33 protein-coding genes (1 of these 33 running past the window's edge) are annotated in these 57,671 nt (G+C 71.7%); 11 read left to right on the forward strand and 22 right to left on the reverse strand.

Annotated elements, in window-relative coordinates; all coding sequences use genetic code 11:
- From VM306_RS31065 to ccrA, 3 genes are all read right to left on the reverse strand, one after another.
- On the reverse strand, window positions 1-13,104 hold a 13,104-nt coding region (locus VM306_RS31065; RefSeq protein ID WP_325521318.1), incomplete at its 3' end, for an SDR family NAD(P)-dependent oxidoreductase.
- Window positions 13,105-13,119: 15 nt separating this feature from the next.
- The gene (locus VM306_RS31070) at window positions 13,120-19,260 is read right to left on the reverse strand and encodes a type I polyketide synthase (protein WP_325521319.1); all 6,141 of its coding nucleotides are present in this window, start codon (window positions 19,258-19,260) and stop codon (window positions 13,120-13,122) included.
- 86 nt (window positions 19,261-19,346) lie between these two features.
- Entirely contained in the window at window positions 19,347-20,618 is a 1,272-nt protein-coding gene (gene ccrA / locus VM306_RS31075; protein WP_325521320.1) for a crotonyl-CoA carboxylase/reductase, read from the reverse strand.
- Window positions 20,619-21,357: 739 nt separating this feature from the next.
- Here ccrA and VM306_RS31080 point away from each other — a divergent pair.
- Window positions 21,358-24,183 (forward strand): ATP-binding protein, encoded by a 2,826-nt coding sequence (locus VM306_RS31080; RefSeq protein WP_325521321.1) that lies wholly within the window; start codon window positions 21,358-21,360, stop codon window positions 24,181-24,183.
- A 54-nt stretch (window positions 24,184-24,237) separates the two neighbouring features.
- On the opposite strand, the gene VM306_RS31085 is transcribed toward VM306_RS31080, so the two are convergent.
- A complete protein-coding gene (locus VM306_RS31085; RefSeq protein WP_325521322.1) occupies window positions 24,238-27,672 on the reverse strand; it encodes an indolepyruvate ferredoxin oxidoreductase family protein in 3,435 nt (1,144 codons plus the stop codon).
- 329 nt (window positions 27,673-28,001) lie between these two features.
- On the opposite strand from VM306_RS31085, the gene VM306_RS31090 reads away from it, so the two are divergent.
- Window positions 28,002-29,171 carry a cytochrome P450 gene (locus VM306_RS31090; RefSeq protein ID WP_325521323.1) on the forward strand — a complete coding sequence of 390 codons (1,170 nt, stop codon included), beginning with the start codon at window positions 28,002-28,004 and terminating at the stop codon, window positions 29,169-29,171.
- 52 nt (window positions 29,172-29,223) lie between these two features.
- Here the strand turns inward: VM306_RS31090 and VM306_RS31095 are convergent, their stop codons facing one another.
- From VM306_RS31095 to VM306_RS31120, 6 genes are read right to left on the reverse strand one after another with little or no spacing between them, the layout of a single operon-like run.
- The gene (locus VM306_RS31095; protein WP_325521324.1) at window positions 29,224-29,769 is read right to left on the reverse strand and encodes a hypothetical protein; all 546 of its coding nucleotides are present in this window, start codon (window positions 29,767-29,769) and stop codon (window positions 29,224-29,226) included.
- A gap of 27 nt (window positions 29,770-29,796) precedes the next feature.
- Window positions 29,797-30,432 (reverse strand): NAD(P)H-dependent oxidoreductase, encoded by a 636-nt coding sequence (locus VM306_RS31100; protein WP_325521325.1) that lies wholly within the window; start codon window positions 30,430-30,432, stop codon window positions 29,797-29,799.
- On the reverse strand, window positions 30,432-32,090 hold the full coding sequence (locus tag VM306_RS31105; RefSeq protein ID WP_325521326.1) for an ABC transporter ATP-binding protein: 1,659 nt from the start codon (window positions 32,088-32,090) through the stop codon (window positions 30,432-30,434). Before VM306_RS31105 ends, VM306_RS31100 begins: the two co-directional genes overlap by 1 nt.
- Window positions 32,077-32,940, reverse strand: a complete 864-nt coding sequence (locus VM306_RS31110) for an ABC transporter permease (RefSeq protein ID WP_325521327.1) — start codon at window positions 32,938-32,940, stop codon at window positions 32,077-32,079. The genes VM306_RS31105 and VM306_RS31110 overlap by 14 nt, the downstream gene beginning before the upstream one ends.
- The gene (locus VM306_RS31115) at window positions 32,937-33,869 is read right to left on the reverse strand and encodes an ABC transporter permease (protein WP_325521328.1); all 933 of its coding nucleotides are present in this window, start codon (window positions 33,867-33,869) and stop codon (window positions 32,937-32,939) included. The genes VM306_RS31110 and VM306_RS31115 overlap by 4 nt, the downstream gene beginning before the upstream one ends.
- Window positions 33,866-35,497, reverse strand: a complete 1,632-nt coding sequence (locus VM306_RS31120) for an ABC transporter substrate-binding protein (RefSeq protein ID WP_325521329.1) — start codon at window positions 35,495-35,497, stop codon at window positions 33,866-33,868. The genes VM306_RS31115 and VM306_RS31120 overlap by 4 nt, the downstream gene beginning before the upstream one ends.
- A 171-nt stretch (window positions 35,498-35,668) precedes the next feature.
- On the opposite strand from VM306_RS31120, the gene VM306_RS31125 reads away from it, so the two are divergent.
- A complete protein-coding gene (locus VM306_RS31125; protein WP_325521330.1) occupies window positions 35,669-37,300 on the forward strand; it encodes a thiamine pyrophosphate-binding protein in 1,632 nt (543 codons plus the stop codon).
- Between the two features lie 4 nt (window positions 37,301-37,304).
- Here VM306_RS31125 and VM306_RS31130 read toward each other — a convergent pair whose 3' ends face one another.
- Entirely contained in the window at window positions 37,305-39,074 is a 1,770-nt protein-coding gene (locus VM306_RS31130; RefSeq protein WP_325521355.1) for a bifunctional sugar phosphate isomerase/epimerase/4-hydroxyphenylpyruvate dioxygenase family protein, read from the reverse strand.
- Window positions 39,064-39,912, reverse strand: coding sequence for a shikimate dehydrogenase (locus VM306_RS31135; protein ID WP_325521331.1), 849 nt, complete (start codon window positions 39,910-39,912; stop codon window positions 39,064-39,066). The genes VM306_RS31130 and VM306_RS31135 overlap by 11 nt, the downstream gene beginning before the upstream one ends.
- 110 nt (window positions 39,913-40,022) lie before the next feature.
- Here VM306_RS31135 and VM306_RS31140 point away from each other — a divergent pair, with 110 nt between their 5' ends.
- Together VM306_RS31140 and VM306_RS31145 are read left to right on the forward strand one after the other, a co-directional pair.
- Window positions 40,023-40,667, forward strand: a complete 645-nt coding sequence (locus VM306_RS31140) for a TetR/AcrR family transcriptional regulator (RefSeq protein WP_325521332.1) — start codon at window positions 40,023-40,025, stop codon at window positions 40,665-40,667.
- 75 nt (window positions 40,668-40,742) lie between these two features.
- Window positions 40,743-42,041: an MFS transporter gene (locus VM306_RS31145; protein ID WP_325521333.1), complete on the forward strand. Its 1,299-nt coding sequence runs from the start codon at window positions 40,743-40,745 to the stop codon at window positions 42,039-42,041.
- Window positions 42,042-42,065: 24 nt separating this feature from the next.
- Here VM306_RS31145 and VM306_RS31150 read toward each other — a convergent pair whose 3' ends face one another.
- A complete protein-coding gene (locus VM306_RS31150; RefSeq protein ID WP_325521334.1) occupies window positions 42,066-42,530 on the reverse strand; it encodes a MarR family winged helix-turn-helix transcriptional regulator in 465 nt (154 codons plus the stop codon).
- Between the two features lie 109 nt (window positions 42,531-42,639).
- Between VM306_RS31150 and VM306_RS31155 the strand changes: the two genes are divergently transcribed.
- Complete coding sequence (locus VM306_RS31155; protein WP_325521335.1) at window positions 42,640-43,818, forward strand: FAD-dependent monooxygenase; 1,179 nt, start codon at window positions 42,640-42,642, stop codon at window positions 43,816-43,818.
- Here VM306_RS31155 and VM306_RS31160 read toward each other — a convergent pair.
- The gene (locus tag VM306_RS31160; protein WP_325521336.1) at window positions 43,813-44,649 is read right to left on the reverse strand and encodes an NPCBM/NEW2 domain-containing protein; all 837 of its coding nucleotides are present in this window, start codon (window positions 44,647-44,649) and stop codon (window positions 43,813-43,815) included. The two genes, VM306_RS31155 and VM306_RS31160, sit on opposite strands and share 6 nt — an antisense overlap.
- Before the next feature lie 89 nt (window positions 44,650-44,738).
- On the opposite strand from VM306_RS31160, the gene VM306_RS31165 reads away from it, so the two are divergent.
- Window positions 44,739-45,725: a methyltransferase gene (locus tag VM306_RS31165; protein WP_325521337.1), complete on the forward strand. Its 987-nt coding sequence runs from the start codon at window positions 44,739-44,741 to the stop codon at window positions 45,723-45,725.
- 56 nt (window positions 45,726-45,781) lie between these two features.
- Here VM306_RS31165 and VM306_RS31170 read toward each other — a convergent pair whose 3' ends face one another.
- Window positions 45,782-46,645: a DUF4394 domain-containing protein gene (locus VM306_RS31170; RefSeq protein WP_325521338.1), complete on the reverse strand. Its 864-nt coding sequence runs from the start codon at window positions 46,643-46,645 to the stop codon at window positions 45,782-45,784.
- Window positions 46,646-46,733: 88 nt separating this feature from the next.
- Entirely contained in the window at window positions 46,734-47,594 is an 861-nt protein-coding gene (locus tag VM306_RS31175; protein WP_325521339.1) for a DUF4394 domain-containing protein, read from the reverse strand.
- Between the two features lie 153 nt (window positions 47,595-47,747).
- Between VM306_RS31175 and VM306_RS31180 the strand changes: the two genes are divergently transcribed.
- Window positions 47,748-48,200: a hypothetical protein gene (locus VM306_RS31180; RefSeq protein ID WP_325521340.1), complete on the forward strand. Its 453-nt coding sequence runs from the start codon at window positions 47,748-47,750 to the stop codon at window positions 48,198-48,200.
- 1 nt (window position 48,201) lies between these two features.
- On the opposite strand, the gene VM306_RS31185 is transcribed toward VM306_RS31180, so the two are convergent.
- On the reverse strand, window positions 48,202-51,195 hold the full coding sequence (locus tag VM306_RS31185; protein WP_325521341.1) for an AfsR/SARP family transcriptional regulator: 2,994 nt from the start codon (window positions 51,193-51,195) through the stop codon (window positions 48,202-48,204).
- Window positions 51,196-51,610: 415 nt separating this feature from the next.
- Here VM306_RS31185 and VM306_RS31190 point away from each other — a divergent pair, with 415 nt between their 5' ends.
- Together VM306_RS31190 and VM306_RS31195 are read left to right on the forward strand one after the other, a co-directional pair.
- Window positions 51,611-52,561 (forward strand): VanZ family protein, encoded by a 951-nt coding sequence (locus VM306_RS31190; RefSeq protein ID WP_325521342.1) that lies wholly within the window; start codon window positions 51,611-51,613, stop codon window positions 52,559-52,561.
- Between the two features lie 35 nt (window positions 52,562-52,596).
- Window positions 52,597-53,181, forward strand: coding sequence for an MHYT domain-containing protein (locus tag VM306_RS31195; protein ID WP_325521343.1), 585 nt, complete (start codon window positions 52,597-52,599; stop codon window positions 53,179-53,181).
- Between the two features lie 4 nt (window positions 53,182-53,185).
- Here VM306_RS31195 and VM306_RS31200 read toward each other — a convergent pair whose 3' ends face one another.
- From VM306_RS31200 to VM306_RS31220, 5 genes are read right to left on the reverse strand one after another with little or no spacing between them, the layout of a single operon-like run.
- On the reverse strand, window positions 53,186-53,476 hold the full coding sequence (locus tag VM306_RS31200; protein WP_325521344.1) for a Smr/MutS family protein: 291 nt from the start codon (window positions 53,474-53,476) through the stop codon (window positions 53,186-53,188).
- Window positions 53,473-54,705 carry a glycosyltransferase 87 family protein gene (locus tag VM306_RS31205; RefSeq protein WP_325521345.1) on the reverse strand — a complete coding sequence of 411 codons (1,233 nt, stop codon included), beginning with the start codon at window positions 54,703-54,705 and terminating at the stop codon, window positions 53,473-53,475. Before VM306_RS31205 ends, VM306_RS31200 begins: the two co-directional genes overlap by 4 nt.
- A 13-nt stretch (window positions 54,706-54,718) precedes the next feature.
- Complete coding sequence (locus tag VM306_RS31210) at window positions 54,719-55,897, reverse strand: glycosyltransferase 87 family protein (protein WP_325521346.1); 1,179 nt, start codon at window positions 55,895-55,897, stop codon at window positions 54,719-54,721.
- Window positions 55,898-55,945: 48 nt separating this feature from the next.
- Window positions 55,946-56,614, reverse strand: a complete 669-nt coding sequence (locus VM306_RS31215) for a DUF1345 domain-containing protein (RefSeq protein WP_325521347.1) — start codon at window positions 56,612-56,614, stop codon at window positions 55,946-55,948.
- A gap of 38 nt (window positions 56,615-56,652) precedes the next feature.
- The gene (locus tag VM306_RS31220) at window positions 56,653-57,171 is read right to left on the reverse strand and encodes a YbhB/YbcL family Raf kinase inhibitor-like protein (RefSeq protein WP_325521348.1); all 519 of its coding nucleotides are present in this window, start codon (window positions 57,169-57,171) and stop codon (window positions 56,653-56,655) included.
- A gap of 75 nt (window positions 57,172-57,246) precedes the next feature.
- Between VM306_RS31220 and VM306_RS31225 the strand changes: the two genes are divergently transcribed.
- Window positions 57,247-57,671, forward strand: the 5' portion of a protein-coding gene (locus VM306_RS31225) for a GntR family transcriptional regulator (protein ID WP_325521349.1). Its footprint extends 241 nt past the window's final position; the window shows 425 of its 666 coding nt (coding positions 1-425); the start codon lies at window positions 57,247-57,249; its stop codon lies beyond the right edge, outside the window.

Here is a 57,671-nt window from a genome sequence, read left to right on the forward strand (position 1 = left end):
GACCATCTTGATCACACCGGCGACACCGGCCGCGGCCTGGGCGTGCCCGATGTTGGACTTCACCGAGCCCAGCCACAACGGCTTCTCGCGGTCCTGGCCGTAGGTGGCGAGCACCGCCTGTGCCTCGATCGGGTCGCCGAGGCTCGTGCCGGTGCCGTGCGCCTCGACCGCGTCCACATCGGACGGTTCCAGTCCGGCGTTCGCCAGCGCCTGCCGGATCACCCGCTGCTGCGAAGGACCGTTCGGCGCGGTCAGGCCGTTGGACGCGCCGTCCTGGTTCACCGCGCTGCCCCGCACGACCGCGAGCACCTCGTGCCCGTTGCGCTGGGCGTCCGACAACCGTTCCAGCAGCAGGACGCCGACGCCCTCGGCCGCGCCCATGCCGTCGGCCGCGGCGGAGAAGGCCTTGCAGCGACCGTCCTTCGCCAGGCCACCCGCGCGGCTGAACTCGACGAAGAAGCCGGGGCTGGACATGACGGTCGCGCCACCGGCGAGCGCCAGCGAGCACTCGCCGTTGCGCAGCGCGGTGGTGGCGAGGTGCAGGGCGACGAGCGACGACGAGCAGGCGGTGTCGACGGTGACCGCCGGCCCCTCCAGCCCGAAGACGTAGGACACCCGGCCCGACGCGACGCTGCCGGCGTTGCCGGTCAGCACGTGTCCTTCCTGCTCCCCCGCGACGCCGTTCAGCGACACGGTGTAGTCCTGCCCGCTGAGGCCGGTGAACACGCCGGTCTGGCTGCCGCGCAACGTCTCCGGCACGATCCCGGCGCGTTCGACGGCCTCCCAGGACGTCTCCAGCAGCAACCGCTGCTGCGGGTCCATCGCCACGGCCTCGCGAGGCGAGATGCCGAAGAAGCCCGCGTCGAAGTCGCCCGCGTCGTACATGAACGCGCCCTCACGCGTGTAGGTGCGTCCGCTGGTGGCGGCCGGGTCGTAGATCTCGTCGGTGTTCCAGCCGCGGTCCACCGGGAAGCCGCCGACCGCGTCCCCGCCCTCGGCCAGCAACGCCCACAGGTCCTCCGGCGAGCGGACCCCGCCGGGATAGCGGCACGCCATGCCCACGATCGCGATCGGCTCGTCGGTCGGCGCGCCCGCGCGGACGATCTCCCGCGGCCGCTCCTCGTCGCCGACGAGGTCCGTCCGCAGCCGGGCGGCCAGCGCCACCGGCGTCGGGTGGTCGAACACGAGGGTGGCGGGCAGCCGGAGCCCGGTCGCGCCGGCCAGCCGGTTGCGCAGCTCGACCGCGGTCAACGAGTCGACGCCGAGCTCCTTGAACGGTTTGGTGACGTCGAGCTCGTCCGGGCTGCCGTGCCCGAGGACGGTGGCCGCGTGCATCCGGACCAGCTGCACGAGGGTCTTGTCCTGGTCGGTGCGGGACAACGCCCGCAGCCGGTCGGTCAGTCCCGCGCGGTCGGCCGTGACACCGGCGGCCGTGGTCCGCCGGCGGGTGGTCCTGACCAGGCCGCGCAGCAACGGCGGTACATCCGCCTTGCCCCGCAGGCCCTTGAGGTCCAGCTGGGCCGCGACCACCGCGGGCACCGGCAGGGCGATGGCCGCGTCGAGCAGCGCCAGACCGTCCTGTGTGGACAGCGGGCGCATGCCGCCGGTGGTCATCCGCTGGACCTGGGAGTCGTCGAGGTGCGCGGTCAGACCGCTGCGCTCCTCCCAGAACCCCCAGGCGACCGAGGTCGCCGGCAGGCCCAGCGAGTGCCGGTGCCGTGCCAGGCCGTCGAGGAAGACGTTGGCGGCGGCGTAGTTCGCCTGTCCAGGGCTGCCGACCGTTCCGGCGGCCGACGAGAACAGCACGAACGCCGCCAGGTCCTGCCCCGCGGTCAGCTCGTGCAGGTGCATCGCCGCGGTCGCCTTGGGCCGCCACACCTTCTCGATCCGCTCCGGCGACAACGCCGTGACCACGCCGTCGTCGAGCACACCGGCCGCGTGCACCACGGCCGTGATCCGGCGGCCCTCCAACACCTCGGCCAGGGCGGTCCTGTCCGCGACGTCGCAGGCCACGACCTCGGCACCCAACTCGGCTTCGAGCTCCGGCGCCGACCCGGATCGGCTCAGCAGCAACAGGTTCCGGGCACCGCGTGCGGCGAGGTGCCGTGCGACCAGGCCGCCCAGCGTGCCGGTGCCGCCGGTGATCACCACGGTCCCATCCGGGTCCAGCTCCTGCGGCACGGTCAGGACGACCTTGCCGACGTGCCTGGCCTGGCTGACGAACCGCAACGCCTCACGGGCGTGCCGCACGTCCCACGCCCGGATCGGCAGCAGGGACAGCACGCCCTGCTCGAACAGGGCCACGATCTTGCGCAGCATCTCCTGGATCCGCCGCGGTCCCGCCTCACCCAGGTCGAACGCCCGGTAGTGCACGCCGGGGTGTCGCGCCGCAACGGCTTCAGGGTCGCGGATGTCCGTCTTGCCCATCTCGATGAACCGGCCGCCCTCGCCCAGCAACCCGAGCGAGGCGTCCACGTACTCACCGGCCAGGCTGTCCAGCACCACGTCCACCTGGCCGAACCGCTCCGCGAACTCCAGCGACCGCGACGACGCGATCCGGTCGTCCGCCAGGCCCATACCGCGCAGGGAGTCCCACTTCGCGGGACTCGCCGTGCCGTACACCTCGGCGCCCCACGCCCGTGCCAGCTGCACCGCGGCCATGCCCACACCACCGGCCGCCGCGTGCACCAGCACCGACTCGCCCGCCTGCAGGTCGGCGAGGTCGCGCAGCCCGTACCAGGCGGTCAGGAACACCGTCGGCACGGACGCCGCCTCGGCGAAGGTCCAGCCGAGCGGGATCGGGACCACCAGCCGGTGGTCGGCGACGGCCCTGGACGCGAACGCACCGGCGAACAGGCCCATCACGCGGTCGCCCACGGCCAGGCCCTCGACGCCGGAGCCGACCTCGGCCACGACACCGGCGGCCTCGTTGCCGACGAACGTGCCGTTGCCGGGATACATGCCGACCGACAGGAGGGCGTCGCGGAAGTTCACGCCCGCGGCGCGGACCGCCACGCGGATCTGCCCATGTGCCAACGGTTCCTCGTCGACCGGTCGCGCGTCGACACCTTGCACGCTCTCGCCGTCGGCCACCACCTGCCAGGTGGTCTCCGGCAGCGTCAGCGCCTCGGGGAAGGACCGGGTCAGGCGAGGCACCTGGACCCGGCGTCCGCGCACCAGCGCGGCCGTTTCGCCGAGACCCAGCAGGCCCGGCAGGACTCCCGCGTCGGCGTCGTGCCCGAGGTCGGCGACGACGACTCGTCCCGGGAACTCAGCCTGGACCGAACGGACAAGTCCCCAGACGCCAGCAAGATCAAGAGCCACCCCATGGTCCCGCTCCTCCACCGCACCTCGGGTCACCACGACCACCTGCGCCTGACCGTCCATCAACCTGCCGAGCACGTCCGCGAGCCACGTCACGACCACGAGGCCGCGTTCGGCGGTGGCGTCACCGGGGGCGCACGACACGACGACGCACGCGACCCGGTCGTCGACGTCCTCGACGGACTCGACCCGCCGGACGCCGTCCAGCCCGTCGCCGAGCACCACCCAGTCGGCGGGGACGGCGGCAGAGTCGACGTCGACCGGCACCCACTCCAGCCCGAGCAGGGCGTCGGACCGCGGCGCGGAGTCGAACTGCTCCAGCGCGACCGGCCGCAGCGCGAGCGACCCGACGACCGCGACCGGCGCTCCGGCGCCGTCGAACAACTCCAGCGACACGCCGTCGTCGACCGCGCGGAGCCTGGCCCGCAGCACGGAGGCCCCGGCCGCGAACACCCGGACGTCGTTCCACGCGAACGGGAGCTGGGCCCGTTCGGGATCTCCGATCAGCTCACCGGGGCCGAGCGCGTGCAGCACGGCGTCGAGCAGCGCGGGGTGCAGGGTGAAGCGGCCGGGATCGGTCTCCTCGGGCAGGGCGACCTCGGCGAAAACCTCGCCGTCACGCCGCCAGACCGCCCGCAGGCCCTGGAACGACGGCCCGTACTCGAACCCGCCGGCCGCGAACCGTTCGTACAGTCCCTCCACACCGACGGTTTCCGCTCCCGCGGGTGGCCACTCCAACGCCTCGCCGGTGAAGCCGGCGCCTCCCTCGGACACCACGCCTTCCGCGTGCTGGACCCACTCGTCGTCGTTCAGCGAGTAGATGCCGACGCTGCGACGGCCCGACTCGTCCGGAGCGCCCACCACGACCTGGACCTGCACCGCGCCACCCGCGGGCACGACCAGCGGCCGGTGCAGCATCAGCTCCTCGACGGTGTCGCACCCGGCCTCGTCACCGGCCCGCACGGCCAGTTCCACGAACGCGGTTCCCGGCAGCAGCACGGTTCCGGACACGGCGTGGTCGGCGATCCACGCGGGCGACGTCGCCGTCCACCGTCCGGAAAGGACGACGCCGCCGCCGTCCGCCAGCGACACCACCGAGTCCAGCAGCGGATGTCCCGCGCCACCGGACGACGAGGTGGCGCCGTCGAGCCAGTACCGCCGCCGGTCGAACGCATAGGTCGGCAGCTCCACCCGACGGCCCTGGTCCAGCACCGGCCAGGTCACGTCCACGCCGTGCGTGAACGCCTCCCCCAGCGACAGCAGGAACCGGTCGAGGCCGCCGTCCTCCTTGCGGACCGACCCGACGGCCGCGACGTCGGCCGCCTCGATCAGCGAGGCCGTCAGCAGGGGGTGCGGGCTGACCTCGACGAACACCGAGGCCCCGTCCGCCACCGCGGCGAGCGCGGCCTGCTGGAACAGCACGGGCTGGCGCAGGCTGCGGTACCAGTACTCCGCGTCCAGCTCCGCCGTGTCGAGGAGACCCCCGGCCATCGTCGAGTAGAACGGCACGTCGCACGAGCGCGGCCGGACGTCGGCCAGCACCGCCAGCAGGTCGTCGCGGATCTCCTCCACCTGCGGGGAGTGCGACGCGAAGTCGACTCCCGGCAGCCGCCACCGCAGCACGCCCGCCTTGGCGAGGCTCTTCTCGAACTCGAGCAGGGCTTTCGGCTCCCCGGCGACGACCGTGGTCGCGGGTGCGTTGACCGCGGCGACGGAGAGCGTCTCGCCCCACGGTGCGATGCGCTCGGTCACGTCCGCGACCGGGAGCGACACCGACAGCATCGCGCCCTTGCCCGAGACCTGCCGCAGCAGCCCGCTGCGCAGTGCGACGACCTTGGCGGCGTCCGGGAGCGAGAGCGCTCCCGCCACGCAGGCCGCGGCGATCTCGCCCTGGGAGTGCCCGATGACACCGCTCGGCGTGACACCGCTGGCCTGCCACAGCGCCGCCAGCGACACCATCACGGCGAACAGCACGGGCTGGACCACGTCGACCCTGCCGAGGTCGGGAGCGCCCTCCACGCCGTTCAGCACGTCGCGGACCCTCCAGCCCAGCAACGGTTCCAGCGCGAGGTCGCACTCGGCCAGGCGCTCGCGGAACACCGGCGACGACTCCGCCAGCTCGAGCGCCATCCCCTGCCACTGCGACCCCTGACCGGGGAACACGAAGACGGGCGGCCGGGCGTGTTCGGTCGCGGTGTTCTCGACGACGTCCGCCGCCGAACCTCCCTCGGCGATCACGGACAGGCCTCGCAGCAGATCGTCGCCCGACGCGACGACCACCGCCCGGTGCGGGTGCGCGGACCTGGTGGTGGCCAACGAGAACGCGACGTCCAGCGGATCCAGATCGGATCCGGTCAGGTGGTCGGCGAGCACGGCGGCCTGCGCCCGCATCGCCCGTTCGCTGCGACCGGTCACGACCCACGGCACCAGGGCCGGTTCGCGCACGACCGGTGCCGCCGGGGCCTGGTCGGGCGCCTCTTCCAGGATCGTGTGGACGTTGGTGCCGCTGATGCCGAACGCGGAGACACCGGCTCGGCGCGGGTGTCCGTCGCGTTCCCAGGGCTGTGCCTCGGTCAGCAGCGACACCGCGCCGGCCGACCAGTCGATGTGCGGCGACGGCTCGTCGGCGTGCAGGGTCTTCGGCAGCACGCCGTTGCGCATCGCCATGACCACCTTGATCACGCCCGCGACACCGGCCGCCGACTGGGCGTGCCCGATGTTCGACTTCACCGAACCGAGCCACACCGGGGTGTCGCGGTCCTGGCCGTAGGTGGCGAGGACGGCCTGCGCCTCGATCGGGTCGCCCAGCTTCGTGCCCGTGCCGTGCGCCTCGACGACGTCCACATCGGACGGACGAAGACCGGCGTTCGACAACGCCTGCCGGATCACCCGCTGCTGCGAAGGACCGTTCGGCGCGGTCAGGCCGTTGGACGCGCCGTCCTGGTTCACGGCACTGCCCCGCACGATCGCAAGCACCTCGTGCCCGTTCCGCTGGGCGTCCGACAACCGTTCCAGCAGCAGGACACCGACGCCCTCGGCCGCGCCCATGCCGTCGGCCTCGGCCGAGAAGGCCTTGCAGCGACCGTCCTTCGCCAAGCCGCCCTGGCGGCTGAACTCGACGAAGAAGCCGGGGCTCGACATCACCGTCGCGCCACCGGCCAGCGCCAGCGAGCACTCGCCGTTGCGCAGGGCGTTCGCGGCGAGGTGCAGCGCCACCAGCGACGACGAGCACGCCGTGTCGACCGTGACGGCGGGGCCTTCGAGGCCGAACACGTAGGACACCCGGCCGGACGCCACGCTGCCCGCGTTGCCGGTGACGAGCTGTCCCTCGGTGCCGTCCGAGGTGTCGACGAGCGAACCCACGTAGTCCTGGCCGCTCAGGCCCGTGAACACACCGGTCTGGCTGCCGCGCAACGACTCCGGCACGATCCCGGCCCGTTCGAACACCTCCTGCGAGGTCTCCAGCAGCAGCCGCTGCTGCGGGTCCATCGCCAGCGCCTCGCGGGGCGAGATCCCGAAGAACCCCGCGTCGAACGCGCCGGCCTCGCGGACGAAACCGCCCTGCCGCACGTAGGTCTTGCCCGACCTCTCCGGATCGGGGTCGTAGAGCCCTTCGACGTCCCAGCCGCGGTCGTCGGGGAAGTCGCCGATGGCGTCCCGGCCCTCGGCCAGCAGCGCCCAGAGGTCCTCGGGCGAGCGGACACCACCGGGGAACCGGCAGGCCATGCCCACGATCGCGATCGGCTCGTCCGGCGTGCCCGTCCGCACGACCTCGCGCGGCCGGTCTTCCGACGCGCCGACGAGGTCGGCGCGCAGCCGGGCCGCCAGGTCGTGCGGCGTGGGGTGGTCGAACACGAGCGTCGCCGGCAACCGCAGGCCGGTGGCGGCGTTGAGCCGGTTGCGCAGCTCGACCGAGGTCAGCGAGTCGAAGCCGAGCTCCTTGAACGTCCTGGTCGCCGCCAGGTCGGCCGGGTTGTCGTACCCCAGCGCCGCGGCGGCGTTGGAGCGGACCAGGTCGAGCACCGCGCGGTCGCGGTCGGCCTCCGGCATGCGCGCGAGACGTTCTCCCAGCGTGCTGCCGGTGGCGCCCGCGGCCGTCCGGCGCACGCGTCCCCTGACCAGGCCGCGCAGCAGGGGCGGGACGTCCTTCATCGCCTTGGCGTCGATCTTCGCCGCGAGCACGGACGGAACCGCGCCGCCGATGGCCGCGTCGAGCAACGCCAGCCCGTCCTGAGCGGACAGGGGACGCATGCCGCCGGCCGTCATCCGCCTGAGCTGCGCGTCGTCCAGGTGCTCCGTCATGCCGCTGCGGTCTTCCCAGAAGCCCCAGGCGATCGACGTGCCGGCGAGGCCCTGTTCCTGACGCACCTGGGCCAGGCCGTCGAGGAAGACGTTGGCGGCGGCGTAGTTGCCCTGACCGGCGCTGCCGACCGTTCCGGCGGCGGACGAGAACAGCACGAACGCCGCCAGGTCCTGTCCCGCGGTGAGCTCGTGCAGGTTGACTGCCGCGTCCGCCTTGGGCCGCCAGACCCGTTCGATCTGTTCCGGCGTCAAGGAAGTGACCACACCGTCGTCGAGCACACCCGCCGCGTGCACGACGGCCGTGATCCGGCGGCCCTTCAGCACCTCGGCCAGAGCAGCCTTGTCCGCCGCGTCGCAGGCCACGACCTCGGCGCCCAGTTCGGCTTCGAGCTCCGGCGCGGATCCGGATCGGCTCAACAGCAGGAGTTTTCGCGCACCGCGTCCGGCGAGATGCCGGGCCACGTGAGCGCCGAGCGTGCCCGTGCCGCCGGTGATGACCACCGTGCCGTCCGGGTCGAGTTCGCGCGGCACGGTCAGCACGACCTTGCCCACGTGCCTGGCCTGGCTGACGAACCGCAACGCCTCACGAGCACGGCGCACGTCCCACGCCCGGACCGGCAGCAGCGACAGCGCGCCCTGCTCGAACAACGCCACGATCTCCCGCAGCATCTCCTGGATCCGGTCCGGCCCCGCCTCCGCGAGGTCGAACGCGCGATAGGTGACGCCGGGGTGTTGCGCGGCAACGACTCCTGGATCACGGACGTCGGTCTTGCCCATCTCGACGAACCGGCCGCCCTCGCCCAGCAACCCGAGCGAGGCGTCCACGAACTCGCCGGCCAGGCTGTCCAGCACGACGTCGACACGGCCGAACTGGTCAGCGAAGTCCAGCGTCCTGGACGAGGCGACGCCCGCCAGTCCGGTGAGAGCGCTCCACTTCGCGGGGCTCGCCGTGCCGTACACCTCGGCGCCCCACGCCCGCGCCAGCTGCACGGCCGCCATGCCCACGCCACCGGCGGCCGAGTGCACCAGCACCGACTCACCGGCCCGCAGGTCGGCGAGGTCCCGCAACGCGTACCAGGCCGTCAGGAACACCGTCGGCACCGAGGCCGCCTCGGCGAACGACCACCCGGCCGGAACCCGCGCCACCACGCGGTGGTCGGCGACGACCTCCGAGCCGAACGCACCGCGGAACAGGCCCATCACGCGGTCGCCCACCGCCAGGCCCTCGACACCGGAGCCGACCTCGACCACCACGCCGGCGCCCTCGTTGCCGATCACGGTGTCGCCGCCGGGGTACAGGCCCACGCACATCAGGGCGTCCCGGAAGTTCACGCCCGCGGCCCGGATCGCCACGCGGACCTGCCCGGCACCGAGCTCCGCGGTGTCGGCCGGTTCCACGTCGACGCCCTGGACGCTCTCGCCGTCCGCCACCACGCGCCACGGCGTGTCCTGCGGCAGCGCAAGCGTGTCCGGCATGGTCCGAGTCAGCCTCGGGACGAGCACCCGGCCGTCCCGCACGAGCGCGGAGGGTTCGTCCAGCGCCACCAGACCGGCGAGCAGATCGACGTCCACATCGGACTGGAGGTCGACCAGGGTGATCCGGTCCGGCAGCTCGGCCTGGGCCGACCGCACCAGGCCCCACACCCCGGCCAGGCCGAGATCCGGCCGGTCACCGACGGCGTCGCGGGTCACCACGACCACATGAGCGTCGGTGTCCGCGAGGCGGCTCAGCACGTCCGCCAGCCACGTCACCACGGCCCGGCCGCGGTCCGCGGTCGGCAAGGAGGAGTCGGCGACGCAGGGCACCACAACGCACTGAGCGTCTTCAGGAACCGTTTCCACCGAAGGAAGACCCGCGAACTCGCCCAGCGCGACCCAGCCGGAAGCAGCACCCGGCGTCACGTCGACCGCGACCCAGTCCATGCGCAGCAACGAGTCGCCGACGGAACTGCTCACCGGCGCGACCGGTCGCGACACGACCGAACGGACCGAGGCGACGGCGGCACCGGTGGCGTCGGCCAGGTCCAGGGACAGGCCGTCCTCGCCCGCCGGGCGCAGCCGCACGCGCAGCGCGGTGGCACCGTCGGCGTGCAGCGTGACGTCGTTCCAGACGAACGGCAGCATGGCCTCGCGGACCGCACCCTCGTCCCGTGCCGCCGCCGCGTGCAGAGCGGCGTCGAACAGCGCCGGGTGCAGCCCGAACCGTCCGGCGTCGGACTGGTGCTCCTCGGGGAGCGCGACCTCGGCGAAGATCTCGTCGCCGCGCCGCCACACCGCCTGGAGGCCGCGGAACGACGGCCCGTAGCCGTACCCCGCCTCGGCCAGCCGGTCGTAGAACCCGTCGATCCCCACCACGTCCGCCCCCGCGGGCGGCCACTCGGTGAGGTCGGTGGCCTCACCCGCCGCGCTCGTCAGGAAGCCCTCGGCGTGATGGCTCCACTCCTCGCCGTCCGCCGACGAGAAGACGCCCACGCTCCGGCGTCCCGACTCGTCCGCGCCGACCAGGACCTGCACCTGGACCGATGTCCCCGCGGACAGCGCCAGCGGCCGGTGCAGCGTCAGTTCCTCGACCGCGGGGCACCCGATCTCGTCACCGGCCCTGACCGCCATCTCGACGAAGGCCGTGCCGGGCACCAGGACCTGGCCCGCGACCGCGTGGTCGGCGAGCCACGCGGGCGAGGTCGGCGACAACCGTCCCGACAGAACCACGCCACCGCCGTCGGCCAGTGCCACCACCGAGCCCAGCAGGGGGTGGGCACCGCCGGTCGTGCCGCCCAGGCCCGAGTCCAGCCAGAACCGCCGCCGTTCGAAGGCGTACGTCGGCAGGTCCACCCGGCGGCCGTGCGACAGACCCGGCCACACCACGTCCACACCGTGCGCGAACGCCTCACCCAGTGACAGCACGAACCTGTCCAGTCCGCCGTCGTCGCGCCGGATCGACCCGAGCGCCACCACGTCGGCGGTCTCCTGCACCGACGACACCAGCACCGGGTGCGGGCTGACCTCGACGAACACCCGCAGGCCGTCCCCGACCGCGCCCAGCGTCGCCTGGTCGAACGCGACCGTGCGCCGCAGGTTCTCGTACCAGTACTCGGCCGTCAGCCCGGCGGTGTCGATCAGGCCGCCGGTCACCGTCGAGTAGAACGGCACCTCGCACGACCGGGGAACGATGCCGGACAGGGCTTCCAGCAGCTCCTCGCGGATCGACTCCACCTGCGCCGAGTGCGACGCGTAGTCCACCGCGATCCGGCGCGCCCGCACCTTCTCCCGCCGGCACCAGGCCAGCGCCGCGTCGAGTCCCGCGACGTCACCGGAGATGACCGTGGTGGAGGCGCCGTTGACCGCGGCGACCGAGACGCCGTCCCACTGCCCCAGCAGCTCGCGCACCCGTGCGGCGGGCAGGCCGACCGAGGCCATCCCGCCCAGCCCGGACAGGCTCACCAGCAACTTGCTGCGGGTCACGACCACGCGTGCCGCGTCCTCGAGCGTCAACGCCCCGGCCACGCACGCCGCCGCGATCTCACCCTGCGAGTGCCCGATCACGCCACCCGGCGTGACACCGCTGCCCTGCCACAACGCGCCCAGCGACACCATGACCGCGAACAGCACGGGCTGGACGACGTCGACCCGCACCATCTCGGGCGCACCGTCCACACCGGACAGCACGTCCAGGATCCGCCAGCCCAGCAACGGTTCCATCACCCGGTCGCACTCGGCCAGCCGCTCGCCGAACACCGGTGCGGCCTCGGCCAGCTCCACCGCCATGCCCGCCCACTGCGAACCCTGGCCGGGGAAGACGAAGACGGGTGAGGTGCTCGCCGTGGCACGACCGGTGACGACCTGGGCCGACGCACCGCCGTCCCGCATCGCCCGCAGCGCGCCGAGCAGCTCGTCACGACCGGACACCGCGGCGACGGCCCGTTCCGCGAAGGTCGACCGCCCGGTCGTCAGCGAGTGGGCGACGTCGACCGCGCGGAGATCGGGGTGCTCCTCCACGAACGACAGCAGACGGCCCGCGTGCGACCGCAGCGCGGACTCCGTCTTGGCGGAGAGCGCCACCGGTACCACCGACTCCGGCGCCTCGTCCGCGACCTCCCCGGCGTCGGGCGCCTCCTCCAGCACCACGTGCGCGTTGGTGCCGCTCATCCCGAACGACGACACGCCCGCCCGTCGCGGGTGGCCGTTGCGCTCCCAGGGCTGCGCCTCGGTCAGCAGCGACACCGCGCCCGCGGACCAGTCGACGTGAGGGGAGGGCGAGTCGATGTGCAGCGACTTCGGCAGCACGTTGTTCTGCAGCGCCAGCACCATCTTGATGACACCGGCGACACCGGCCGCCGCCTGCGCGTGCCCGATGTTCGACTTGACCGAGCCCAGCCACAACGGCGTCTCGCGGCCCTGGCCGTAGGTCGCCAGCACCGCCTGCGCCTCGATCGGGTCACCCAGCTTCGTGCCCGTGCCGTGCGCCTCGACGACGTCCACATCGGACGGACGAAGACCGGCGTTCGACAACGCCTGCCGGATCACCCGCTGCTGCGACGGGCCGCTCGGCGCGGTCAGGCCGTTGGACGCGCCGTCCTGGTTCACGGCGGTTCCCCGCACCACGGCGAGGATCTTGCGGCCGTTGCGACGGGCGTCCGACAGCCGTTCGAGCAGCAGGACACCGACGCCCTCGCCCGCGCCCATGCCGTCCGCCGCGGCCGAGAACGCCTTGCAGCGACCGTCCTTCGCCAGACCGCCCTGACGGCTGAACTCGACGAAGAAGCCGGGACTCGACATCACCGTCGCGCCACCGGCCAGCGCCAGCGAGCACTCCCCGCTGCGCAACGCCCCGACCGCGAGGTGCAACGCCACCAACGACGACGAGCACGCCGTGTCGACCGTGACGGCGGGACCTTCGAGGCCGAACACGTAGGACACGCGGCCGGACGCGACACTGCCCGCGCTGCCCGTGGCGACGTGGCCCTCCACGACGTCCGGGCTCGCCGAGCTGCCGTAGTCCTGGCCGCTCAGCCCCGCGAAGACACCGGTCTGGCTGCCGCGCAACGACTCCGGCACGATCCCGGCCCGTTCGAACACCTCCCACGACGCCTCCAGCAGCAACCGCTGCTGCGGGTCCATCGCCAGCGCCTCGCGCGGCGAGATCCCGAAGAACCCCGCGTCGAAGTCGCCGACGTCGCGCAGGAAGCCGCCGTGCCGGACGTAGCAGGTGCCCATCCGGTCCGGGTCGGGGTCGTAGAGCGCCTCGACGTCCCAGCCCCGGTCGAGCGGGAACGTCTCGATCGCGTCCGCCCCGCCGGCGAGCAGCCGCCACAGGTCGTCCGGGGACGAGACCCCACCGGGGAACCGGCAGGCCATGCCCACGACGGCGATCGGCTCGGTGGAGGCGGCCGCGAGACGGCCGGTCTCCTTCCGCAGCCGTTCGTTCTCCTTGAGCGAGGCCCGCAGTGCCTCGACGAGCTGGTCGGTAGACGTGCTCAAGTCACACTCTCCTGATCAGGACGAGCTGATGCCCATGGCCCGCCGGACCAGGTCGCTCGCGTCCATCGCGTCAAGGGATTCCGTCGTGTCACCGGTGGGGGCCGGTTCGTCCTCGCCCTGCCCGGCCAGCCTCAGCACCAGGTCCAGCACACCGCCCGACCGCAGCAGGTCGAACGGGACGGCGGCCAGCGCGGCCTGGAACCGCGCCTGCTCCGGGTCCGCCGCCTCCGGCGTCAGCTCCGTCAGCAGGTGAGCGGCCAGCGCCGACGGGGTCGGGTGGTCGAAGACCATGGTCGCGGGCAGCCGCAGCCCGGTCGCGGCGTTGAGCCGGTTGCGCAGCTCCACCGCCGTCAGGGAGTCGAACCCGAGCTCCTTGAACGCCCTGGCGGCGTCGAGGTCGTCCGGGGTCTCGTGCCCGAGCACCGCCGCGGCGTGCTGCGCGACGAGCCGCACCAGCAGCTTGTCCTGGTCGGCCCGCGACAGCCCTGCCAGCCGGTCGGCCAGCGACGCCCCACCGGTGGTCTCGGCGGGCGCGGCCGAACGACGCCGTGCCGGACGGGTCAGCCCGCGCAGCAACGGCGGCACGTCCGTCGCGGTCTTCAACGCAGCCAGGTCCAGCGGCGCTGCCACCACCACCGGCAGCGGCTGGTCCACCGCCGCGTCGAACAGCGCCAGTCCGTCCTCTGTGGACAAAGGCCGCATGCCGCCCCTGGCCAGCCGCCGCACCTGGGCGTCGTCCAGGTGCGCCGTCATGCCGCTGCGCTCCTCCCAGAAGCCCCAGGCGATCGAGGTCGCCGGCAGGCCCCGGACGCGGCGGTGCTGCGCCAGTCCGTCGAGGAAGACGTTGGCCGCGGCGTAGTTGCCCTGTCCCGGACTGCCGACGGCACCGGCGGCGGACGAGAACATCACGAACGCCGCCAGGTCCTGTCCCGCCGTCAGCTCGTGCAGGTTGATCGCCGCGTCCGCCTTGGGCCGCCACACCCGTTCGATCTGTGCCGGGGTCAACGCCGTCACCACACCGTCGTCGAGCACACCGGCCGCGTGCACGACGGCCGTGATCCGGCGGCCCTTCAGCACCTCGGCCAGGGCAGCCTTGTCCGCCGCGTCGCAAGCCGCTACCTCGGCACCGAGCTCGGCCTCGAGCTCCGGCGCCGACCCGGATCGGCTCAACAGCAACAGGTTCCGCGCGCCGCGTTCGGCCAGGTGCCGGGCCACGTGAGCGCCGAGTGTGCCCGTGCCACCGGTGATGACCACCGTGCCGTCCGGGTCGAGCCCGTGCGGAACGGTCAGCACGACCTTGCCGATGTGCTTGGCCTGGCTGACGAACCGCAACGCGTCCCCGGCCTGCCGGATGTCGAACGCCCGCACCGGGGACAGGTCCAGCGCACCTCGCTCGAACAGCGCCACGATCTCGCGCAGCATCTCGCCGGTCCGCTCCTCCCCGGCCTCGCCGAGCACGAAGGCCCGGTAGCGCACGCCGGGGTGTTGTGCGGCAACGACTTCCGGGTCACGGACGTCGGTCTTGCCCATCTCGACGAACCGGCCGCCCTCGCCCAGCAACCCCAGCGAGGCGTCCACGAACTCACCGGCCAGGCTGTCCAGCACCACGTCGACCCGGCCGAACCTATCCGCGAAGTCCAGCGTGCGCGAGGACGCGACCCCCTTCAGCCCGGTGAGCGCGCCCCACTTCGCCGGACTCGCGGTGCCGTACACCTCAGCGCCCCAGGCCTGAGCCAGTCGCACCGCGGCCATGCCCACACCACCGGCCGCCGCGTGCACCAGCACCGACTCACCCGCTTGGAGATCGGCGAGATCCCGCAACGCATACCAGGCCGTGAGGTAGACCATCGGCACCGAGGCCGCGTCGGCGAACGACCACCCGGCCGGAATCCGCACCACCAGGCGGTGATCCGCGATCGCGGTCGACGAGAACGCGCCGGGGAACACACCCATGACGCGGTCGCCCACCGCCAGGTCGACGCCGGGTCCGGCCTCGACGACGACACCGGCACCCTCGTTGCCCACTGCCGTCTCACCGCCGGGGTACATGCCGACGCACATCAGCGCGTCCCGGAAGTTCACGCCCGCGGCTCGCACCGCGATCCGGACCTCGCCCGCCTCCAGCGCACGGGGCTCGGCCGCCTCGACCGTCACGCCTTCGAGGCTCTGCCCGTCGACCGCCAGCCGCCACGGGCCGTCCGGCAGCTCCAGCGCCTCCGGCCGAACCCTGGTCAGCCGTGGCACGAGGACCTTTCCGTCGCGGACCAGTGCCGCGTTCTCGCCCTGCGCCACCAACGCCGGCAGGACGCCGAGATCGTTCTCGTCCACCAGGTCCAGCACGGTGACCCGACCGGCGAACTCGGCCTGGGCGGAGCGCACCAGACCCCAGACGCCGGCCTGCGTCAGGTCCACATCGGACTGGTGGTCCACCGCGCCGCGGGTCACGACCACGACGTGGGAGTCACCTTCGAGCAACGGCCGCAGCCGCTCCGCGAGCCAGGTCACCACCTCGAGCCCGGACCCGGATCCGGCCGGACAGGTCAGCACCACGTGGTCGACGTCGTCGGCGGCAGCGTCCAGCACGACCGGCACCCACTGCACCCGCATCAACGAGTCGCTCTTGCCGGGCCCGGACAGCTGGTCCGCGCTCACCGGCCGGGAACGCACCGACTCGACCGACGCGACGGGCGCCCCGGTGGAGTCGGCGAGGTCGAGCGACACCTCGTCCGGACCGGTGCGCCGCAACCGGACCCGCAGCGCCGCCGTGCCCTCCGCGTGCACGGTCACACCCGTCCAGACGAACGGCAGCCCGACGGCCACCTCGTCCGAGACCGCGCCCGACACGTGCAGGGCGGCGTCGAACAGCGCCGGGTGCACCGTGAACCGCTCCGCCTCCGCCCGGTTCTCCTCGGGCAGCGCCACCTCGGCGAAGACCTCGTCGCCGCGGCGCCACACCGCCCGCAGTCCCTGGAACGACGGCCCGTACCCGTACCCCGAGTGGGCCAGTCGCTCGTAGAAGCCTTCGATGCCCACGACCTCGGCGCCCGTGGGAGGCCACTCGTCCAGCGAGACGGCGGCACCACCGGAGTCGGCCAGCCGGCCTTCGGCGTGGTGCGTCCACTCCTCACCGTCCGCGGACGAGTACACGTTCACGCTCCGGCCACCGGCGTCCGGCGCACCCACCAGCACCTGCACGGCGACCGAACCGCCGGCCGGCAGCACCAGGGGCCGGTGCAACGTCAGTTCCTCCACGGCCGGGCAGCCGACCTCGTCCCCCGCCCTGACCGCCATCTCGACGAACGCCGTGCCGGGCAGCAACACCGTCCCGGCCACCACGTGGTCGGCGACCCACTCCGGCGAGGTCGCCGACAGCCGGCCGGACAGGACGACACCGCCGCCATCGGCCAGCGCGACCGACGAGCCCAGCAACGGGTGCGCCCCGCCGCCCGCACCGGCCGGGCCGGGGTTCAGCCAGAACCGCCGCCGGTCGAAGGCGTACGTCGGCAGCTCCACCCGGCGGCCTTCCGCCAGCCCCGGCCACGTGACGTCGACGCCGTGCACGAAGGCCTCGCCCAGCGACAGCAGGAACCGGTCCAGCCCGCCGTCGTCGCGCCGGATCGACCCCAGTGCCACCACGTCGGCGGTCTCCTGCACCGACGACACCAGCACCGGGTGCGGGCTGACCTCGACGAAGACCTGGCTGCCGTCCTTCACCGCGCGCAGCGTCGCCTGGTCGAACAGGACGGTCCGCCGCAGGTTCTCGTACCAGTACTCCGCGGTCAGCCCGGCGGTGTCGATCGGCTCGCCGGTCACCGTCGAGTAGAACGGCACGTCGCACGACCGCGGGGTGACACCGGAGAGGACCTCCAGCAGCTCCTCGCGGATCGACTCGACCTGCGCCGAGTGCGACGCGTAGTCCACCGCGATCCGCCGGGCGCGCACACCTTCCCGCTCGCACCAGGCCAGAGCCTCGTCCAGACCCGCCAGGCCACCGGAGATCACCGTCGACGCGGCGCCGTTCACGGCCGCCACGGACACGCCGTCCCACTGGCCGAGCAGCTCCCGCACCCGTGCGGCGGGCAGGCCGACCGACACCATGCCGCCCAGCCCGGACAGGCTCACCAGCAGCCGGCTGCGCGCGACCACGACCAGGGCCGCGTCCTCGAGCGACAGCGCCCCGGCCACGCACGCGGCCGCCATCTCGCCCTGCGAGTGCCCGATCACGCCGCCCGGCGTGACGCCGCTGGCCCGCCACAACGAGCCCAGCGACACCATCACCGCGAACAGCACCGGCTGGACCACGTCCACCCGGACCATCTCGGGAGCGCCGTCCACACCGGACAGCACGTCGAGGATGCTCCACCCCAGCAACGGTTGCAGCACGCGGTCGCATTCGGCCAGCCGCTCGCCGAACACCGGCGCGGCCTCCGCCAGCTCCACCGCCATGCCCGCCCACTGCGAACCCTGACCGGGGAACACGAACACCGGAGCCCGCCCGGACTCGTCGGTGTCCGCCTGGACCAGGTTCGGCGCGGGTGCACCACTCGCCAGCGCGCGCAGCGCGGCCAGCACCTCGTCGCGGCCGGAGCCGACCGCGACCGCGCGGTGCGGGAGCGGGGTCCTGCTCGTCACCAAGGAGTGGGCGATGTCGGCGAGATCGTCCCGTTCTTCCACAAAGGACAGAAGCCGTGCGGCCTGCCCTCGCAGTGCCGGCTCGGTCCGCGCGGACAGCACCACCGGCACCACCGCCGCCTCGCCGGCGGGTTCCTCGTCGGCTTCAGGGGCCTCTTCCAGCACCACGTGGGCGTTGGTGCCGCTCATCCCGAACGACGAGACACCGGCCCGTCGCGGATGACCGTCGCGTTCCCACGGCCGCGACTCGGTCAGCACCGACACCGCTCCAGCTGACCAGTCGACGTGCGCGGAGGGCGTGCCGACGTGCAAGGTCTTCGGCAGCAGGCCGTTGCGCATCGCCAGGATCATCTTGATCACACCGGCGACACCGGCCGCGGCCTGGGCGTGCCCGATGTTCGACTTCACCGACCCCAGCCACAGCGGCTTCCCGCGTCCCTGGCCGTAGGTGGCGAGCAGCGCCTGAGCCTCGATCGGGTCGCCGAGACTCGTCCCGGTGCCGTGCGCCTCGACGGCGTCCACATCGGACCCGACGAGTCCGGCGTTCGCGAGCGCCTGCCGGATCACCCGTTGCTGCGAAGGGCCGTTCGGCGCGGTCAGGCCGCTGGTGGCACCGTCCTGGTTCACCGCGGTCCCCCGCACCACCGCGAGGATGCGGCGACCGTTGCGCCGGGCGTCCGACAACCGCTCCAGCACGAGCACGCCGACGCCCTCGCCCCACGCGGTGCCGTCGGCGTCGTCCGAGAAGGCCTTGCACCGGCCGTCCGCCGCGAGCCCGCGCTGACGGCTGAACTCCACGAAGGCGTCCGGGGTCGACATGATCGTGACGCCGGCGCTCAAGGCCAGCGAGCACTCGCCGTTGCGCAGCGCGGTCACGGCCAGGTGCAGCGAGACCAGCGACGACGAGCACGCGGTGTCGACGGTGACCGCCGGTCCCTCCAGCCCGAACACGTAGGACACGCGGCCGGACATGACGCTCGCCGCGCTGCCGGTGCCGGCGAAGCCCGCCAGCCCGGCGCTCGGGTCGCGGGCGAGCGTGGCGTAGTCCTGGCTGTTGCTGCCGGTGTAGACGCCGACCGTGGTGCCGTGCAGCGCGTTGCCGTCGAGACCGGCGCTCTCGATCGCCTCCCACGACGTCTCCAGCAGCAACCGCTGCTGCGGGTCCATCGCCAGCGCCTCCCGCGGCGAGATGCCGAAGAAGCCGGCGTCGAAGTCGCCGACGCCGTGCAGGAAGCCGCCCTCGCGCACGTAGCACGTGCCGGCCCGTTCGGGGTCAGGGTCGTAGAGCGACTCGACGTCCCAGCCGCGGTCGGAGGGGAAGGCCTCGATGGCGTCACCGTCGCGGGACACCAGGTCCCACAGCTCGTCCGGGGTGGTCACACCACCGGGGAACCGGCAGGCCATGCCGACGACGGCGATGGGTTCCCGCCGGCGGTCCTCCAGCTCGCGCACCCGCTGGCGGGTCCTGCGCAGGTCGGTCGTGACCTTCTTCAGGTACTCGACGACCTTCTCATCCTGGGTCATGGCACACCTTTTGTCTGCTCAGCGCGCGGAAAAGGGCACACGGCCGCAGGGGCCGATCGCCCGATCGGCCCCCGCACGGCTGGTGGTCACACGCCCGCGCCGACTTCCCGCGACGTGCCGAGGGTCCGCAGGCCGCGGGCAGGAGCGCTGATCAGCGCGGCCATGTTGCCCGGCGGGTGGCTGTTCTCGTACATGAGCTGGTGGGCGTGGCCGACCTCGGACAGGTCGCCGCACCACGACAGGCACGGGTCCAGCTGCCCGGAGGCGATCAGTTCGGTCACCTCGCGGCACTCGCGCGTGTTGGCGTAGTGCGAGCCCTGGAGCCGCTTCTGCCGCATCCACAGGTGCCGCAGGTCGACGTCGGCGTTGTAGCCGGTGGTGCCGCCGCAGATGACGACCATGCCGCCGGCGTCGCACACGTACATCGACGTCGGGATGGTGTCCTCGCCGACGTGCTCGAGCACGATCCGCGGCGAGCGCCGGGCACCGAGGACCTCCCAGAACCGCCGGCCGAAGTCACGGGCGCCCCGCGTCCAGTGCGCCATCGCCTCGGCGTCCATGACCTCGGGCAGCCTGCCCCAGTGGTCGAAGTCCCTGCGGTTGATGACGCCCTTCGCGCCGAGCCGCTCGCAGTACTCCGCGCGGGAGTCGTCGGACACGACCGCGATCGGGATGCCGCCGAACATGCGCACGATCTGGATGGCCATCGAGCCCAGCCCGCCGGCACCGCCCCAGATCAGGACGGGGTCACCCGGCCGCACGACGTGCGGCGGCCAGCCCATCAGCTGCCGGTAGGCGGTGACGCCGGTGAGCATGAAGCACGCCGCCTCCTCCCAGGTGAGGTTCGGCGGCTTCGGGTGGCACTGGTACTCGTCCACGACGGTGAACTGGGCGAACGAGCCGTAGTTGTTCTGGTAGCCCCACGCGGCCTGCGAGGACGACGAGATCGGGTCCGTGCCGAGCCGGATGTCGGCGGCCGACTCGTCCCACTGGCAGCCCGACAGCACGACCTCGTCGCCGACGGACACGTCGTGCACGCCTTCTCCGACCGCCCAGACGACGCCCGCGCCCTCGGAGCCGCCGATGTGGAACCCGGAGGTGTCGCCCGCCTTGGCGCGCGCGGCGATCACGTCCAGCGGCGACCCCAGCGCGGACCACACGTTGTTGTAGTTGATCCCGGCGGCCATCACGAGCACCAGGACCTGGCCGCGGCCGACCTCGGGCACGTCGAGCACCTCGACCCGGAACGCCTCGTCCGGCGGGCCGTAGCGCTCGGGGCGGATGACCGACGCGTACATCTGCCGCGGCACCACGCCGAGCGGTGGAATTTCACCGGGTTCGTACAGGGTTTTCACCATCGCCGGATCCTTTTCACCTGAAGTCGGGTCCAGCGGCGTTCCGGAACGCGCGTACAAGTCTTCGGGAAATCGAACCCCGAGGGCGCCGGTAGGACCACCCCCACAGGTCCGCGACCCCTTTCCCGCCGGAATCGCCTGCTGTCTCAGGATTCGACTGTATGGATCGCCCGCACACCCCAGAACCCCTAGATCGTCCCCCTAAACGGACGCACTGGGAAGCGGTGTCACCAGCTGGGATGATTGCGCATTGACGTGGGGCGAGAGGCCACGTGCTTGCAGCCTCCCGCTAACCGCGTGTAGGGTCGGAAGTGGTTCGCTCGGAAGCGGATGAACGATCTGGGGGTCGTTCTCGTTCCCGTCCGCTACGCGAATCCATTTCGGTTTGTCCGGTCGCAATGGGGCGACCACCGCGGGACGTCAGGGGCAATGGGGGCTCTCTGACGGCCCCTGAAGGAGTTTGCCCACGCCCCCTGCTGCACGGGTTGCGCACAACCCTTCCCCAGGGACCGGAGGACCGTCACGCCCCAGCACATCGCGGTTGTCTGAGATTCGCACCCACTCACGCCGTCACCAGGTACACCCGGATCGCGACCGCGACGGGGCTGGTCGGCGCGGGCACCTGCTCCCGCGCCGGGACGCGCCTCCTCCCTCGGCACCGGTCACCACCGGAAAGCCGCGACGACGCGCGCCTTGAAACCCGGCTGGGTCTCATTTTTGACTTTATGGGGGGTCAATTCTGATGTCATTGGTCGAGCGCGGAGAAGAGCTTTCTGATTTTTCCGGCATTTTCGCTGACGTCATGCAGGGAAGAGGCCGGATCATCGTGGTGACCGGAGTGGTGGCCAGCGGCAAAACCGAGCTGATCGACACGCTCGTGGAGAAGGCGGCGGAAGCGGACGTCGACCGGATCATGGTCTCCAGCTCGGAACTCACCAGCAATCTCCCACTCGCACTGGTGGTGCAGTTCCTGCAATGCCTCCAGCTGCCACCGGACCTGCGCCGCGAGGCATCCGCGCTCTTCGCGGAGTCAATGCTGTCGCCGGCACCGGGCGGCCTGGACGACGGTGTACCGGAAACGTCCACAGCCCGGTACGCCCATTTGCTCAACGAAGTGGTGCTGACGGCCGCACGCCGCAGGCCACAGCTGATCGTGGTCGACGACGTGCACAACGCGGACGCCGCCTCGCTGCGGTGCCTGGCCCACCTGGCGAGAGCCATCGCGACCGCGCCGGTACTGCTGATGATCACCTCGCGGACCGGGGCGCGGCTCGCCCACCAGTTCTTCTTCGACGACGTCCTGCGCCAGCCGCTGAGCACCCACCTGCGTCTGACCCCGCTGTCCCAGGAGGGGACCCGGCAGCTGCTGGCCGCACGGCTGGGCGACCAGACCGCCGCGCGGCTGTCCGGCAACTGCCACGCGCTGACCGGCGGGAACCCGTTGCTGCTCAAGGCCGTCGCCGAGGACCACCTGGCCGAGGCGCTGACGCAGGTGCGTCAGCCGCCGCGGCAGCAGACCTACCAGGTCGTCGTGGGCCCGCGGTTCATCGAGGCGTTCCTCACCTGCCTGCACCGCGTCACCCCGGAGGCCCTGCGGCTTGCCAGGGCGGTCGCCGTGCTCGGCGAGTGGGCCAAGCCGACGCTGCTGGCCGCGCTGACCGGCCTGGACACCGCGACGATGGCGCTCGCGTTCCGGTCGCTGAACGAGTCGGGGCTGCTGCGCGACGGCCAGTTCCGGCACGCGACCGCGCGCACCACCGTGCTCGGCCACCTCTCCGCCAAGGACGGCACGGCGCTGCACCTCAAGGCCGCCGCCGCGATCTACCACGAGGGCGGCTCGGTGACCGTGATCGCCGAGCACCTCGCGGCCGCGGACACGTGCGAGTACGCGTGGGGTGTCCCGGTTCTGCAGTGCGCGGCCGAGCACGCCAACGCCGCCGACGACATCACGACGGCGGTCCGCTACCTGCGGCTGGCGTACCGGGAGACCACCGCCGAGCAGCTGCGGGCCTCGATCGGCAACCGGCTGGCCGCGCTGGAGTGGCGCCTCGACACGTGCACGGTCACCCAGCACCTGCCCACGCTCACCACCGCGATGCGCAACGGGTACCTGCCGCACCACCAGCTACCCGACATCCTGCAGTACCTGCTGTGGCACAACGAGGTGGACGACGCCAAGGCGTTGATCGCCCAGCTGCCGCCGGACGTGGAGGACTCCGACGTCCGCACGATCGCCGCGCTGCACTTCCTGCGCTGGTGGCTCACGCACACCTACCCGGAGCTGGTCGGCGGCGTGCGGGACGTCCACTTCGACCCGGCCCGGCACGACACGACGGCGGTGTCGGAGGTCGTGCGGGCACAGGCCCGCGCGGCGACGTTGCTGCAGACCCTGCTGACCGGCGGACCGGCGCACAGCGTCCAGCACCAGGCCGAGCGGATCCTGCAGAGCTGCCAGCTCGGCGACGGCACCCTGGAACCGCTGCAGGTGGCGCTGCTGGCCCTCACCTACCTCGACCAGCTGCCGGCCGCGGCGTCGTGGTGCGACGCGCTGTACCGCGACTCGCGGGACCGCAACGCGCCGACCTGGCGGGCGATGCTGGCCAGCACCTACGCCGAGATCGCGATCCGGTCCGGTGACATGGCCGCGGCCGCGGACTACGCGCGGTGCGCGCTCGGGACGTCGCCGTCGCAGACGTGGGGCAGCAACATCGGCGTCCCGCTCGGCAACCTGGTGTACGCGCTGACGGTGATGGGCGAGCACGAGGAAGCCGCCGCGCTGCTGCGGCTGCCGTTGCCGGAAGCCGTGCTGGAGTCCCGCTACGGCCTGCACTACCTGCGGGCGCGCGGCACCGTCCACCTGAACCAGGACCGGCCGCTCGCCGCGCTCAGCGACTTCCTCGCCTGCGGCAAGCTGATGCTCAAGTGGGGCATCGACCTGCCGTCGATCATCCCGTGGCGCACCGACGCGGCCGAGGCGCACCTGCAGCTCGGCAACCACAAGGCGGCCAGGCTGCTGGTGCACGAACAGCTGCACCTGACGCAGGGCCGGACGCGGGCCAGGGCGATCGCGTTGCGCCTGCTCGCCCGGCTCAGCGCGCCGGAGGACCGTCCCCGCCTGCTGGGCGAGGCGGTCGAGATCCTGCACGACTGCAAGGCGGAGCTCGAGCTCGCGCTGGCGCTCACCGACCTCGCCTCGGCGTACCAGACCCTCGGCGAGCCCAGCAAGGCGCGGATGACCACCCGCCGCGCCCGCCGGCTGGCTAGCCGCTGCAAGGCGGAGTCGCTGCGCAAGCTGCTGCACGTGGGCGACATCGAGGGCGCGGACCTGCCGGAGGCGGACGTCGAGCTGCCGGTCGCGGCGGACTACGCGCAGCTGAGCGAGGCCGAGCGCCGGGTCGCGGACCTCGTGTGCGACGGCAACACCAACCGGGAGATCGCGCTGAAGCTCTTCGTCACGGTGAGCACCGTGGAACAGCACCTCACCCGCATCTACCGGAAGCTGAAGGTCAAGCGGCGCGCGGACCTCGCCACCGCGTTGCAGATGCAGTTGCTGGACAGCAGCATGTGACGGATCCCGGGACAACCGGCCGCGGCACCTTCCCGGCGCCGCGGCCGTTGTCGTTCAGGGAGTGGTGATCGCGCGCAGCGCGGCGGAAAGGCGTTCACGGTAGCCGGTGACCGAGGCCAGCTTGACGTCCTCGTAGCCCCGCACCAGGTCCGGCAGCCCGGCCAGGTCGACGCACGCCCCGTGGTTGCCCGCGGTCAGCGCCGGGAGCAGCTGCTGCACGGCCGCGCGGTACTCCCCCACCAGGTCGCGTTCCACCCGGCGGACACCGGTGTGCCCGAACGGGTCCAGCCACGAACCGCGGACCCGGCGGCTCGCCGCCAGCACCCGGAACGCCGGCACGGCGAGCCACGACCGGAGCTTGATCTTGCGCCGCATGCCGAGCGAGCGCAGCACCGGCGGGTGCAGGTGCCACGTCATCGCACCGCCGCCGAGCTCGTCGCGGTGCCGCAGGTGCAGGCGGGCGACCTCGTACTCGTCCTTGTACGCCATGAGCTTGTGCAGGTTGCGGGCCACCGCCTCGGTCAGCGCCGCGGCTTCGGGCTCCACCCGCGTCTCGGTCGCGTGCACCGCCCGCACCAGCTCCAGGTACTCCTGGGCGTACCGCGCGTCCTGGTAGCCGATCAGGTCCGCGACCCTGGTGAGCACGAGTGCGCGCAGCCCGGCGGGCGCTTCCCAGTCACCGAGCACCTCCGAGGCCGCGGTGGTGCTCTCGGGCGCCGTGACCTTCGCCAGCGCGGCACGGACCCGATCGGGGCGGGCGACGGTCGCCCTGCCCCACTCGAACGCCGCGAGGTTCGCCTCCACCGCCACACCGTTGACGCGGATCGCCTCCCGCACGGCCGTGCCCGACACGGGCAGCAGTCCGGCCTGGTGCGCGGCGCCGAGGACCACGACGTTGGCCAGGGCGTGGTCGCCGAACAGGTCCTCCGCGATCCTGGTCGCGTCGACCCAGAGGTCGCCGGGCGAGGTCACCGAGGCGAGCCGTTCGCGCAGCTCGCCGGGAGCGACGCGCGCGGCCTCGACACCGACGACCATGTCGCCGGTCGGGGTGACGGAGTTGTTCACGACGGCCCTGGTCCGCCCACTGTCCACAGTGGCCACCGAGTTCGGGGCGAGTGCCACCAGCGGGTCGAAGCCCAGCAACAGGTCGCAGGTGCTGACCTTGTTCCCGGTGACCTCCGCACGGCCGATCCGGACGTCCGAGACGACCGGACCGCCCTTCTGCGACAGACCGGTCTGGTCCAGTCCCGCCGCGTGCAGACCGTCGAGGAGCGCGGCGGTGACCAGGACCTGGCTGACCGTCACGACACCGGTGCCGCCGACGCCGGCCATCCGCACCGAGTAGACCCGGCCGTCGGCCAGCTCCACGACGCCGGGAGTGGGCATCCTCGCAGGAGGCTCGGCACCCCGTCGAACGGTTTCCTTGCGCACGCTGACGAACGACGGGCAGTCACCCTCCACACAGGACGCGTCCTGGTTGCAGGACGGCTGGTGGATCCTGGTCTTGCGACCGAACTCGGTCTCCACCGGGTGCAACGACAGGCAGTTCGACTTGCGGGCGCAGTCTCCGCACCCCTCGCACACCCTCTCGTTGATCACCACGTCCGCGCCGGCCGGGGCGACGACACCGCGCTTGCGCTTGCGGCGCTTCTCGGCTGTGCACTGCTGGTCGTGGATCAGCACGGTGACGCCCGGCAGGCCGGTCAGCACCCGCTGCGCCTCGTCGATCCTGTCCCGCCGCCAGACGACGGCGTTGCGGGCCAGGCGCACACCCCGGTAGCGCTTGCGGTCGTCGGTCGTGACGATCGTGCGCGTCACGCCTTCGAGTTCCAGCAACCGGGTCAGCTCGCCGACCGGGATGACACCGGGCGGCCGCTGGCCACCGGTCATCGCGACCGCGTCGTTGTAGAGGATCTTGTACGTCATCCGCGCGCCGGCCGCGACCGCCTGGCGGACGGCCAGGTGTCCTGAGTGGAAGAAGGTGCCGTCACCGAGGTTCTGGACGAACGCGGCGGCGGGCAGGAACGGTTGCATGCCAACCCATTGGGCTCCTTCACCGCCCATCTGGGTCATGCCGGTGACCTCGCCGTAGCGGTCCGGCGGCATCCAGCCGACCAGCGCGTGGCAGCCGATCCCGGCGCCGACGAGCGTGCCGTCCGGCACCTGCGTGGACAGGTTGTGCGGGCAGCCCGAACAGTAGAAGGGCTTGCGCGACGGCAACAACGGCAGCAGGACCGGCTTGCGCGAAGGGGGTTCCGCGAGCAGTCCCGGCACCCGGCCGGCGACCACGTCGGCGAGCTGCTTCGAGCTGAGCACCCCGAACTGGGGCACGAGCACGGAACCGCGCTCGTCGGTCTTGCCCACCACCCTCGGCGCGGACGGGAGCCCGTACAGCGAGTCCTTCAGCCACGACTCGAGGAACGGTCGCTTCTCCTCCAGCACAACGACTTCCCGCAGTCCGGCGGCGAACTCGCGGGCCGTCGCGGGATCGATCGGCCACATCATCCGCACGTGCAGCAGCCGCACACCGGCGGCCCGCAGCTCCGCGTCGCCGACGCCGCGCTCGGCCAGTCCCTGCCGCAGGTCGTGGTAGGTCTTCCCGGCCGCGACGACCCCGATGCGGTCCCGCGGCCCGGACACGGTCACCGGGTTCAGGTCGTTGGCGCGGCCGTACCGCCGCGCGATCTCCAGCCGGACCGTGTGCAGGTTCTCCTCCAGCCGGTGCGTGACCGGCGGGAGCAGGTTGCCGGACACCTCGTGCCGGTAGGGCGCGCCGAGCTCCTCCAGCACCGGGACGGCCGGTTCGCCGGCCTCGGACAGGTGCACGGTGGCCGACCCGTCGACGACCTCGCTGACGAGCTTCATGCCCACCCAGAGCCCGCTCGCCCGCGACAACGCGACGGCGTGCAGGCCCAGCTCGATCACCTCGGCCACCGATCCCGGTGCCAGGACGGGCATCGCCGCGTCGTGCAGCGCCAGCTCCGACGCGCTCGGCAGCGTCGACGACTTCGCCGCCGGGTCGTCACCGACCAGCACCACGACCCCGCTCCGAGGCCCGGTGCCGGCGAAGTTCGCGTGCCGCAACGCGTCCGCGGCCCGGTCCAGGCCCGGCGCCTTGCCGTACCACCACCCGGTGACGCCGTCGACCAGCGCGTCCGGCCGGGAGGCGGCGAGCTGCGACCCGAACACGGCGGTCGCGGCCAGCTCCTCGTTGACCCCCGGCTGGTGCACGATCCCCAGCGGTCCGGCGGTGGCGGCGTTGCGGTGCAGCTCCTTGTCCAGGCCCGCCAGCGGGCTGCCGGGGTAGCCGGAGACGAACGCCCCGGTCCGCAGTCCGGCGGCGCGGTCGCGGTGCCGTTGCTCGATGATCACCCTGACCAGGGCCTGCACGCCGGTGAGGTGCACCGCCCCCGCGCCCGGCGCGTAGCGGTCGGCCAGCGCGAACGCGACCGGCACTGGCTGCTGCTCTGCCTCGGTGTCCAGGCTCATGACAGGACAATCCCCTTGGGGTTCGCAGACGACGCCTTGTTCGCAGTCCTCTCCGGCAAAAGCTAGGGACGGCCGCGACACCCCGGCAACCCCTAGGCAAACCCCTTACCGCTTTCGCACCGGCCGGGCCGCCGTGCGATAGTCGGATGCACGCGCGGAGGCCGGGGTTCGATTCCTCGCAATCAGCGGAACCACCCCTACCGAAAACCCCTAAAAGCCGAATATGACGCACCTCACGGTATCCGGAATGCGCTTTCCCGGTCTTGAGAAAAAGCGGGTCCGGGTGTTGGGTCGGACGGGTGGTCATTCAGCAGAACATCGAAGAGGCAGTGACCCTGCCACTGGAACGGCGCTGCCCGCTGGATCCGCCGGAAGGCCTGCGCGAGCTGCGCCAGGACCGGCCGATCACCCGGCTGAACTATCCCGGCGGTCACGTCGGGTGGCTCGTCACCAGCTATTCCGCGGTCCGCGCGATGCTCGCGGACAACCGGTTCAGCGCCCGCGAGGGCCTGGGCCGTTCGCCCATTCACGACATGCCGTCGGATCCGCGGATGATGGAACCCGGATTCTTCGTCACGCACGACCCGCCGGAGCACACCCGCTACCGGAAAGTGCTCACCGGTGAATTCACGGTGCGCCGGATGAAGGACCTGGTCCCGCGGATCACCGAGCACACCGAGCAGTTCCTCGACGAGATGCACCGCCAGGGACCGCCCGCCGACCTGGTGCAGTCGATCGGGCTGCCGGTCCCGTCGATGGTGATCTGCGAGCTGCTCGGCGTGCCCTACGACAGCCGCGACACGTTCCAGAGCGCCGCCGGGGTGCTGCTGAACCTCGGCACCACGCCGGAGCAGTACATGGCGGCGATGAGCGAGCTGCGGGAGCTCATCAGGGACCTGGTGGCGCGCAAGCGGTCGGAGCCGGGCGACGACCTCATCAGCCGCCTGGTGGGTCCCGGCGACCTCACCGACCTCGAGGTCCTCAACATCTCGTACCTGTTGCTGCTGGCGGGGCACGAGACCACCGCGCACATGCTCACCCTGGGCACCTACGCCCTGCTGACGCACCCCGACCAGCTCGCGAAGCTGCGGGAGTCGCCGGAGCTGGTCGACAACGCGGTCGAGGAGCTGATGCGCTACCTCTCGATCGCGCACATCGGCCCGGTGCGCACCGCGCTGGAGGACGTCGTGCTGGAGGGGCACCTGATCAGGGCCGGCGAGTCGGTCACCGCCTCGGTGCCCGCCGCCAACCGCGACCCGCTGCAGTTCCCCGACCCCGACCGGCTCGACGTCACGCGGTCGGCGGCCGGTCACGTCGGCTTCGGGCACGGCGTGCACCAGTGCATCGGGCAGCAGCTGGCCCGCATCGAGATGCGGATCGTCTACGCGGCACTGCTGAAGAAGTTCCCCGGGCTGCGGCTGGCCGTGCCCGCCGAGGAGATCACGATGCGGGCCGACATGGTCATCTACGGCCTGCACCGGCTCCCGGTCGCCTGGTAGCAGGGGAAAAGCCCCGCCGGCATCGCGGCGGGGCTCTCCTGGTGCGAGGGTCTCACCCCTTGATGGGCTCCGAGACGGGCACCGCGACGATCACACCGCTCTTGTCGGGCACGCACACGATGGTGGTGTCCTGGTGCGTCGTCAGCTGGAACTTGTCCGGCGTGAACGTGTGCACGCCGAGCTTGGTGGGCGTGTAGAGCGCCTTGCCGCCGGAGAGCAGCACGATGTCGCCCTTCTTCACGTCCGTGGCGTTGGTCAGGCCCTTGGCGGTGGTCGTGCCGCTGCCGGAACCGCCCACCAGCAGGTTCGCGTAGCCCTGCAGGGCGTTGGCCGGCACGTCCCCCGGTGCCGGCGAGACGCTGCGCAGGCTCGCCGTGAGGGCGAACTGCTGGCCCCGCCTCGCCGTGAGCGGCGCGGTGACGGTGACGTCGTAGGACGACGACGCCGACCCCGGCCACGGCGGTTCGGTGCAGGTGTAGGTGATCCTCAGCGTGTTCGAGGTCTCCTCGGCTGCGACGGCGGACGTGGCCGACAGCACCATCGATCCGGCCGCGAGGAGCCCTGCCAGACCTGCCAACGATGTTCGCGTGCTTCGCACTTCTCGTTTCCCCCTTTGTGGTTTCCGTCATCCGGTCTTGGCGTTGAACAGGGAAAGCAGCTTGCCGGTGTGGCGGTCGAGGGCGTCGGAGACCGACGACGCCGCACCGGAAGCGATCAGGTCGGCCAGCATGTGCAGCTGGACCTGGATCAACGCCACGGCCATCGGATCGGTGATCCGGACCGTGCCGTCCTCGTCGGTCACCAGCACCTCGTGGGCCGTGTTGACCACGACCTCGGGTGCGGGCACGACGACGTTGCGGAGGTGGGCGAACACCTGGGACGCGTCGGCCAGGCCGCGGAACCCGAACGTGCGCCCGATGGTGGCCACCAGCACCACGACGCCCTTGCCGGTCAGCGCCGGGTCGGTCGGCGGGCGCGACGCCCAGTCGAGGGCGTTCTTCACCACGCCGGGCAACGCGTGCAGGTACTCCGGCGTGGCCAGGACGATGCCGTCCGCGGCGCGGATGGCATCACGCAGCCTCGCGACCGCGGGCGGCGGCGGGTCGACGTCGAGGTCCTGGTTGTACAGCGGGATGTCGGCCATCCCGTCGAAGAACTCGAACTCCATGCCCTCCGGCGCGAGCGCGGGCAGCGCGCGCAGCAGCTGGGTGTTGAACGAGCCCGCGCGCAGCGATCCGGAGATCGCGAGAATGCGTGCCATCAGGTGGTCACCGTGCTCTCCTGGGGGAAGGCGTCCTCGATCCGCGGAATCGCCGCCACGAGCGACTTCGTGTACTCGTGGGCGGGTTCGCGCAGCACGTCCTCGACCGGTCCCGCCTCGACGACCTCGCCGTCGGACATCACCAGCACGTCGTCGCAGAGGTGCCGGACGACGCCGAGGTCGTGCGAGATGAACAGCAGCGACAGCCCGAGGTCGTCGCGCAGGTCGGCGAGCAGGTCCAGGATCTGCGCCTGCACGGAGACGTCCAGGGACGACACCGGCTCGTCGCACACCAGCACGTCCGGCTCCGCCGCCAGCGCCCTGGCGATGGCGAGCCGTTGCAGCTGCCCGCCGGAGAGCTGGCGCGGCCTGCGGTCCAGCAGCTGCTCGTCCAGGCCGACGCGGTGCAGCCACCGCGTCACCCGCGCCCTGCGGTCCCGCGCCTTCCCGACAGCGGCGAGCGCCTCGCCGACGATCCGTTCGACGGTGTAGCGGGGGTCGAAGGCGTCGAGCGGGTCCTGGTGCACGAGCTGGATGTGCCGGCGGTACGGCCTGCGCCGGGACTCGCGCTGCCCCGACCACGGCCGGTCCAGCACGCGCACCGAGCCGGCGTCCGGTTCCAGCAGCCCGAGCACCATGTTCGCGACGGTGGTCTTGCCGGAACCGGACTCGCCGACCAGGCCGAGGATCCGGCCTGCCTCCAGCGTGAACGACACGTCCCGCACCTGGGTGCGGCGCACGCCGTCCGGGCCGGCGAAGCTCTTGGACACGGCGGCCACCTCGACCACGGAGCCCGACCTGGGGTCCTTTGTGGACTTGGCTGGCTCACCGATGCGGGGACCGGCCAGCCGAGTTCCCCTGGGGTGCGCGGACGGCACCGCGGCCAGCAACTTCTTCGTGTACTCGTGGCTCGGCGAGCGCAGCACGGCCTCGGCGGTGCCGCGTTCGACGATCCGGCCGTCGCGCATCACCGCGATCTCGTCGGCCAGCCTCGCCACGACCGCGAGGTCGTGGCTGATCAGCAACAGCGCCGTGCCCTCCGCCTTCTTCGTGCCGAGCAGCTCCAGGATCTGGGCCTGCACCACCACGTCGAGCGCGGTCGTCGGCTCGTCGGCGATCAGCACGTCCGGCCTGGCCGCGACCGCCGAGGCGATCAACGCCCGTTGCCGCAGCCCACCGGAGAGCTGGTGCGCGTACTGCTTCGCGCGTCGTTCCGCGTCCGGCACCGAGGCCTTCTCCAGCAGCTCGACGACCTGGCCCGGCATCGTCGCGCGGGTCGCCAGGTGGTGGTTGCGCAGCGTCTCGCCGATCTCGGCGCCGATGGTGCGCACCGGATCCAGCGACGTGAGCGCGTCCTGCAGGACGAACCCGATGCGGCGACCGCGCACCGACCGCCACTGCCGGTCGGACAGCCGGGTCAGGTCCTGCCCGTCTAGGGTCAGCGTCGTGGCCTCGACGCCGGCGTTGGACCCGGTGAGGCCGACGAGGGTGCGCGCGGTGACGCTCTTGCCGGAGCCGGACTCGCCGACGATGGCGAGGCACCGCCCGGGGTGGAGGTCGAAGCTGACTCCCTGCACGGCGTGGACCTGGCCACGCGCGGTGTGGAAGCCGACGGTCAGGTCGCGGACCGACACGACCGGCTGGTCAGCGGACGGCATCCGGCAGCCTCCCTTCGAAACGGCGGCGCAGGTCCCGGCCCGCCACGGTGAACGAGATGACGGCCAGCGTCACGACCAGACCCGGGATGACCGTGATGTGCCACACGACGTCCAGGAAGTCCTGGCCGTCCGCGAGCATCGAGCCCCACTCCGGGGTGGGCGCCTGCGGGCCGAGGCCGAGGAAGCTCAGCGCGGACCCGGCGACGATCGCGGCGCCGAGGTAGAGCGTGGCGAACAGCAGCAGCGGCGGCAGCGCGTTGGGCAGCAGGTGCCGCAGGTAGATCGCGGGTTTGCGCTGTCCCAGCGTGATCGCGGCGCGGACGTAGCCGGACTCGCGCACGATCATCGCCTGACCGCGGGTGAGGCGGGTGAAGCCGGGCACGGACGACAGGCCGATCGCGATGATCACGTTCAGCGTGCCGGGGCCGAGGATCGCGACGACGAGCAGCGCCAGCAGCAGACCGGGGAACGCGAGGAAGACGTTGGTGAACCAGGTGATCACGCTGTCGGCGAGCCGGCCCGCGGTCGCCGAGACGACACCGAGCAGGACGCCGAGCGTCAGCGCGATCGCCGTCGACCCGATGCCGATGCCCAGGGAGAACCGGGCGCCGTGCACGATCCGGCTGTAGACGTCCCTGCCGAGCTCGTCGGTGCCGAAGACGTGGTCCCAGCTCGGCGGCGACAGCGCGATGGCGGGGTCGACCGCGTCCGGCGGTTGTGCGGTGAGCAGGTCCGGTACCAGCGCGGAGAGCACCAGCAGGCCGATGAAGAGCCACGCCAGCGACAGGCCGACGTGCAGCTTCCTGGTCGCGCCGGTGACCCGCGAGGGGACGGTGAGCAGTCCGGTCATCGGGAGAACCTCCCCACTCGTGGGTCCATCACCCGGTACAGCACGTCGACCAGGAAGTTGACGACCGTGAAGACGACGGCCGCGATCACGACCACGCCGCTGACCACCGGCAGGTCCTTGTTGGCGATGGCGGTCGCGAGGGTGCGGCCGATGCCCGGCCGGTTGAACACCATCTCGATCACGACGGCGCCGCTGAGCAACGCGCCGACGGTCCACCCGGACAACGTCACCAGCGGCACGATGGCGTGCCGGAGCGCGTGCCGGACGCGGACCGTGGTCTCGCTGGAGCCGCGAGCGCGGGAGCTGAGCACGAACGGTTCGCCCAGCGCGCGTTCCATGCCCTCCCGCAGCACCTGGGTGAACATGCCGACCATGCCCAGCGCCAGCGCGACCGCGGGCAGCACCAACCCGGAGATGCCGTGCCCGGCGATCACCGGGAACCAGTGCAGCCGGAACGAGAAGACCGTCAGCAGCAGCACGGCGACCCAGAAGTTCGGGGTGGAGATGGTGAGCAGCTCGACGACGCCGGAGATCCGGCGCAGCGCGGGGCGGCGACCGGCCGTGGCCACGGCCAGGACGACCGACACCAGCAGCGCCAGGCCGAGCGCGCTCAGCGCCAGCTGGACCGACGCACCGATCTGCTCGCCGATGAGCCGGATCACCGGCTGCTGCAGCTGGTAGGACTCACCGAAGTCACCGGTGAGCACGTTGCGCATGTACAGTCCATATTGGACGATCAATGGCTTGTCCAGGTTCAGCTCGGCGCGCACCTGGTCGATCAGCTGCTGCGACGGGCCGGACGTGCCGAGGATCGCGCGGACCGGGTCACCGGGGGTCAGGTGGATCGCGGCGAACGCGACGGTGGCCGCGCCGAGGACGACCAGCAGGGCCAGGACGAGCCTGCCCAGCAGGCGCCGTGCGGTGGTCATGAACGGGCTCCTGACAGCGAGACGCCGTAGAACAGCGGATAACCGGAGACGTCGAAGCGGAGCCCGTGCACGTCGGGGGACGCGCCGATCAGCTTCGCCGGGACGTAGATCGGCATCACCAGGGAGTGCTCGATGAGGTACCTCTGCGCCTTGGCGTAGTCGTCCGCGCGCGCCTTCTCGTCGATGACGGCGTTGGCGTGGACCAGCCAGGCGTCGAGCTCCGGGTGGTTGATCTTGAACAGGTTCGCGCCGCCGCTGGCCGCGGTGGAGCCGGTGGCGAAGAAGAACCTCAGCACGTCCGGCTCGTTGCGGCTGTAGCTGGAGTTGAACATGTCCATGTTGCCGTTGAGCAGGTCGTTGGTCCACGTGCCGATGTCGCGGCCCTGGCGGACGATCTCGATGCCCGCCTTCTTGGCCTCGGCCTGGATCCCCTGCGCCAGCGTCTCGACCAGATGCGTGGCCGTGTTGTTGTTGTACGGCCAGCTGATCGTGAGGCGTTCGCCGTTCTTGGTGCGGTAGCCGTCCTCGTCCCGCCCGGTCCAGCCGGCCTCGTCGAGCAGGCGCGCGGCCAGTGCGCGGTCGACCTGCCAGGAGCCGACGGTGGACAGGTCGTAGTGGATCGTGCTCGGCGAGAGCGGGCTCCACGCGCGGTCGAGCTGGCCGAACGTGGCGGTGCGCACCAGCGCGTCCAGGTCGGCCGAGCGCATCAGGGCGGTGCGCACCCGTTCGTCGGCCAGCTTCCCCTTGGTGCTGTTGAAGAGCAGGTAGTGGACCATGCCGGGCTCGACGTTGTGGAAGTACTGCCACGCGCCGTCGGCCTTGAGCGACTTGGCGTTGGCGGGCTCGAGGGACTCGCTGACGTCGACCTGGCCGCTCGTCAGCGCGCCGAACCTGACCTTGGCCTCGGACATGAACACGAAGTCGAGTCCGGTGAGCGAGGCTGCTCCCGTGCGCCGCGCCGACGGCGGGCCCCAGGCGTAGGCGGGGTTCCTGGTCAGGGAGATCCGCTCGTTGCGCGCCCAGCGCACGAAGGAGAACGGGCCGGACCCGACCGGCGCCCAGCAGAGGTTCGCGAAGTTCTCGCTGATCGACCTGGGCGACTGGATGCCGAGGTTGGCGGTGCTCAGCGCCTGCATGAACGCGCTGTTGGGCTTGCTCAGCCTGATGGTCACCACGTCGTCGCCGGTCACCTCGGCCGAGGCGTACCCGCTGATGAGGTTCTTGGCGGAGAACGACTTCGTCTTCGGGTCGACGGCGTGGTCGAGGGTGGCCTTCACCGCCGCGGCGTTCACCGGCGTGCCGTCGTGGAACTTCACGTCGTCGCGCAGCTGGAAGGTGTAGCTCAGGCCGTCGGGCGCGATCGTCCAGCTGCGCGCCAGCCACGGCTCGAACCGGCCGTCCGGCGTCATCTCGACCAGGGAGTCGAAGATGTTGCGGTTGATCAGCGCGGTGATCCCGGCGGGGCTCACCTGCGGGTCGAGGCAGTCGGGCTGCTGCCCTGTCGAGAAGGTGAGCACGCCGTCGGCACGGGCGGACCCGCCGGGGGCGGCACACCCGTTCAGCGCCGCGGCGGCGAGCATCAGGCCCGCGACGAACAGCCGCGAACGCACTGGTAAGGGGGACTTCATGTCCGGCCGCTCCTCAGAGGTTCTTCCGGAAATAGCCGGTAATGCGCCACGAGGCGGCACCTGGCGACGGCAAGCGTAGGTCGCCGCCCGCCGTCCGGGGACCCCAGAAACGACCCCCTAAAACCAGTCCACTTTGGCCGGTCAGGGGTTCGCGCGCGTAGCGTGCGGGACATGGAGGACGCGACGCTGATGCTGCCCCCGGTGGACGCGGTGCTGCACGTCCTGCGCGACGAGGGCGTGCGCAAGGTGTTCGGCAACCCCGGCACCTCGGAGCTGCCGTTCGTCGACGCGCTGGCCGGCGCCGACGACATCGAGTTCGTGCTGGGGGTGCACGAGGGCTCGGTGGTCGCGATGGCCGACGGCTACGCCCGTGCGACCGGACGACCGGCCTTCGTGTCGCTGCACATCGCGGCGGGACTGGCCAACGGCATGGTCGGGCTGCTGAACGCCTCCCGGTCGCGAACCCCGCTCGTGGTGACCGCGGGCCAGCAGGACCGCAGGCACCTGGCGAGCGACCCGATGCTGTCCGGCGACCTCGTCGGCCTCGCCCGCGCGGCCGTCAAGCACACGTTCGACGTGCAGCACGCCCACGACCTCCCGGTCATGCTGCGCCGCGCCTTCGCGCTGGCCGTGCAGCCCCCGGCGGGCCCGGTCTTCCTCTCGATCCCGATGGACCTGCTCCAGGAGGACACTCCTGTTGCCACACCGGCGAAATCGGTCGTCGCCGCCCTGGGCGCACCCGACCTCACCGGAGCCGTCGAGGTGCTCGCCTCCGCCGAACGCCCGGCGATCGTCGCCGGTGACGGCGTGGGCAGGGCCCGCGCGGTGCCGGCCCTGGTGGCGCTGGCCGAACGGCTCGGCGCGACGGTCTACCACCAGCCGATGCACGACGGCGTGAACTTCCCCGCGTCACACCCTGCCTACGCAGGAGCCCTGGAACCCACGAACCAGGCCATCCACGCCCGCTTGGAGCAGCACGACGTGGTGCTCATCGTGGGCTGTCACGCTTTCATGGCCCACCACTACACCCCGGGACCGGCGGTGCCGCACTCGGTGCGCGTGGTGCAGCTCGACACGGACGCGGCGGAGATCGGCCGCAACTTCCCCGTCGCGGCAGGCCTCGTCGGCGGCTTCCAGTCCACAATGGACGCGCTGACCGACCGCCTCCCTACGAAGCCGCGGATCACCACCGACCACCGGGTGCGCCGCGCCGAGACCCACGCCACGGCGTTGACCCGGTACGGCCCGCCGCCGTTCGACCCGCTGGCGGCGGTGCACGCCATCGCCGCGGGCTTCACGGAGGACACCGTGGTCGTGGAGGAGGCCATCACCTCGGGCGTCCTGCTCCGCTCGGTGCTGAGCCTCGACCTGCCCGGTTCCCTGGTGCACACCGTCGGCGGCGGCCTGGGCTCGGGCATCGGCGCCGCGGTGGGCACCCGCCTGGCCGACCCCCACCGCCCCGTCGTGGCGGTGCTGGGCGACGGCTGCACGATGTTCGGCCTGCAAGGCCTCTGGTCTGCGGCCCACTACGAGGTGCCCGTGACGTTCGTCGTGATGAACAACGGCGAGTACCGGACCCTCAAGGAAACCCTGGACAGGTGGGACGCACGCGCGTCCCGGCGGGCCGGCTACCCCGGCTTCTCACTGGGGCCGCCCGCGCTCGACTTCACCAGGGCGGCGTCGTTCTTCGGCATCGACGCCGTCCGCCCCGGTTCGCTCGGCGAGCTCACCACCCTGGTGGCCGAGTCGCTGACGAACCCGAAACCGCTCCTGGTGGACGTGCCGATCACCGCTCACAGCTGAGGCATCACCGGCCGCGCCGCCGCGCCTCGTGGTGGGCGGCCATGCGCACGGGAGCGTTGCCCACGCCGAAACCGCGGTACCCGCCGATCCGTTGCACCACCTCGAAGAACACCCTGGCGCCGGCCAGCTCGGTGTAGAAGTGCAGGTACTCGCCGTGGTCGTCGCGGTCGTACAGCACGGAGTGCTCGCGCAGGGCGTCGAGGCGGCCGGCAGGCAGGGCGGTGCGGGCCGCGAGGTCGTCGTAGTAGTTGCCCGGGATGTCCACGAGGTGCGCGCCCGACCGCCGGAGGGCGGAGGCGGTGGCGATCGCGTCGGTGCAGCTGAAGGCGATGTGTTGCGGTTCCCGCACGGCCGGGGCCCAGCCGCCACGGCGGACCAGGGCGCAGTCGAGGGTGAGGCGGATGCCGGTGCCGCTCACGCCCCGGCCTCGCACCAGGCCGAACGGGGCCGCGAACTCGGTGGTGGCGCCTGGGGTCAGGCCCAGCACGGCGCGGTAGAAGAGGGTGGCCTCGTCGAAGTTGTCGAAGGGCTGGGTCAGGGCCACGTGGTCGATGCCGGTGATGCCCGCGCCGGCGGCCGGTTCGGCGTCCGGCACGAAGTCGGTCAGCCAGTCGTCGTTGGCGCACAGGAGGAGTTGCGTGCCGTCGGGCGCGGCGATCGCGGTCAGGAGGGCCTCGCCGGGGCCGGGGGTGCGTGCCAGCGGTGGCGCCAGGAGTGCCTTCGCGCGTGACGCCGCGGCCGCCGGGTCCGGGACGGAGATGCCCAGTGCCCCCACGGCGCCGGGCTCGCCGGCCGAGTTGACCAGCACGCGGGCCTCGCCCTGCGTCCACAGCTCCACCGGCTTCGAGCGGTGCACGCCCGTCCTGGTGAAGCCCAGCGCGGCGAGGTCCGACTCCCCCACCAGCTCGGCGAAGGCGTAGCCGCTCGGGACGGGCGCGGCGGGGACGTCCAGCAGGCCCAGGGAGTCCTTCAGCCAGACCAGTGAGCGCATCGCGTCCACCGCGGTCCGGTGCGGGTCGGACTGGCGGAAGACGTCGTTGAAGACCTCGAGCGAGAGCGGGCCGCTGTAGCCCGTGCCGAGGACGTCGCGGGTGAACGTCGTCAGGTCGAAGTCGCCCTGCCCCGGGAAGAGGCGGTGGTGGCGGCTCCACTGGAGGACGTCCATGGGCAGCGTCGGGGCGTCGGCGAGCTGCAGGAAGAAGATCTTGTCGCCCGGAATGGTCCGAATGGCTCGTGGATCGTCCCCTTTGGACAGGATGTGGAAGCTGTCCAGGCAGACCCCGAGTGCCGGGTGGGCGGCACGGCGGACGATCCGCCAGGCGTGCTCGTAGCCGTCGACGTACCTGCCCCAGGCCAGTGCCTCGTAGGCGATGCGGAGGCCTCGTTCGGCGGCGCGTGCCGCCAGCAGGTTCAGCTGCTCGGCCGCCAGGTCGTCGTCGTCGATCGCGTCCGGCGAGACCGAGGAGCACACCAGCACGGTGTCCGCGCCGAGGTCGGCCATGACGTCGAACTTGCGCTCGGCGCGGTGGAGGTTGGCGGCGAGGACGTCCGGCGGGACCGCCTCGAAGTCGCGGAACGGCTGGTACAGGTCGACGGTCAGGCCGAGGTCCGCGCAGCGCCGGCGGATCTCCGACGGGCTGCGGCGGGAGGCGACCAGGTCGTTCTCGAACAGCTCGACGCCGTCGAAGCCCGCCTCGGCGGCCGCGGCCAGCTTGTCGTCCAGCGTGCCGGACAGGCACACGGTGGCGATGGCGGTGCGCGGGTCAGGACGCATGGGCGGGCTCACCCTCCAGCTCCTCGAAGTGGGCGAGCATGCGGTCGGCGTCGGGTTCCACGCCGGTGAACAGCCGCAGCGACTCGGCTGCCTGGAGGACGACCATGCCGCCGCCGTGCAACACGCGGCATCCCCGTGCGCGCGCCGCGGCCAGGAGTGCGGTCTCCAGGGGCCGGTAGACGATGTCGGCCACCCAGAGTTCCTCGCGCAGCAACGACTCGTCGATCGGGAGGCCGGGATGCGCGGCCATGCCCGTGGGGGTGGCGTGCACCAGGCCGTCGGCGGCACGGACGGCGTCGGGAGTGCACGTGACGGCCCGGCCGGCCCCGAACCTGCTGCGCAACGACGCCACCAGTTGCTCGCCGCGGGACTGGTCCACGTCGTGGACGCCCAGGCGTCCCGTACCCAGTGACAGGAGTGCGTGGCCGACGGCGGCACCTGCGCCACCCGCGCCCAGCAGGACGACGGAGTTCATGCGCGCGTCCGGGAGACCCCGGCTCAGGCTGCGGGCGAAGCCCGTCGCGTCGGTGTTGTGGCCGATCGCACGGCCGCCGTCGAACACCACGGTGTTGACCGCGCCCAACGCCGCGGCTTCCGGGACCAGGTCGTCGAGGTGCGGCAGAACGGCCTGCTTGCCCGGATGGGTGATGTTGAGACCGTGGAACCCCTCGGCCCCGGCCGCGGCGAGCACCTCGCCCACTGACTGGTCGAGCACGTCGAGGTCGAGGAGGCGGTAGGTGTAGCGCAGCCCGAGCTCGGCGGCCTCGCGTTCGTGCAGGGCCGGGCTCAGGGACGGGCCGATGCCGGAGCCGATCAGCCCGATCAGGTAGTGGGTCACCCAGCCTCCCAGCAATGTACGAACTAGTGAGTTCACGGTAGCGCACCAGCCTGCGGGCAGGAAGTGCTGCACTAGAGTTGGCAGGTCGTCCGCAGATCGAAGGGGGCCCGGTGGCCGCACCGTCGTCGTCCGATGCCGAGCGCCTGCGGGACAAGGACCGCACCCGCGCCGACATCCTGGACGTTGCCACGCGGGAGTTCGCGGACAAGGGCTACACGGGCGCGCGGGTCGACGAGATCGCCGAGCGGACCAGCACGACCAAGCGGATGATCTACTACTACTTCGGCGGCAAGGAACAGCTCTACATCGCCGTGCTGGAGAAGGCCTACCTGGCGATCAGGGCGCTCGAGGCCCAGCTCGACGTCGAGCACCTCGACCCCGAGGACGCCCTCCGCCGGCTCGCCGAGCTGACCTTCGACCACCACGAGGCGCACCCCGACTTCATCCGGCTCGTCAGCATCGAGAACATCCACCGCGCGGAGCACATCGCGCGGTCGGAGGTGCTGGCGGGACTCGCGAACCCGGCACTCGACGGGCTGACGCAGATCCTCGAACGAGGGCGCGCGGCCGGGCGGTTCCGCGACGACGTCGACGCGCTCGACGTGCACATGGTGATCAGCTCGTTCTGCGTCTTCCGGCTCGCGAACCGGCACACGTTCGCCGCGATCTTCGGCCGCGACATGCTGGACCCGGACCGGCGCGCCCACTACCGACACATGCTCGGTGACATGCTGATCGACTACCTGACCAGCTGAAACCTGACTCTTGACACACGGGGGTGGCGTATCCCACCTTGTGTTAACTAACTAGATCGTACATCGGAGTACGCCGTGACCACATCGATGGCCCGCAAGACTGCGCTGGCAGCCTGGATCGGCAGCGCCCTCGAGTACTACGACTTCTTCATCTACGGCACAGCCGCCGCACTGATCTTCAACAAGGTCTTCTTCCCCGCGGCCGCGCCGGCGACGGGAACCCTGCTCGCACTCGCCACGTTCGGCGTCGGCTACCTCGCCCGGCCGCTCGGCGCGTTCGTGCTGGGACATGTCGGCGACCGCTTCGGGCGCAAGAAGGTCCTCGTGTTCACGCTTCTGCTGATGGGCGTGGCGACCTTCGCCGTCGGTTGCCTGCCGACCTATGACACGGCCGGCGTGCTGGCGCCGATCCTGCTCGTCGTCCTCCGCCTGTTGCAGGGGCTGTCCGCGTCGGGCGAGCAGGCGGGCGCGAACTCGATGTCACTGGAACACGCGCCGGAGCACCGCCGTGCGTACTTCACGAGCTTCACGCTGAGCGGCACGCAGGCAGGGCAGATCCTGGCCACGGCGATCTTCCTGCCGGTGGCCGCACTTCCTCAGGAAGACCTGCTGACGTGGGGCTGGCGCGTGCCGTTCTGGTGCAGCGCCGTCGTCGTGGTCGTCGGGCTCGTCATCCGGAGCAAGATCGACGAGACCGCCGCGTTCCGGAGCACCAGGGTGGCGAAGCTGCCCGCCGCCACGCTGTTCCGCACCCACTGGGTGGACGTGCTGCGGGTCGTCCTCGCGGCCACGATCGCCTCGGTCAGCACGATCTTCACCGTCTACGCGCTGAGCTACGCGGTGAACACGATCGGCCTGGCGCGCACGCCCATGCTGTGGGTCGGCGTCCTCGCCAACGTCGTCGCGCTGGCCGCGATCCCTTTGCTGGCAGGGCTTTCCGACCGGATCGGCCGCAAACCGGTGTTCCTCGCCGGCTGCGGCGCGTGCGCGGTCCTGATCTTCCCCTACCTGTGGTCGATCTCCACCGGCTCGCTCGGGCTGGTGTTCGCGTTCGGCATCCTGCTGTTCGGCGTGGCCTACTCCGCGATCAACGGCATCTGGCCGTCGCTGTACGGCGAGATGTTCAGCACGGAGGTCAGGCTGTCCGGCATGGCGATCGGCACGCAGTTCGGGTTCGCGATCGCGGGTCTCGCCCCGAGCGTCGTGGCGGCGATCGGCTCCGGGCGCGAGGACTGGGTCGGTGTCGCGATCTTCACGGCCGCGGTGTGCGCGCTGAGCGCGGCCGCGATCGCGACGGGCCGCGAGACGTTCCGGCGTCCGACGGCGGAGCTCGGGCGCCTGCCGCGGGAGTCGGCGGTTCCCGTCCAGGCCTGAGACGGCAGGCGCGGGTCGCGGCCCTCAGTCGAGGTCCGCGACCCGCGCCTGGAGGTCGTTCACGAACCGGCCGAGCAGGCGGCCGAAGGTGTTGCGGTCCTCCTCCGACCAGTCCTCGACCGCGCCGGTGAACCAGCCGAGGATCGACTCCAGGTACCGGCCGGCCGCCCCCGCACCGGCGTCCGTCAGTTCCACGAGCCGCGCCCGCTGGTCGTTCGGGTCGACCACGCGCCGGACCAAATCCGCGCGCTCCAAGTCGTGCAGGAGCCGCGTGACGTGCGGGCCGACGACCTGCATCCGCGCGGCGATCTCCCCCACCCGCAGCGGCTGCCCTGCCATGCGCAGCGTGATGAGCACCGTCAGGCCGGGTCGGTCCAGCGGGAGGCCGACCTGCCCCATCGCCCGCTCCACCAGCTGGCTGCGGTTGAGCACGGTGCCCAGTCGCATCAACTGCGGCAGCACCACCGCAAGATCCAGGCCGTCGCTCATCTCACACCTTACTTACCTAACTTAGGTATATGCTTGTCTCAGTCACGCGCAACCGTACCGATCAGCGCGCGATGAAAAAGGATACCTAAGTTAGTTATCTGGAGGCATCATGACCAGCGTTCTCATCTCCGGCGCCAGCATCGCCGGGCCCGCGCTCGCGTTCTGGTTGCGGCGCCGCGGTGTCGACGTCACCGTCGTCGAGAAGTCGCACGCCCTGCGCGGCGGCGGCTACCCCATCGACATCCGCGGCACCGCGCTCGGCGTCATCGACCGCATGGGACTCCTCCCCCGGCTTCGGGAGGCTCACGTGAACAGCCAGCGGATCACGTTCCTCGACGGGGACGGAGGCCTGGTCACGTCGATGAGCCCGGAGACGCTCACGAGGAGCGGCGGCCACGACCTGGAGGTCCGCCGCGGCGACCTCGCCGAGATCCTCCACGACACCGTGCGCGACGACGTCGAGTTCCTGTTCGACAACAGCATCGTCGCCCTGGACGACCACGCCGGCGGCGTGGACGTGACGTTCCACAGTGGACTCAAGCGCACCTACGACCACGTCATCGGCGCCGACGGCCTGCACTCGGCGGTGCGCGCGCTGACGTTCGGGCCGGAGGAGCGGTTCCACCACTACCTCGGCTACTGCTTCGCGGGCTTCACGATGCCCAACCACCTCGGTCTCGCGTACGAGGCCCTGATGTGGAACGAACCCGGCCGATCCGCCGTGATGTACGCGGTGGGTGAAGGCGAGAGCGTGCACGGGTTCCTGAGCTTCGCCCGCGCCGAGGCGCCGTTCGGCGCGTTCCGCGACCCCGAGGCCCAGCGTGACCTGGTGGAGTCGGTGTTCGCGCACGACGGCTGGGAGGTGCCGCGCATGATCAAGGCGATGCGGGAGGCCGACGACCTGTTCTTCGACACCGTCAGCCAGATCCACCTGCCGCGCTGGTCGGCCGGCCGCGTCGCCCTGGTCGGCGACTCCGCGTACGCCCCGTCCTTCCTCACCGGGCAGGGATCGAGCATCGCGCTCGTCGGCGCGTACGTGCTGGCGGGCCACCTGGCCACAGCGGAGAACCACACCGCGGCCTTCGAGGCCTATGAACGCCAGACGCGGCCGTTCGTCGAGGCGAACCAGGGCCTCGTGCGGGAGGGCAACGCGGAGATGTTCCCCAGCACCGCCGAGGCACTGGCCGCGCGCAACGCCGCCCTGCGCGAGCGCACGACGATGCCCGCGGAGGCCGGTCGTCCCGAGCACTCGGCGATGACGCTGCCGGAGTTCGACGTCAGCTCATGACCGGAACTTGCCGGGAGGCGCGGTGCAGAACGCCCGCGGCGTGCCCCAGGCGTTGTCGGCGTCGCGGTTCGCGCGGACGTCGAGCAGCGTCAGCCTCGCGATGGTCGAGATGTCGACCTCGACGTGCTGCGGGGCGTCGCCCACGCCCGCCTGCCGGGAGATGATCTCCAGGTCGTCCGCCTTGACGACGAACTGCCCCGTGCCCTCCGGCTGCGACGACGCCGCGTCCTTGCCCACCCACACCGACAACCGGGTGCACTTGCCGGCGACGGCCCAGGTGCTGAAGTTCCTGGGCTGAGCCGCCGTCGAGATCTGGGAGCCGCGGATGCTGTTCGGGAACGGGTCCTTGCCCACACCGATGGCGATCGACGCGATGAGCTCCTGCCCCTCGCCGGAGTCGACCGGCTCGTGGAGCGCGAGGTCGTACCACCCCTCGCCGGACCGCACCGGCCCGCTCGTCACCGCGGCGACCGGCGTGGTCGTGGCCGGTGCGAGCGCGTCGAGCGTCGGGCTGCTCGCCAGGTCCGCGTCCTCGTACTTCAGGACACCGGCGAGCAGCCCCGCCGACCCGACGAGTGCGACGACCAGGGAGGCGACTCCGGCGATCTTGAGCGACTGCTGCGGCGCGAACTGGGCGGCGACACCCGCCACTCCCAGCACGATGGCGGCGATGACGAGCACCGGGCCGACGCCCATGTCGGCCAACGCGACGGCGGCGGCCGCGACGGCGATCCCGCCCAGCGCCGCGAAGATCCACTTCGCCGGTCCGCTCCCCGAGCCGCCGCTCCGTCCGGACGTCATGACCGGCTTGATCCGCGTCACATTCCCCATCGGCACAGAATTTCTGATTTACGGGCCCAAAGAAACCCCCCGTTGTTCACAAGGTCAACACGCTTTGTCTCAACTGGCACCATCTCGGGATGAGCACGCCACACCGCACCTTGATGGCACTGGCCGATCTCGCCACCCCCATGGCGGTCCGCGTGGCCGCGACACTGGGCCTGGTCGAGCACGCGGGCGCCGGGGGAGCGACCGCCGCCGAACTCGCCGCGCGCACCGGCGCCGCGGCCGGCCCGCTGCACCGCCTCCTCGACCACCTGGTCGCGGTCGAGGTCTTCGAGGAACACCAGGGCCGCTACCGCCCGACCGCCCTGGGCGCGCAGATGCACCCCGACTCCCCCGAGGGCGTCAAGCCGTTGCTGGACATCACCTGCGCCGGCGGCCGGGCCGAGCTCGCGTTCGCCGACCTGCTCGACACCGTCACGACGGGCGCCCCCGCCTACCCGATCCGCTACGGCCGGGAGTTCTGGGAGGACCTCGGCGACTCGCCGAAGCTGCGGAGCTCGTTCGACGCCCAGATGAACTGGCGGTACCGCACGCACGCGCCGCAGATCGCGGCGAACTTCGACTGGAGCCGCTTCCCGACGATCGTCGACCTGGGCGGGGGCGACGGCCCGCTGCTGCTGGAGATCCTGGCGGCGCACCCGTCGGTGCGCGGTCAGGTCGTGGACCTCCCGCCCACCGCCGCCGCGGCCACCGCCCGGTTCGCCGCGCTCGGCGTCTCCGACAGGGCCTCCGCGGTGGCGGGGAGCTTCTTCGACCCGCTGCCGGCCGGGGCGGACGCCTACCTGCTGTCGGACATCCTGCACGACTGGGACGACGAGGCCTGCGCGAAGATCCTCACGCAGGTGCGCGACGCATGCGCGCCGCACAGCACCTTGGTGGTCGTGGAGGCCGTGCGCGGATACGGGGCCGGCACGGGCATCGACCTGTTCATGCTGATGTGCTTCAACGGACGTGAGCGGACAGTGGACGAACTGGCGGCGCTGGCGGCGTCGTGCGGGTTGACGTTCCAGGGTGCGGTGGCCGTGTCGGAAGGGCGCATGGCGCTGGAGTTCACGCCGTAGAGAGCACGGAGGAGGGCCACCCGGCGGCGGCCGGGTGGCCCTCCTGGTTCCCGCGGTCAGCTGCCGGTCAGCGAGATCGCCAGATCGGAGATGGCCAGCGGGAACCTGCCGACGCTCGTCACCGTGCCGTTCAGCAGGTTGACGCTGTACAGCGAAGCGCCGGCAGCCGGGGTCGTGATGGTGGCGAAGCCGGTGGCGGACACCGCTTTCCCACCGCTGAGCGTGCTGTAGATGTCGAAGCCCGCGTTGGCGGCGGCGTCGACGGCGAGCTTGCCGGTGGCGCTGAGCAGACCGTTGTTGGCCGGCGACTGGAGGAGCACCTCGTCGGTGGCCGTGCCGATGTCGAACAACGTGGTCGCGGTGTCGGGGTTCAGGTCGTTGTTGGTGTACGCGGCCGCCGTCACGCCCCTGGTCGGGCCCAGCGCCGGCGGGGTGGACAGGATCGCGTCCTCCGTCGTGGTGTGGTCGCCGAGGTTGTGCCGCAGGTTCTGGCCGGTGTCGCTGACGACGCGCAGGCGGTCCACCGCGGGGTTGAAGTCGATGCCGAAGTTCGTGCCGTTCAACGGGACGGACAGCTGCGAGACCTTCGTGACGACGGGGTCCGCGGTGGGCGTGGGCGGCAGCTTGACCGTGTAGATGCCGCCCCTGTCGCCCACCAGGTACATCAGTCCGTCCTGGACCCGGAAGTCCAGGCCGATCGCGGTCGCGTCACCCGAGAAGCCCTGGATCTGCCGCACCCAGTCCAGGGTCGTCGGCCGGTCCGTCGTGAACGTCGCCATCAGCGTGCCGTCCGAGGTGATCCCGAACGCCCGCAGGCCCGACGGCTGGGCCGCGCTGCTCCCGCCCCCGCTGACCACAGCGGCCAGCACCGACACCGCCACGGCCGCCGCAGCGACGCCCCTCTTCACCCGTGCCCTCATGGTTCCCCACTTCTCCCCGGTAGGAAAACGTTGTGGCACAAGCTATTCGGCGGGACTGGACGTCGACTGGACGGTCGTGGCCAGACGGTCAGTACGTGCCGGTCAGGGAGATGGCCAGGTCGGTGATCGGGATCGGGAACCTGCCGACGCTGGTCGCCGTGCCGTTGAGCAGGTTGACGGTGTACAGCGACGCGCCGCCGTCCGGTCCGGCGAGGGTGGCGAAGCCCGCGGCGGAGACCGCCTTGCCGTTGCTCAGGGTGGAGAAGATGTCGAAGCCCGCGTTCGCGGCGGCGTCGACCGTCAGGCCGCCGGTCGGTGCCAGCGTGCCGTTGTTCGCCGGCGACTGGATCAGCACCTGGCCGGTGAGCGTGCCGATGTCGAACAGGGTGGTCGCGGTGTCGGGGTTCAGGTCGTTGTTCGTGTACGCGGCCGCCGAGACGCCCTGCGTCGCCACCTGCGCCGGCGGCGTCGTCAACATCGTGTCGTTGGTCGTTCTGTGGGTGTTGAGGTCGTGGCGCAGGTTCTGGCCGGTGTCGCTGACCACGCGGAGCCGGTCGGCCGCGGGGTTGAAGTCCACCCCGAAGTTCGAGCCGGACAGCGGGTACGTCAGCTGCGAGACCTTCGTGATCACGGGGTCCACGGCGGGAGGGGTGGGCAGCTTCACCTTGTAGATGCCGCCCTTGTCCCCCACCAGGTACATCAGGCCGTCCTGGACGCGGAAGTCCACGCCCACCGCCGCCGTGTCACCCGAGAAGCCCTGGATCTGCCGCACCCAGTCGAGCACCTGCGGCCGGTCGGTGGTGAACGTCACCATCAGCGTGCCGTCCGCCGAGATGCCGAACGCCCGCAAGCCGGACGGCTGGGCCGTGCTGCTCCTACCCCCGCCGACCACGACGGCCAGCACCGCCACCGCCGCCGCTGCGACACCTCTCTTGAGTCGCGCTTTCATCGGTTCACTCTCCCCTGTGAGAAACGTTGTGGCACAAGCTATTCCGGGTGACTGGACGTCGATTGGACGTCGGTTGGATTGCTGCGGCGGCATCTTGCGGATGACTTCGTCCGGCAGCACAGTGACGGGACAGCAGTCCAAGGGGGAAACACCATGTGGTTCAACAACAAAACGACGGCAGCACTGGGATGCGCGGTGGTGGTCGCCGCCGCTCTGGCGACACCCGCGGCGGCAGCGGTGGAGCAGGCCGCTTGCCCGACGCCGGAGCACAAGTCCGTGGTCGTGGAGCTCGCCGGCCCTGGCAGGTGGTCCTACACCTACCACGTGACGTGGTGCGTCGAGGCCGGGAAGATCACCGGCATCACCCCGCACCTCACGAACACCACGGACGGCAGCGTGTGCACCTCGTTCACCAGTGCGGAAGAGGCCGAATGGCCGCTGGGCAACGGCAGCGAGGCCTGGCGCGCGTTCAACATGGGCGAGTTCTCGTGCAAGAAGGGCGACGGCACCGACGGCAGCGTGAACCCGTGGGGAACCATCGAGGTCCTGCCCGACGGGAGGAGCAGGATCGTCGAGAAGGGGATCGGTGATGTGCGCGTGGAGTGACTCACCGTTCCAGAGCGGACAGGGCGGCCGCCGCTTGCCGTTCCAGAGCGCGGTAGCCCGCGCGCCCGGCGGAGGTAAGCGCTTGCCTCGCCAGGGCCGCGTCGCCGGTGACCGTCGCCAGGCCGATCAGGACCTCGATCTCCGGGTACCGGTCGCCGGTGCTGCGCACGAGGGCGAGGGCCTGGCGGTACCGGCGGACGGCCTCAGCCCGGCGGCCGAGCCCGAGGTCCACGGCGGCGAGCGCGGCGAGGGCCTCCACCTCGGTGCGCGGGTCGCCGGTCTCCTGGGCCAGGGCGAGACCGGCACGCGCGTGGCCGAGCGCCTCCTCGTCGCGGCCGAGGTCGAGGAACGCCGCGGCCAGCCTGCTGCGCGCCAACGCCTCGCCGCTGCGGTTGCCGGCCTCGTGGTGCAGGGAGATGGCGCGCGTCAGCACGTCGGCCGCTTCCTCTGGCAGTCCCCGTGCGCGCTGGGTCTGCCCGAGGTTGCCGAGGTTGAGCGCCTCGCCGTAGTGGGACCCGATCTCCCGGTACCGCCGCAACGCGCGGGCGTAGTGCTCGGCCGCCTCCGCCAGGTCGCCCATCTCCCAGTGCACCAGGCCGAGGTTGCCGAGCGCGACGGCCTCGCCGGCGGGCTGGTGGACGGCGCGGCTGAGCGCGAGGCAGCGCCGGAACCGGACGGCGGCGGCGCGCAGACGTCCGGACTGCCAGTAGAGGCCGCCGAGGTTGCCCAGCACGGCGGCCTGCGCCTCGACCCAGCCCGCCTGCCGCGCGGCCAGCTGCGCGTAGGTGTAGTGCCGGACCGCCTCGCCGTACCTGCCCTGGCGGTAGTGCAGGTCGGCGAGGCTCAGCCGGGCGGCCGCGCGTTCACGAGGGGTCTGGGCCAGGGGCAGGGCCGCCTCCGCGACGGCGAGCCACTCGACCTGGCGCGTGGACATCCAGAAGTAGCCGCGCAGGGAGTCGGCGAGCAGGCCCGCCGTGGGCCGCGGGCCGTTCCTGACCGCGGCGACGAGGTTGCCGACCTCCGCGTCGAGCCACGCCGACGCCTCCCCCGCACCCGTGACACCGGACGGCGTCCTGGCCGTGAGGGCGGGAACGGGCAGCCGCAGCATGTGCGGGTAGAGCTGCCGGGCGGCGCAGTCCACCGCGCCCAGGTACCAGTCGTACAACCGGTGCAGCGCCGCGGTCCTGTCCTGCTCGGTCTCCTCGCGCTCCGCCCGTTCGGCGGCGTAGCGCCGGAGCAGGTCGTGGAAGGCATGACGGCCGGGCGCGTGCGGTTCGACGAGGTGCGCCGCGGCGAGCCGGTCCAGCAACCGCGCCGCCGTTCCGGGGTCCGTGCCGGCCAGTGCCGCGACGGCCTCGGTCCCGGCGTCCGTCCCCGGGACGAGGCTCAAGAGGCGGAACACCCTCCGCGCCTGGCCGGGGAGTGCCGCGTAGGAGAGGTCGAACGCGGTCCGCACCGCCGTGTTCTCGTCACCCTGCACGGCCAGGGCGGTCAGCAGGTTGCTGTCCCTCAGGTCGGCGACGTGGTCGTCGATCCTGCGGTGCGGGTGGTCGGCGAGGTTGGCGGCCGCGATCCGCAACGCGAGCGGCAGGTGCGCGCACAGCTTGGCCAGCTCGGCCGCCGCCACCGGTTCGGCTCGGACCCGTCGGGCTCCCAGGACGTACGCGAGCAGTTCCAGCGCGTCCTCGGGACTGAGCACGTCGAGCGTGACCTGACGGGCGCCGTGCAGCGCCACCAGGCCGGTCATCCGGTCGCGGCCGGTCACGACGACGCACGCGGGACCGGCGGGCAGCAGCGGCCGCACCTGGTCGGGCCCGGCCGCGTTGTCCAGCAGCACCAGCATCCTGCGGTCCGTCGTGAGCGTGCGGTACATCGCCGCCGCCGTCTCGAGATCGACGGGAACGCGTTCGGCCGGCACCTCCAGCGCGGACAGGAACTGGGCCAGCACCTCGATCGGCGGCGCGGCGCCGCCCTGGGAGTGCCCGCGCAGGTTCGCGTAGAGCTGTCCGTCGGGGAACCGGTCGCGCACGCGGTGCGCCCAGTGCACGGCCAGCGCCGTCTTGCCGACACCCGCCGTGCCGGAGATCGCGGTGATCGTCAGCGTCACCCCGCCCGCCGGCGTGAGTCCGTCCAGGGCGGACAGCTGCGCGTTCCTGCCGGTGAACCCGGGAGGCCGTGCCGGCAGCTGCCTCGGCACGCGCAGGGCCGGCCGCGACTGCCCGCCGGTCAGGCCGTCATCGTTGTCGTGCAACAGGTCGGCGTGGGCCGCGCGCAGCTCGGGACCGGGGTCGACGCCGAGCTCCTCCACGAGCCGGTCCCGCACCTCGTGGAAGGTCTGGAACGCCTTCGACCGGCGGCCGACGGCGTGGTAGGCGCGGATCAGGCGAGCCTGCGAGGCCTCGTCCAGCGGCTGGTCCGCGGCGGCCTCCGCGATGTCGGGCAGCACGTCGGCCGCGGCCCCGATCCCGATCATCGCGTCCGAGTACCGGGCCAGCACCTCCCGGTGCTTCGCGACGAGCGCCACGACCTTCGGGTGCGTGGCGAGCGCGGGCATGTCGGCGAGCGGCCTGCCGTGCCACAGCTCCAGCGCCTTGCCGAGCCGTGCCGCGACGGCGTCCCTGCCGTCGTCGAGGCGGTTCGCCTCGGCCACGAGGCGGTGGAACGCCATCAGGTCGATGTCCACGGCGTCCGCGTTCACCGCGTAGCCACCGCCGGCGTAGGGCAGGACCTCGCTGCTGGACCGCGAGGTGCGGCCGGGTTCCAGCAACCGGCGCAGGTGCTTGACGTGGGTCTGCAACACGTTCATCGCGCTGCGCGGAGGCCGTTCACCCCACAGCGCGTCCACGAGGTCGGCGGCGGACACCGACTCTCCTTCGGCGAGCACGAGCAACCCCAGCACGGCCCGCCTGCCGGGTGGGCCGAGCTCCAGCTCCGCGCCGTCGTGCCACGCCCGCGTCGAGCCCAGCACCTGGATCCGCACAGAGCTGGTCGCCACTGGTTCGAACCTAATTCAGCGGCAGCGGCCTCACAAGGACTGTTCGCACACTCCCAAACGGTCTGATCGGACGAACCGCTGTCGTGCCTTCGGAGACCGCGGCCTTCGTCCGCCGGGCCGCTGGGCCGCTGGGCCGCGAAATGACCACGCTCTCCCCCGCTGCTCGAAGTGGATGACGCGCGCAGTACCGTCCGGCCGATCTTCGCAAGTTGTGGTTTGGGATCGAGAGGGGTTGGGCACAAATCCCTCCAGTCGCGCGGACACGAGCTCGGAGCGGTGAATCATGGTGGCGTCGTACTGGGAAACCGCCCGGACGGGGTTCTTGGCGTTCGTGGGAATCGGGCTTTTGGTGCTCGTTCCCCTGTTGTTGTTGCATTATTGGCGTTTCGGAAGGGTGGAGCCGCGGCGGGCGGCCGTGCTGTACGGTCTGCTGGCCTACGGGCTCGTCGCCATGGCGTTGATCTTCCTGCCGTTCCCCTCGGACGTCTCGTCCCTGTGCCAGGGCGACCGGATGCTGTCCACCGTCCCGTTCCAGTGGGTCACGGACATGCGCAACAACATGGCGGCGTACGGGCGTTCGGGCGTCGGGGCGATGGTGACGTCGTCGGCGTTCCTCCAGCAGATGTTCAACGTCGCGTTGTTCGTCCCGCTGGGAGTGGTGCTGCGCAAGGCCTACGGCAAGGGTCCCCTCGCCGTCGTGGCCATCGGGCTGGGGATCTCGCTGGCCGTGGAGGTCGTCCAGTACACCGGCAACTTCGGCTACTACCCCTGCCCGTACCGGATCGCCGACGTGGACGACCTGATCTCCAACACCGCCGGCGCGCTGTTCGGGTGGATGGTCGCTCCCGTCGCGCTCATGGTGCCGAGGCTGCCGGACTCCACCGACTCGGCGGCCCCCTTCGGCACGGTGACGGTCCCGCGCCGGCTGCTCGCCCTCGTCGGCGACGCGATGGTGGTGCTCGTGATCGCGAAGCTGGTGCTGCCGCCGGATCCGCGCTGGGCACTCGGCGTGCTCGCGGTGTCGCGCGTTGTGCTGCCCGCCGTGACGGGCGGTACAACGATCGGTGGATGGCTGGTGGGCTACCGGATCCGCGCCGAGGACGGCTCGACCGCGAACCCGGCGCGGTTGCTGCTGAAGGAACTTCTCGGTGTCACCGGACTGATGACCTATGCGACGGTCATATCACCGCTGATCGACATGGTGCTCGTGGACTTCGTGGTCATCGCGGCCGTCACACTGTGGACGTTCGTCATCCCGGTTTTCCGCCGTGACCAAAGGGGTTGGCACGAGCGTGCGGCGGGGACGCGCGCCGTGCTGCTCACCGACGACAGGTCACGACTGTCCGAACAGGCCTTGCGCACATAGGTGAAGAATGTTCCCATCCGCGTGTGGACACGGGGATGGAAATGGGGACGGCCTCGCCGATCGCCGCTTACGTGGTGGCGTGTCTCGGCTCCGCTCTCGGTCTCCTGTCCAGTGAGCGCGCACGGAACGCGATCGACGGGTCGCGCGAGTGGTGGCTGGCGGTCGCCGCCGTGTCGATCGGCGGGCTCGGCATCTGGGGCATGCACTTCACCGCGATGCTCGGCACGTGGATGGGCGCGACGGTCGGCTACGACATCCCCATCACGTTGCTGAGCATGATCGTCGCCATCGCCGTCGTGGGCATCGGGCTGTTCCTCGTCCTGCGCCTGGACAACGACGCCCACGACCGCTGGTGGCCGCTCCTCGCGGGCGGTCTCGTCACCGGCATCGGTGTCGCCGCGATGCACTACACCGGCATGCAGGCCATGAGCATCACGCTCGGCCAGGGCGCGCCGATCGTCGTCGACAACTCCGAGGACCTGATCACGTCGCTGATCATCGGCGGCGCCGGGTTCAGCGTCATCATCATCTTCCTGCTCGCCCTCACGACCTCCGACGACGAGCAGCGCGAGGAAGCCGAGCTGCTCGACCGCGTCATGCGGCGGGCCGACCACCGCTGAGGCGCTACCGCAGGTGCACCAGCACCATGCCGTCGTTGCCGGGAGCCAGTTCCACGCGGCGGTAGAGCTTCTTGACGTGCGGCTGCTTCAGCATCGCGAGCACACGGCCGCGGAGCTTGCCGGACCCCTTGCCGGTGATGATCTCGAGCAGAGGCACCTTCTGCCCCGCCGCGCGGAACAGCGCGGCGCGCACCGCCTGGTCGATGTCCTGGTCGTTGCGGAAGACCGGGTGCAGGTCGACGGTCAGCTTGTCCGGCACGACGCCCTCGCCCTCTGGTCGGTCACGGCCGTTCATCCTGCCCGAGCCGGCTGCGCCTCGCGGGAGCGCCGCGGGACCGGCGTGTGCAGCGCCACCGCGACCACCACCAGCGTCAGCAGCGCGAACGCCGGGTAGGTCCACCCGAGCACCGTCAGCCAGCCGGGGCGGCTGACCGTCCAGATCGTCGGCTGCCGGTGGAGCTGGAACGCGATCACGTCCAGGAACATCACCGGGCACCACGCAGCCAGCAGCACGACGCGCGCCCACCGTGCGATCCGCTTGTGCGCCAGCCAGATCAGCAGCGGGGCGACCCACACCCAGTGGTGGTCCCACGAGATCGGCGACAGGAGCAGGCCGAGGAACTGCACGGCCAGCACGCCGATCAACGCGTCACCCGCCCGCACGGCCGACCGCAACGCGAAGAGCGCGATCACCACCGCCAGCACCGCCGCGGCCACCCACGGCCACGACATGCCCACGTCGTGTCCCTCGGTGCGGGACAGGGCGCCGCGCAGCGACTGGTTGTGCGCGGTGGCGATCGGCCCGACCCGGCCGGCGTCGCCGAAGAGCACGAACCAGTACCGCTCGGCCTGGCCGAAGTCCACCAGGAACCCGAGGCCGGCGCTCACCGCGAACGCGGCCACCGACCACACGGCCGCCGCCCACCTCCTGGTCGCGAGGAAGTAGAGACCCGAGATCGCGGGCACGAGCTTCACCCCGGACGCCAGGCCGATGCCGATCCCGGCCACGTGGTCGTCGCGCGCCACCAGCACGGCCAGCACGACCGCCGCCAGCACCAGGTTGATCTGGCCGAACTCGAAGGTGTGGAACACCGGCATCATCCAGAGCAGCACCGCGGTCCACAGCAGTGCCCGCTGCCGCCACCGCCGCGCGTCGTGCGTCCACGCCTCCCCCGCGACGAGCCGCGTCGCCGTGCGCACCAGCCAGTACAGGCACAGCACCGACAGCACGCGGAAGCTCCACTGCGCCGCGCCCCAGAACAGCCACGTCATCGGCAGGAACACCAGCGCGCCGAACGGCGGGTAGGTGAACGGCAACGGGAAGTCCGTCGGGGAGTACGGCGAGACGACCTCGTACAGGTCGCCCGTGAGCACGTGCGGTGCCAGCGACCAGTACACGCGCAGGTCGATCGAGTCTTTGCCGAAGCCCGTGACGAGGACCCACGTGCGCAGCAGCACCGAGAGCACCAGCAGCCACGGCGCCGCGGCGAGCAGCCGCCGTTCCAGTTTCCCCAGGACGTGCAACGTGGTCTGCCTTCTAGATCGTGCGGAGCGGGGTGCGCTCGCGGAGCAGCTTCGGGACGACCGCGAGGGTGAGCAGCGCGAGCGCCGGGTAGACCCAGCCGAGCGCGGCGAGCGGCCACGGTCTCGGGATCTCCCAGATGGACGGCTGCCGGTCGATCAGGAAGGTGATCAGGTCCGAACCGATCGCGACCGCCCACACGTACGCGAGCACGAGGCTGCGGCGGTCGTGGACCAGCCACAGCACCAGCGGCAGGACCCACAGCCAGTGGTGGCTCCAGGAGATCGGCGAGATCAGCAGCCCGAACAGCTGCACGACGACCACGGCGACGAGCGTGTCCGAGGCCTGTACCGCAGCGCGCAACGCCAGCGCCGTCAGCCCGGCGGACACCGCCACCGCGAGGAGCCACGGCCAGGACATCCCCACGTCGTGGCCGAGCGAGCGGGACAACGCGCCGCGCAGCGACTGGTTGATCACCGAGCCCACCGGCCCGACCCGGTCGGCCGCGCCGAGCAGCTCGAACCAGTAGCGCCACGAGTCGGGGGCGGACGCGAGGAACCCGAGGGCGACGGTGACCGCGAAGCCCGCGACCGACCAGGCCGCCGCGGCGAACCTGCGGGTGGCGAGGAAGTACAGCGCGGAGATCGCGGGCGTCAGCTTCAGCCCGGCGCCGACGCCCACGCCCAGTCCCGCCACCGGCTGCCGGGTCGCGACCATCGCCGCGAACACCCCGGCGACGAGGACGAGGTTGACCTGTCCGAAGTCGAGGGTCTTGCGGACGGGTTCGGCCCACAGGAACAGCGCCGTCCACACGAGAGCCCGCCGCGTCCACGTCACGTCGAACGGCTGCTCCAGCCTGGCCGCCACCAGCTTCAGCGCCGTGCGCACCAGCCACCACAGGCAGACCAGGGACAAGGCCAGCCAGACGACGCGCGCCACCGTCCACGGCAACGCCGAGAGCGGCAGGAACACCATCGCCGCGAACGGCGGGTAGGTGAAGGGCAGCGGGAAGTCCGCCGTGAACGGCATGGTGATCGAGTAGAGCTGGTCCGTCAGCAGGTTCGGAGCGAGGCTCCAGTAGACCTTCAGGTCGATCATCTGCCAGTCCGCCGGGTTGCCGAGCGTCCAGGCGTACGCGCAGACCGACAGCACCAGCAGCAGCGGCGCGAACCTCAGCGCCCGCTCCTCAATCACGTGTTCTTCCCCCACGAAGGAGCAACAGCGAGGTCCAACCTACAGGTCTCACTGACTGCTGATGCTCGCGACCAGGTTGATGGTCGTGGCGAGCACGCCCGTGCCGAAGAGGTAGGACAGCAAGGCGTGCTTCAGGGCCGTGCGCCGCATCTCACTGCCGGAGAGGCTGGTGTCGGACACCTGGAACGTCATGCCGATGCTGAACGCGACGTACGCGAAATCGCCGTAGTCAGGCGGTTCGGGCTGGTTGAAGTCGATGCCGCCGTCCGCGCCGTAGTAGTAGAGGCGGGCGTAGCGCAGGGTGAAGATCGTGTGCACGACCGTCCACGACAGCACGACGGACACCACGCCGAGACCGACGCGCAGCAGTTCGGACGCGCTCGTGGTGTGCGCGGCGCGGGCGAGCACGAAGCCGACGGACACCAGGCTCGCGAGGGCGGCGACGATCAGCAGCACCTCGGCGACACGGCGCGTGGGGTCGTTGCGAACGGCGTGCCGCGCGGTCTCCTCGGCGTCCATCGGCCAGACGACCACCCACGCCCGGACGAGGTAGACCAGGGTCGCGACGTCCCAGCCGACCAGCGGGCCGAACTCGGCGTGGCCGGTGGCGGTCACCACGATCCCGCAGACGAGACCGGCGGCGACCGCGACCACCACCAGGGTCCGGTCGAGCACGAACCGGTCGGTCGGCGGGCGGGACGGCAGATCCTCCGGCATGACCGGCGAAGCTACCGCAGCCGCCCGCCGCGGGCCGGTCAGGCGTCGCCACCCCACGGCACGATCACCGCGCGGGCCAGGGTGTGCCCGAGGACGGAGAACGACAGCATGGCCGGAGTGGACTCGGGCCCGACCCCCAGCGGGACGACGGACTCGACGTCGAGCGCGTGCACCGCGATGAAGTACCGGTGCTTCGTCCCGGCGGGAGGCGCGGCGCCCAGGTAACCGGTCACGCGGGCGTCGTTGGCGACGTGGAAGGCGGGGCCCGGCGGGGTCGCGCCCGGCGCCAGTTCGGTGACGTCGGCGGGCACGTCGGCCAGCACCCAGTGCCAGAGACCGGACGGCGTGGGCGCGTCCGGGTCGAACATCGTGACCACGAAGCTCCTGGTCCCGGCCGGGAAACCGGACCACGACAGCTGCGGCGACAGGTCGGCGGCTCCCGGACGGCCGCTCATGGCCGCGTACTGCGCCGCGGGCAACGGGCTGTCCGCGGTCACGTCCGTGCTGGTCAGCTCGAAGCTCGGCACCGGCGGCATCGAGGCGAAGGGATCGTGCACAGTTCTCTCCAACTTTCGACGGTTGTTCGTACTTTTAAAAGTTAGCATCGTTGTCAACTGTCGTATGATCAGCTCGTGTCCTCGACCTCCCCGGCCACCCGCAGCGCCAACGTGCAGGCGCTCATCCGCTCCGACATCCTCGGCGGACGCCTGCGGCCCGGCGAGCGGCTCAAGTTCCCGCAGCTGTCCGAGCGCTACGGCGTGAGCACCGGCGCGGTCCGCGAAGCCCTGCTACGGCTGTCGGCGCTGCGCCTGGTCACGTCGGAGCCGCACCTCGGCTTCCAGGTGAGGACGGTCTCCCAGGAAGGGCTCGCGCTGGTCTGCGACGCGCGGGCCGAGCTGGAGTCGCTGGCACTGCGGCGCGCCATCGCCGACGGCGGCCTGGGCTGGCAGTCGCGACTGATCGCCGCACACCACACGTTCCGGCACACGCCCTACGACCCGGAGGGTCAGGACTGGCTGGACGCGCACACGGAACTGCACCACGTGCTGCTCGCCGG

This window comes from Lentzea sp., from assembly GCF_035525475.1.
Lineage (GTDB): Bacteria > Actinomycetota > Actinomycetes > Mycobacteriales > Pseudonocardiaceae > Lentzea.

What these genes read in the sequence shown, in the direction of transcription:
- VM306_RS31155 (WP_325521335.1), top strand. Translation starts at nt 42,640, where the DNA reads ATGACCAGCGTTCTCATCTCCGGCGCCAGCATCGCCGGGCCCGCGCTC.
- VM306_RS31195 (WP_325521343.1), top strand. Translation starts at nt 52,597, where the DNA reads ATGGAAATGGGGACGGCCTCGCCGATCGCCGCTTACGTGGTGGCGTGT.
- VM306_RS31180 (WP_325521340.1), top strand. Translation starts at nt 47,748, where the DNA reads ATGTGGTTCAACAACAAAACGACGGCAGCACTGGGATGCGCGGTGGTG.
- VM306_RS31105 (WP_325521326.1), bottom strand. Translation starts at nt 32,090, where the DNA reads ATGCCGTCCGCTGACCAGCCGGTCGTGTCGGTCCGCGACCTGACCGTC.
- ccrA (WP_325521320.1), bottom strand. Translation starts at nt 20,618, where the DNA reads ATGGTGAAAACCCTGTACGAACCCGGTGAAATTCCACCGCTCGGCGTG.
- VM306_RS31160 (WP_325521336.1), bottom strand. Translation starts at nt 44,649, where the DNA reads ATGGGGAATGTGACGCGGATCAAGCCGGTCATGACGTCCGGACGGAGC.
- VM306_RS31115 (WP_325521328.1), bottom strand. Translation starts at nt 33,869, where the DNA reads ATGACCACCGCACGGCGCCTGCTGGGCAGGCTCGTCCTGGCCCTGCTG.
- VM306_RS31130 (WP_325521355.1), bottom strand. Translation starts at nt 39,074, where the DNA reads ATGCGTCCTGACCCGCGCACCGCCATCGCCACCGTGTGCCTGTCCGGC.
- VM306_RS31165 (WP_325521337.1), top strand. Translation starts at nt 44,739, where the DNA reads ATGAGCACGCCACACCGCACCTTGATGGCACTGGCCGATCTCGCCACC.
- VM306_RS31100 (WP_325521325.1), bottom strand. Translation starts at nt 30,432, where the DNA reads ATGGCACGCATTCTCGCGATCTCCGGATCGCTGCGCGCGGGCTCGTTC.
- VM306_RS31125 (WP_325521330.1), top strand. Translation starts at nt 35,669, where the DNA reads ATGGAGGACGCGACGCTGATGCTGCCCCCGGTGGACGCGGTGCTGCAC.
- VM306_RS31170 (WP_325521338.1), bottom strand. Translation starts at nt 46,645, where the DNA reads ATGAGGGCACGGGTGAAGAGGGGCGTCGCTGCGGCGGCCGTGGCGGTG.
- VM306_RS31080 (WP_325521321.1), top strand. Translation starts at nt 21,358, where the DNA reads ATGTCATTGGTCGAGCGCGGAGAAGAGCTTTCTGATTTTTCCGGCATT.
- VM306_RS31175 (WP_325521339.1), bottom strand. Translation starts at nt 47,594, where the DNA reads ATGAAAGCGCGACTCAAGAGAGGTGTCGCAGCGGCGGCGGTGGCGGTG.
- VM306_RS31200 (WP_325521344.1), bottom strand. Translation starts at nt 53,476, where the DNA reads ATGAACGGCCGTGACCGACCAGAGGGCGAGGGCGTCGTGCCGGACAAG.
- VM306_RS31070 (WP_325521319.1), bottom strand. Translation starts at nt 19,260, where the DNA reads ATGACCCAGGATGAGAAGGTCGTCGAGTACCTGAAGAAGGTCACGACC.
- VM306_RS31215 (WP_325521347.1), bottom strand. Translation starts at nt 56,614, where the DNA reads ATGCCGGAGGATCTGCCGTCCCGCCCGCCGACCGACCGGTTCGTGCTC.
- VM306_RS31110 (WP_325521327.1), bottom strand. Translation starts at nt 32,940, where the DNA reads ATGACCGGACTGCTCACCGTCCCCTCGCGGGTCACCGGCGCGACCAGG.
- VM306_RS31085 (WP_325521322.1), bottom strand. Translation starts at nt 27,672, where the DNA reads ATGAGCCTGGACACCGAGGCAGAGCAGCAGCCAGTGCCGGTCGCGTTC.
- VM306_RS31150 (WP_325521334.1), bottom strand. Translation starts at nt 42,530, where the DNA reads ATGAGCGACGGCCTGGATCTTGCGGTGGTGCTGCCGCAGTTGATGCGA.
- VM306_RS31120 (WP_325521329.1), bottom strand. Translation starts at nt 35,497, where the DNA reads ATGAAGTCCCCCTTACCAGTGCGTTCGCGGCTGTTCGTCGCGGGCCTG.